The organism is Staphylococcus sp. SB1-57, from assembly GCF_017086425.1.
Classification (GTDB): Bacteria; Bacillota; Bacilli; order Staphylococcales; family Staphylococcaceae; genus Staphylococcus; species Staphylococcus warneri_A.
Genome location: NZ_CP070964.1, coordinates 173,015 through 230,685, shown reverse-complemented (window position 1 = coordinate 230,685; position 57,671 = coordinate 173,015). Strand labels below are relative to the sequence as shown.

At 33.2% G+C, this 57,671-nt stretch carries 51 protein-coding genes, 1 tRNA gene and 3 pseudogenes (1 of these 55 cut by a window edge); 21 read left to right on the top strand and 34 right to left on the bottom strand.

Features of this window, described 5'->3' with window-relative positions:
* Positions 1-225 precede the first annotated feature (225 nt).
* The 10 genes from JX000_RS01065 to JX000_RS01020 all read right to left on the bottom strand — a co-directional run bounded on the left by JX000_RS01065 (position 226) and on the right by JX000_RS01020 (position 10,378).
* Positions 226-957: a phosphoadenylyl-sulfate reductase gene (locus tag JX000_RS01065; protein ID WP_145506388.1), complete on the bottom strand. Its 732-nt coding sequence runs from the start codon at positions 955-957 to the stop codon at positions 226-228.
* Positions 958-1,137: 180 nt separating this feature from the next.
* A complete protein-coding gene (locus JX000_RS01060) occupies positions 1,138-1,914 on the bottom strand; it encodes a zinc ribbon domain-containing protein (protein WP_002452067.1) in 777 nt (258 codons plus the stop codon).
* Between the two features lie 243 nt (positions 1,915-2,157).
* A complete protein-coding gene (locus JX000_RS01055) occupies positions 2,158-3,273 on the bottom strand; it encodes an MFS transporter (protein ID WP_002452066.1) in 1,116 nt (371 codons plus the stop codon).
* Positions 3,273-4,457 carry a hypothetical protein gene (locus JX000_RS01050; protein ID WP_049423172.1) on the bottom strand — a complete coding sequence of 395 codons (1,185 nt, stop codon included), beginning with the start codon at positions 4,455-4,457 and terminating at the stop codon, positions 3,273-3,275. Before JX000_RS01050 ends, JX000_RS01055 begins: the two co-directional genes overlap by 1 nt.
* Before the next feature lie 344 nt (positions 4,458-4,801).
* On the bottom strand, positions 4,802-5,647 hold the full coding sequence (locus JX000_RS01045) for a DUF4064 domain-containing protein (RefSeq protein ID WP_145506393.1): 846 nt from the start codon (positions 5,645-5,647) through the stop codon (positions 4,802-4,804).
* A gap of 100 nt (positions 5,648-5,747) precedes the next feature.
* Complete coding sequence (locus tag JX000_RS01040) at positions 5,748-7,763, bottom strand: FtsX-like permease family protein (protein ID WP_241004994.1); 2,016 nt, start codon at positions 7,761-7,763, stop codon at positions 5,748-5,750.
* A gap of 17 nt (positions 7,764-7,780) precedes the next feature.
* Entirely contained in the window at positions 7,781-8,527 is a 747-nt protein-coding gene (locus tag JX000_RS01035) for an ABC transporter ATP-binding protein (RefSeq protein WP_075778255.1), read from the bottom strand.
* Between the two features lie 103 nt (positions 8,528-8,630).
* Positions 8,631-9,527 (bottom strand): sensor histidine kinase, encoded by an 897-nt coding sequence (locus JX000_RS01030; protein ID WP_145506399.1) that lies wholly within the window; start codon positions 9,525-9,527, stop codon positions 8,631-8,633.
* A 5-nt stretch (positions 9,528-9,532) separates the two neighbouring features.
* Entirely contained in the window at positions 9,533-10,198 is a 666-nt protein-coding gene (locus tag JX000_RS01025) for a response regulator transcription factor (RefSeq protein WP_075778257.1), read from the bottom strand.
* Between the two features lie 21 nt (positions 10,199-10,219).
* On the bottom strand, positions 10,220-10,378 hold the full coding sequence (locus JX000_RS01020; protein WP_002452059.1) for a hypothetical protein: 159 nt from the start codon (positions 10,376-10,378) through the stop codon (positions 10,220-10,222).
* A gap of 254 nt (positions 10,379-10,632) precedes the next feature.
* Here JX000_RS01020 and JX000_RS01015 point away from each other — a divergent pair, with 254 nt between their 5' ends.
* Positions 10,633-12,087 (top strand): alkaline phosphatase, encoded by a 1,455-nt coding sequence (locus tag JX000_RS01015; protein ID WP_145506402.1) that lies wholly within the window; start codon positions 10,633-10,635, stop codon positions 12,085-12,087.
* A gap of 82 nt (positions 12,088-12,169) precedes the next feature.
* On the opposite strand, the gene JX000_RS01010 is transcribed toward JX000_RS01015, so the two are convergent.
* From JX000_RS01010 to JX000_RS01000, 3 genes are all read right to left on the bottom strand, one after another.
* The gene (locus tag JX000_RS01010; protein WP_015364644.1) at positions 12,170-12,271 is read right to left on the bottom strand and encodes an SE2200 family small protein; all 102 of its coding nucleotides are present in this window, start codon (positions 12,269-12,271) and stop codon (positions 12,170-12,172) included.
* Between the two features lie 178 nt (positions 12,272-12,449).
* The gene (locus tag JX000_RS01005) at positions 12,450-13,913 is read right to left on the bottom strand and encodes a poly-gamma-glutamate hydrolase family protein (protein ID WP_206140783.1); all 1,464 of its coding nucleotides are present in this window, start codon (positions 13,911-13,913) and stop codon (positions 12,450-12,452) included.
* Positions 13,914-14,149: 236 nt separating this feature from the next.
* Positions 14,150-14,599 (bottom strand): MarR family winged helix-turn-helix transcriptional regulator, encoded by a 450-nt coding sequence (locus JX000_RS01000; protein ID WP_002452056.1) that lies wholly within the window; start codon positions 14,597-14,599, stop codon positions 14,150-14,152.
* Between the two features lie 162 nt (positions 14,600-14,761).
* On the opposite strand from JX000_RS01000, the gene JX000_RS00995 reads away from it, so the two are divergent.
* Positions 14,762-16,402, top strand: a complete 1,641-nt coding sequence (locus JX000_RS00995) for an alpha-keto acid decarboxylase family protein (protein WP_206140782.1) — start codon at positions 14,762-14,764, stop codon at positions 16,400-16,402.
* Positions 16,403-16,537: 135 nt separating this feature from the next.
* Here the strand turns inward: JX000_RS00995 and JX000_RS00990 are convergent, their stop codons facing one another.
* From JX000_RS00990 to JX000_RS00960, 7 genes are all read right to left on the bottom strand, one after another.
* On the bottom strand, positions 16,538-16,750 hold the full coding sequence (locus JX000_RS00990; RefSeq protein WP_002452054.1) for a hypothetical protein: 213 nt from the start codon (positions 16,748-16,750) through the stop codon (positions 16,538-16,540).
* Between the two features lie 24 nt (positions 16,751-16,774).
* Positions 16,775-17,782, bottom strand: a complete 1,008-nt coding sequence (gene argF, locus JX000_RS00985) for an ornithine carbamoyltransferase (protein WP_145506411.1) — start codon at positions 17,780-17,782, stop codon at positions 16,775-16,777.
* Positions 17,783-18,049: 267 nt separating this feature from the next.
* A complete protein-coding gene (locus JX000_RS00980; protein WP_186364171.1) occupies positions 18,050-19,192 on the bottom strand; it encodes a CapA family protein in 1,143 nt (380 codons plus the stop codon).
* A 247-nt stretch (positions 19,193-19,439) separates the two neighbouring features.
* The gene (locus JX000_RS00975; RefSeq protein WP_145506417.1) at positions 19,440-20,960 is read right to left on the bottom strand and encodes a M4 family metallopeptidase; all 1,521 of its coding nucleotides are present in this window, start codon (positions 20,958-20,960) and stop codon (positions 19,440-19,442) included.
* Positions 20,961-21,100: 140 nt separating this feature from the next.
* Positions 21,101-21,379 (bottom strand): M23 family metallopeptidase, encoded by a 279-nt coding sequence (locus JX000_RS00970; protein ID WP_145506420.1) that lies wholly within the window; start codon positions 21,377-21,379, stop codon positions 21,101-21,103.
* A gap of 11 nt (positions 21,380-21,390) precedes the next feature.
* Positions 21,391-21,957 (bottom strand): immunodominant staphylococcal antigen IsaB family protein, encoded by a 567-nt coding sequence (isaB, locus tag JX000_RS00965; RefSeq protein ID WP_002452049.1) that lies wholly within the window; start codon positions 21,955-21,957, stop codon positions 21,391-21,393.
* A 156-nt stretch (positions 21,958-22,113) separates the two neighbouring features.
* The gene (locus tag JX000_RS00960; RefSeq protein WP_002452048.1) at positions 22,114-23,349 is read right to left on the bottom strand and encodes an ArgE/DapE family deacylase; all 1,236 of its coding nucleotides are present in this window, start codon (positions 23,347-23,349) and stop codon (positions 22,114-22,116) included.
* A gap of 112 nt (positions 23,350-23,461) precedes the next feature.
* Here JX000_RS00960 and JX000_RS00955 point away from each other — a divergent pair, with 112 nt between their 5' ends.
* A complete protein-coding gene (locus tag JX000_RS00955; RefSeq protein WP_145506423.1) occupies positions 23,462-23,980 on the top strand; it encodes a hypothetical protein in 519 nt (172 codons plus the stop codon).
* Between the two features lie 136 nt (positions 23,981-24,116).
* On the opposite strand, the gene JX000_RS00950 is transcribed toward JX000_RS00955, so the two are convergent.
* Both JX000_RS00950 and JX000_RS00945 read right to left on the bottom strand, forming a co-directional pair.
* The gene (locus JX000_RS00950; RefSeq protein WP_145506426.1) at positions 24,117-24,896 is read right to left on the bottom strand and encodes a (S)-acetoin forming diacetyl reductase; all 780 of its coding nucleotides are present in this window, start codon (positions 24,894-24,896) and stop codon (positions 24,117-24,119) included.
* A 152-nt stretch (positions 24,897-25,048) separates the two neighbouring features.
* Complete coding sequence (locus tag JX000_RS00945) at positions 25,049-27,907, bottom strand: YhgE/Pip domain-containing protein (RefSeq protein ID WP_206140781.1); 2,859 nt, start codon at positions 27,905-27,907, stop codon at positions 25,049-25,051.
* Between the two features lie 260 nt (positions 27,908-28,167).
* Between JX000_RS00945 and JX000_RS00940 the strand changes: the two genes are divergently transcribed.
* Positions 28,168-30,222, top strand: a complete 2,055-nt coding sequence (locus JX000_RS00940; protein WP_206140780.1) for an amidase domain-containing protein — start codon at positions 28,168-28,170, stop codon at positions 30,220-30,222.
* A gap of 63 nt (positions 30,223-30,285) precedes the next feature.
* On the opposite strand, the gene JX000_RS00935 is transcribed toward JX000_RS00940, so the two are convergent.
* Positions 30,286-32,289 carry a cell wall anchor protein gene (locus JX000_RS00935; RefSeq protein WP_145506435.1) on the bottom strand — a complete coding sequence of 668 codons (2,004 nt, stop codon included), beginning with the start codon at positions 32,287-32,289 and terminating at the stop codon, positions 30,286-30,288.
* 231 nt (positions 32,290-32,520) lie between these two features.
* On the opposite strand from JX000_RS00935, the gene JX000_RS00930 reads away from it, so the two are divergent.
* The 6 genes and pseudogenes from JX000_RS00930 (at position 32,521) to JX000_RS00905 (ending at position 38,541) form a co-directional block, all read left to right on the top strand.
* Positions 32,521-32,949 (top strand): organic hydroperoxide resistance protein, encoded by a 429-nt coding sequence (locus JX000_RS00930; protein ID WP_145506438.1) that lies wholly within the window; start codon positions 32,521-32,523, stop codon positions 32,947-32,949.
* Positions 32,950-33,248: 299 nt separating this feature from the next.
* Positions 33,249-33,422: a hypothetical protein gene (locus JX000_RS00925; RefSeq protein ID WP_186364172.1), complete on the top strand. Its 174-nt coding sequence runs from the start codon at positions 33,249-33,251 to the stop codon at positions 33,420-33,422.
* A gap of 246 nt (positions 33,423-33,668) precedes the next feature.
* Positions 33,669-35,819 (top strand): annotated as a pseudogene (locus JX000_RS00920) (MMPL family transporter); the annotation flags it as partial.
* Between the two features lie 563 nt (positions 35,820-36,382).
* On the top strand, positions 36,383-37,309 hold the full coding sequence (locus tag JX000_RS00915) for a glycine betaine ABC transporter substrate-binding protein (RefSeq protein WP_049423205.1): 927 nt from the start codon (positions 36,383-36,385) through the stop codon (positions 37,307-37,309).
* A gap of 212 nt (positions 37,310-37,521) precedes the next feature.
* Positions 37,522-38,094, top strand: coding sequence for a TetR/AcrR family transcriptional regulator (locus JX000_RS00910; RefSeq protein WP_206140778.1), 573 nt, complete (start codon positions 37,522-37,524; stop codon positions 38,092-38,094).
* Positions 38,095-38,166: 72 nt separating this feature from the next.
* The gene (locus JX000_RS00905; RefSeq protein ID WP_241004993.1) at positions 38,167-38,541 is read left to right on the top strand and encodes an MFS transporter; all 375 of its coding nucleotides are present in this window, start codon (positions 38,167-38,169) and stop codon (positions 38,539-38,541) included.
* 105 nt (positions 38,542-38,646) lie between these two features.
* Here the strand turns inward: JX000_RS00905 and JX000_RS00900 are convergent.
* Both JX000_RS00900 and JX000_RS00895 read right to left on the bottom strand, forming a co-directional pair.
* A pseudogene (locus JX000_RS00900) lies at positions 38,647-39,333 on the bottom strand (flavin reductase family protein).
* 161 nt (positions 39,334-39,494) lie between these two features.
* Positions 39,495-40,670: an MFS transporter gene (locus JX000_RS00895; protein WP_206140777.1), complete on the bottom strand. Its 1,176-nt coding sequence runs from the start codon at positions 40,668-40,670 to the stop codon at positions 39,495-39,497.
* A gap of 244 nt (positions 40,671-40,914) precedes the next feature.
* Between JX000_RS00895 and JX000_RS00890 the strand changes: the two genes are divergently transcribed.
* Both JX000_RS00890 and JX000_RS00885 read left to right on the top strand, forming a co-directional pair.
* The gene (locus JX000_RS00890) at positions 40,915-41,967 is read left to right on the top strand and encodes an LLM class flavin-dependent oxidoreductase (RefSeq protein WP_031464095.1); all 1,053 of its coding nucleotides are present in this window, start codon (positions 40,915-40,917) and stop codon (positions 41,965-41,967) included.
* Positions 41,968-41,981: 14 nt separating this feature from the next.
* Positions 41,982-42,341: a hypothetical protein gene (locus JX000_RS00885; protein WP_002452034.1), complete on the top strand. Its 360-nt coding sequence runs from the start codon at positions 41,982-41,984 to the stop codon at positions 42,339-42,341.
* Between the two features lie 31 nt (positions 42,342-42,372).
* Here JX000_RS00885 and JX000_RS00880 read toward each other — a convergent pair whose 3' ends face one another.
* Complete coding sequence (locus JX000_RS00880) at positions 42,373-42,849, bottom strand: peptide-methionine (S)-S-oxide reductase (protein WP_145506447.1); 477 nt, start codon at positions 42,847-42,849, stop codon at positions 42,373-42,375.
* A gap of 282 nt (positions 42,850-43,131) precedes the next feature.
* Between JX000_RS00880 and JX000_RS00875 the strand changes: the two genes are divergently transcribed.
* From JX000_RS00875 to JX000_RS00860, 4 genes are all read left to right on the top strand, one after another.
* Entirely contained in the window at positions 43,132-44,289 is a 1,158-nt protein-coding gene (locus JX000_RS00875) for a hypothetical protein (RefSeq protein ID WP_206140776.1), read from the top strand.
* Between the two features lie 285 nt (positions 44,290-44,574).
* Positions 44,575-45,525, top strand: a complete 951-nt coding sequence (locus JX000_RS00870; RefSeq protein WP_075778277.1) for a trypsin-like serine peptidase — start codon at positions 44,575-44,577, stop codon at positions 45,523-45,525.
* 88 nt (positions 45,526-45,613) lie between these two features.
* Positions 45,614-46,804, top strand: coding sequence for a C47 family peptidase (locus tag JX000_RS00865; protein WP_145506453.1), 1,191 nt, complete (start codon positions 45,614-45,616; stop codon positions 46,802-46,804).
* Positions 46,805-46,843: 39 nt separating this feature from the next.
* Complete coding sequence (locus JX000_RS00860; protein WP_145506456.1) at positions 46,844-47,170, top strand: cysteine protease inhibitor staphostatin B; 327 nt, start codon at positions 46,844-46,846, stop codon at positions 47,168-47,170.
* Between the two features lie 55 nt (positions 47,171-47,225).
* On the opposite strand, the gene JX000_RS00855 is transcribed toward JX000_RS00860, so the two are convergent.
* The 6 genes from JX000_RS00855 to JX000_RS00830 all read right to left on the bottom strand — a co-directional run bounded on the left by JX000_RS00855 (position 47,226) and on the right by JX000_RS00830 (position 52,224).
* Entirely contained in the window at positions 47,226-47,567 is a 342-nt protein-coding gene (locus JX000_RS00855; protein WP_206140775.1) for a hypothetical protein, read from the bottom strand.
* Between the two features lie 133 nt (positions 47,568-47,700).
* Entirely contained in the window at positions 47,701-48,468 is a 768-nt protein-coding gene (locus JX000_RS00850; protein WP_145506461.1) for a tyrosine-protein phosphatase, read from the bottom strand.
* A 236-nt stretch (positions 48,469-48,704) separates the two neighbouring features.
* On the bottom strand, positions 48,705-49,520 hold the full coding sequence (gene phnE / locus JX000_RS00845; RefSeq protein ID WP_145506464.1) for a phosphonate ABC transporter, permease protein PhnE: 816 nt from the start codon (positions 49,518-49,520) through the stop codon (positions 48,705-48,707).
* Positions 49,517-50,317, bottom strand: a complete 801-nt coding sequence (gene phnE / locus JX000_RS00840; RefSeq protein WP_145506467.1) for a phosphonate ABC transporter, permease protein PhnE — start codon at positions 50,315-50,317, stop codon at positions 49,517-49,519. The genes phnE (JX000_RS00845) and phnE (JX000_RS00840) overlap by 4 nt, the downstream gene beginning before the upstream one ends.
* Position 50,318: 1 nt before the next feature.
* Positions 50,319-51,092: a phosphonate ABC transporter ATP-binding protein gene (gene phnC, locus JX000_RS00835; protein WP_002452377.1), complete on the bottom strand. Its 774-nt coding sequence runs from the start codon at positions 51,090-51,092 to the stop codon at positions 50,319-50,321.
* Positions 51,093-51,267: 175 nt separating this feature from the next.
* Positions 51,268-52,224 carry a phosphate/phosphite/phosphonate ABC transporter substrate-binding protein gene (locus tag JX000_RS00830; RefSeq protein ID WP_145506470.1) on the bottom strand — a complete coding sequence of 319 codons (957 nt, stop codon included), beginning with the start codon at positions 52,222-52,224 and terminating at the stop codon, positions 51,268-51,270.
* Between the two features lie 227 nt (positions 52,225-52,451).
* Between JX000_RS00830 and JX000_RS00825 the strand changes: the two are divergent.
* Positions 52,452-53,630: pseudogene (locus JX000_RS00825) on the top strand (DNA-binding protein); the annotation flags it as partial.
* A gap of 39 nt (positions 53,631-53,669) precedes the next feature.
* Positions 53,670-55,205: a bifunctional metallophosphatase/5'-nucleotidase gene (locus JX000_RS00820; protein ID WP_145506476.1), complete on the top strand. Its 1,536-nt coding sequence runs from the start codon at positions 53,670-53,672 to the stop codon at positions 55,203-55,205.
* Positions 55,206-55,257: 52 nt separating this feature from the next.
* Here the strand turns inward: JX000_RS00820 and JX000_RS00815 are convergent, their stop codons facing one another.
* Positions 55,258-56,427, bottom strand: coding sequence for an MFS transporter (locus JX000_RS00815; RefSeq protein ID WP_107546413.1), 1,170 nt, complete (start codon positions 56,425-56,427; stop codon positions 55,258-55,260).
* Between the two features lie 379 nt (positions 56,428-56,806).
* Between JX000_RS00815 and JX000_RS00810 the strand changes: the two genes are divergently transcribed.
* From JX000_RS00810 to JX000_RS00805, 3 genes are all read left to right on the top strand, one after another.
* Positions 56,807-56,950, top strand: coding sequence for a hypothetical protein (locus tag JX000_RS00810; protein ID WP_186364173.1), 144 nt, complete (start codon positions 56,807-56,809; stop codon positions 56,948-56,950).
* 50 nt (positions 56,951-57,000) lie between these two features.
* Positions 57,001-57,132: a hypothetical protein gene (locus JX000_RS12230; RefSeq protein ID WP_002452383.1), complete on the top strand. Its 132-nt coding sequence runs from the start codon at positions 57,001-57,003 to the stop codon at positions 57,130-57,132.
* 120 nt (positions 57,133-57,252) lie between these two features.
* A tRNA-Ile gene (locus tag JX000_RS00805) sits at positions 57,253-57,342 on the top strand.
* A gap of 107 nt (positions 57,343-57,449) precedes the next feature.
* Here JX000_RS00805 and JX000_RS00800 read toward each other — a convergent pair.
* Positions 57,450-57,671, bottom strand: partial view of a cell surface protein gene (locus tag JX000_RS00800; RefSeq protein ID WP_145506479.1) — the 3' portion only. 105 nt of this gene lie beyond the right edge of the window; the window shows 222 of its 327 coding nt (coding positions 106-327); its start codon lies off the right edge, out of view; it ends in the stop codon at positions 57,450-57,452.

Below are 57,671 nucleotides of genomic sequence, written 5' to 3'. Positions count from 1 at the left end.
AATCTATCCTATATTTTGACCTCAACATCATACTTGTTCAATCCAGTCATAGTTAACTCTGCGTTATTTATTTTCCTTTACGTTCCATTCATGACCTAGCTCCCAGATTCGATTAATTTAATTATGTACCAAACTGTTAAATGAGTAAACGAAATATAACGCTATTACATTTTGTAAAATTCTTATCGGAATACTAGGTTTTATATATAAAATTTTTAACCTTATTTAAGGTTTGTCATGAACATGTAATCCGCATTCAGTTTTATCAAAATTTGACCAACGTCCTGCTCGAGAATCTTCAGAGTCTAATACTGGTGACGTACATGGAATACAACCAATACTTGGATAATGATGGTCATGCAATTCATTATAAGGTAATTGATGTTGTTTAATATATTGCCAAACATCGTCTTCAGACCAGTATATAAGCGGACAAACTTTGATTGAATGAAACCGTTCATCTTTATTAATAAAATTAGTATGTGCTCTCGTCGGAGATTGTGCACGTCTCAGCCCTGATACCCAAGCCTTAGCCCCAGATAAGACCTCTTCCAGTGGTTTAATCTTTCTGATATAACAACATTGGTTAGGATTATTTTTCCATAACGCAGGGTTATATCGGTTAGCTTGTTCTTCCAATGTTAAATCAGGTTTCTTCATTTCGATGCGTAATTCAGGATATGTTGCTTTTACTTCATCAATTAAGTTATATGTTTCTTGAAAATGTAGGTCAGTATCCAAAAAGACAATTTTTGCATTCGGTTTGATTTGATGGATTAAATCAATCAATACCATACTTTCTGCACCAAAACTACATGAATAAACTAATTCATCGTCATATTGATCATACGCCCATTTTAATATTTGATATGCGCCCCTAGTGTCGTTATCAGTGTTGAGGGAGTTTATAAAAGGATCGCCTGTAAAATTATCGTATGTCATCGCTTTGACTGACATCTCTATCATCCCCCGATCGATTTTTATTTCATCCTCATCAAAACATATCTGAATTGTCAGAATAATATGGTAATACTTTAACTATTTTTAAAATTAAAGTCAACCCATTTTTTAATAGTTATCAGAAAATTAATGTTTTAAATAAAAAAACGACCAGTATTAACTGATCGTTTCCTCTCTTTATAATTGATCTATATTTTCAATTAACGTAATCTTACCTTTTTTACTGTGAGCTATAACTGAGAAGTCATTATCTTTGTTACTATCATAAATTAACTCATCACTTTTTCGATCATCAGGTTCATAGTAATGTTCTAAAAATTCATCTTCAGTAACATTAGAAGGTGCAACACCTACACGATCTACTTTATCTCCAGAATACAGCACCGCTAAATCACCATATTTTTCATAATATGTTTGACCACCGTCAACTTTGCCTGATGATTTACCAAATTTAGCTTCTACTTCTTTTCTAGTCATATCCTTATAAATACCTTTATAGCCTTCAGTCGATGCAGATTTCATATAGCCTTGATCAAAGTTATTACTAAATACATCGATTGTTGGTGCTTTCTCTGATGAATTAGACTCACTAGAGGATGACTCTTTGGACTGACTATCATCTTTAGATTTATTTTGTGTTTCAGTAGTTTGATTATCACTATCATTGTCTTTAATTACATTATTGTAATAGTAGTAAGCACCATAAAGTAATGCACCAATTAATAAAATAAAGATAATTGAGAGTATTATAATCCAAATTGGCTTCTTATTTTTGTTCTTTTGTTGAGGAGTATATTTGTTACGATCTGGATATGTTTGCTTGGATTGAGTCGCTTGTTTCCCTTGTGATGACGTTTCCGCTTGTTTGTTTTCTTTTTTTAATGTGTTACCACATTTGTTACAAAATGCTTGTCCAGGTTTTACTTCATTGCCACAGTTAGGACAATATTTCATTTCCCACCATTCCCTTCATAATGAATGTTTGTACATTTTTAGATTCTAAAAAATATTGTTAACCAATATTTTAAATTACTTTTTCTAAAAAGACTATCTTTTCAATACAATTTTTAAAATTTAATATTTTAATATTTAAAGAAATAATTAGGTGAAGGTTGTGAAATAGTAAGGTAAGGTTTTCTAAATAAATCTATTCTATAAAAAATAACCTGAGACATACCAAACGTCCCAGGTTATATATTATTGCTTTTTATGTGTATCTTCATATCGAATTCGTTGTCGATATCCATACGTACTTTCTTTGATTAGTTCTTCGTCAAGTAAACCTGCACCAATGGCACCTGCTACAGTTGATATTGAAGCTGCAAACCATGGAATACTTAGATATAAGTCAGGGCCGGCTGGTCCTTTAAGACTAATTTGTTGGCCTAAGAAATCGGCAGGTAAAAGAACTAATTCTGCAAATAAAAACATTAAGTACAGGATAATATAATAAATGATAACTGCAATCAAGAGTGTCATCACTGTAGTTAAATTATATAAAAGTGTAATTCTTTTATTACTACTCTGCTTTGTGGATTCCCATAGGTCATGTGACATCATAACCCATAGCAACATACCTAGTATCGCAATAATAGAAATCCCAAATAATCGCCACATTGAGAAATTATTAGCCATTTGCCACATTGTTGTAAATATTAAACCAAACGCACCAGTAGTAAAAGCAATGGCAACAATGTTACTTAAACTCGCCATCATATTTAACGGATTATTGGCAAATGTCATCCCACTGACTAATCTAAACATGCCTCTTGATCTAGAACTAGATAAGTATCGTATATGTTTTGAATCTGTGTCATCTAAATACACTTGTGTCTTGTCTATTTTAGAAAGTGGGAACTGTTGTTTAACACTTTGTTCGATATAATCATTATCATCATAATTACGGTGGTCTTGCTCTGCATGATGGACTTCATTAATGATTGTAACAATCGCGTTTTTAAATCTTTTTTTAACTGGTCTCCAACCAAACGCAGGATATGAGAAGATAGCTGCACCGTTTCTCATATTAATGTCCAGTGCCATGACGCGTCTGTGGTGAAATATCGGTAAGTCTGTAATAGCTAATACGTAATCCCATTCTCGTTCATCATGATACGCTTGTACCTTTTTAAATATTTCTTCTACTCTTTCCGCATAGCCGGTTAGAGGGTCAACAACTAAATCAATTTCCCATTCAATTTGATTATTGTGTTGTTCTGATAAAATGTCAGGTATATCTTCCATTAAATTCTCTGCTAGTTTTTCAGTAACACCAGGTGCTACAACTAAACCAATTACCTTTCTTTCAGACATTAATGACCCTCCTCTCTATGGTCTTGTTTCTTTTCTTCATATACATCGTCATCACTATCATCACTAGTAGACTGTCTTTCAACCTCTTGTTGTGATGGATCATGTTGTTGTTCTTGCTCTTCTTTTTCTTCTTGTGCTTCCTTATAACGATGGTATTGACGGTATGAATACGTAATCTTTCTTATTTTCTCTTCATCTTCTACTGTAGATCCCATTGCTCCAGCTAATAAGCCTAGTGATGATACAAACCAAATTAATTTAACATAATTCATAAAAGTAAATTCTGCTTGTGCACTAGTCCAACTATTAAATAAACTCACTGGTACAAATAATGTGATACTTATAATTAATAATAAATACAATATGAAATAATTGATTAGCGTAATCACAATCAGTGTCAACATCGTTGTGGCATTGTATATCCATCTATACGTTCTTTGCGATTTGGCTGTTTTTCTTTCAATCAATTTATGCGCATATAGCAGCCAACATGCCATACCTACAATAGAAATAATCATTAATACAATAAATCTGATAGGTGAGTAAATCACACTAAGCTCCCACGGCATAGAAAAAATAGACACATATGTCCCTGTAGCAAAGGCAACTGAAATAATTTTTTTGAAATTAAAAATATTTTTCCATGGTTTATTAGCACGCGTCAAACCACAAATCAACTGAATCCAACTTATAATCATTAATGTATTAATATATCGCCTCTTGGGAGATTCGTCTTCTTCGGGTTCTACCGATTTTAAATGAATGAATGGATGGGTGCTCGTCTTTGATAATGGTTCATTATAATAAAGTTGTTCAATCATCGTAGTAATACTACTAATCAACTTTCTTTTTAAATCAATCGCACCCAATGAAGGTAATGATAACATTGCGACTTGCTTTTCGTTATTGAAATCACTAACGACTACCTTTTTTCCAGAAATACTAGGAAGGTCCGTAACACATATTGCGAAATCCCAATGTTTTTCATTTTTAATTTGTTCTGCTTTATCAACACTCTCGTGTACATCTTCTGCTGAACCGATAATTAAATCCTCTTGAACATCAAAGTTCCACTGACTATCATCATTAATCCTTTCTGTCAGCAATTGTTTGATTTTGGGAATAATCTTCGTCACATGCTCATGCGCAACACCAGGCGATGGTACCAACCCTACTGTATACATCGATGAATCCTCCTTTCTTTAAAATATATGATTCAAAAAAACAATATAATCATCTCTTTGTTTACAATGATTAAAATCATGTTATCTATCTTTGAAATTTTCATAATAATTTGCACGCAAATTATATTATAGACTTATAGAGAAATTTCAAACCTTTTCAATGAAAAAAGTCAATATCAATTCATAATAACGATATTGATTACATTTGACAAATAACATGTATTCACAATTACTTTTTTAAAATAATTAGTTGCGCATATAGAAATTGTTCCTCAAATAAAAAACCTTGAAAGGAACAATGAAATGTTCCTTTCAAGGTAAAGCATAAAATCTACTACTTATAGTTATTTCTTATCATCATTCTTGAAGCGACGTGTTACTTTATCAACGAAGTTATCTTTATTATGTGTTTCATTTTCAAAATGGTCTTGAGAATGGTCTGTATCACGACGATTGTCATCTCTGCGATCTGCATCGAATCCGTTGCGTGCGTCTCTTCCTTCTACGTTACGATCATCGTGTCTTCTTTCTGTATCTTCGAATCGACGATCTGTGTCTTGATGATTAGCATCACGACGGTCTACATCATGATGGTCTGCTCCGTGACGATTGTCATCTCTGCGATCTGCATCGAATCCGTTACGTGCGTCTCTTCCTTCTACATCACGATCATGTCTATCTTCTACATCGTGATGATGTTTACGATTGTCATCATTTAAATGGTCTGCTTTATCATGATGCTTATCCTTTGAATGTTTGTTATGGGCACTGTCTTTATCCTTGATATCATGATTATCTTTATTTTTTCTAACTAATAACATAATACCTGCAATAATCCAGAATAAAGCAGCAATCCAGTTTATTACTAATGAAAGTACAGCAGCAATGATGAGTAAAACACCTGCTAATTTCGCTTTTTTCTTAATTAGTAGTGTCGCAATAAGTGCAATCACTAAAATAACTAAACCATAAATAAGTCCAACTTTAAGTATTGATGGTAATAACTCAGACATATGTGACGATGAGTCCACGGCTGGATTTGAAGCCGCCTGTTCTTTAGCCTGTCTTTTAATTTCTTTTTGCACTTCGCTTGTACCACCAAACATGGTACCAATGCCTAAACCTAATAATATAAATAATTGAGTAATGATCCCTAACCAAGCAAGGATCCGTTCAATTGTCCTTTTCATTAAATTACACCTCTTTCTTTGTTTCTTTATCATTACCCAATTGAAATACCATGTATGCTTAAATTATAAAATTAAATCGCTAATAGTTTTATTTTTCCTATTATACCAGTAGTTTATAAGTTTTATTTTTTAATTGATTTACATAATTTAAGTATAAATAGGAAGTCATTTTATACATAAATAGGTAAAGTACACTTACTATAACTACCACACTTAAAAAACTAATTATAAATATACCTCTACTAACTTCTCCAAATAATCCGAGTACATTATATATTATTTTTGAGGCAACCACTGTATGGAGTATACCTACAATGAACGGAACGCTGAATAACCAAATTAACTGTTGATCTAATATTTGTTTGATATCATCATTATCTAATCCTAGATGTGCCATTGTGACATAATGATCAACATCTTCTTGTGCTTCTGATACTTGCTTAAAGTAAATCATTAAGAATATACCAATCAATAAAATGAAAGAAACTAAACTTCCAACAAATATTAAGCCACCATTGAAGTTATAAAACATTTTACGAAATGATTCATAGCTAGTGATATTAATATGATATTTTTGTTCAATTTTATGAATATCCGGTGTGTCTTTCCCTTTTAAATCATACGCATTAAATTCAACCATCGTGTGAGTCACTTGATCGTCAGCTTTGGATGATGTTTTAGTATAATATTGGATGATTTGATCGCGTTCTTTGTCATTTTTAACGATTAAATTAATGTTTTCACTAAATCTTATAGAATTCACATTGGTTTCTTCAACTGGTTTAATATTAAAGGATCTTCCTCTTAGTACTAATTTGTCATTCAAATCCAGCATTTGCATGCTCGTGTTCACACCTATTTCATTTGATTTTAAATGTAGTGGGCGATTAAATTGATTATAATCATTCAATGTCATAATCGTAATAAACACATTTTTAGTACTCCATGGATCAATATTGAACTTGTTTGGTGTGTTACTTGGTTTGAGTAAACGCCGATAATCCGAATGCTTATCTAAAAGCACATTAAACATGGATTGAGTATAGATTTTCGGTGTATCTGAATGTACATTTTGTTTAATATCTTTGGTTACTGCTTTAACCTTTTGAGCTACCTTTTCATCATGATGAAAATCACCTTCAACACTGGTAAGGTATTGATTTTTCCACATATTACGAACATTCTCACCCATACTTCTGTATGTTGTGACGGTCATCCCTAAAGTAACAATCAAAAACGTGCATAAAATCGCGATACTTGCTAACCCTACTGCGTTCGATTTCATACGTGCCCTTAATCCTGATATCAAAAAGAATCGTTTAGGTCGATAGTAAAACTTAGGCAACTTTTGTAACCTTTCAACGAGTAAAACACTTAATGAAATAAATAATAAATAGGTGCCTATAAACACAAAAAAGATAGCAGCAAACAATGACAAAATCGACTCTATTGGCGTATTATTTTGCAAGGCTATACGATAACCATTGCCAACACATAAAACACCGATCATTAATAAACTATAATTGAATACATTTTGAAATCGATAATCACGATATGCCTTCTTATTCATTAATTGCATTGGATTTTGCATAGTGACTTTAAATATATTAATAATTAATAAAAATATCATGACAATTGACAATAATAGCAATGTTATCCACATAGCTTTAAAATCAAATGGATAGGCACTTAGGTACCCTTCTCGTCCTGTCGCTACCTTACGAATGAACATAAATAATAGTGCACCGAATAAATATCCTCCAACGATACTCAATAATGAGATAATACAATATTTTATGAAGGATTCTATGAATATCATGATGCTAAGATGACGTTTTTCCATACCTAAAATAATATAAAGTGAATATGTCTTTTGTTGTTGTTTTATAACAAATTGATTCGCATAAATGATAAATATGATAGCTAATAATGACATAAATACATTTCCAATTATTGCAAAAACACCTAGTAATTGTTGATGTTGTTGAATATATGTGTTTGTAGTTAGCGATAATAATATGTATTCAATCGCAAATATCGTACTGGAAGACAAAATAAAAGGTATAATGATATGCCGTTGAGTTACAAAATGACGTTTCACTATTGTCCAAATCATTGTTAGGGGCACGTGATTTACTCCCTTCCATTTATGATTGCTAAACTATCAGCAATTCGCTTTTGAAATGCTATCTGGCTTTCTTCGCCACGATATATCTCGTGATATAAACGGCCATCTTTAATAAAAACAACACGGTTGGCATATGACGCATCAATATTAGAATGCGTAACCATTAAAATCGTTTGTTGTTGTTGATTGAGGTGTTGAAATAATTGCATTAACTGTTTCGAACTTTTTGAATCAAGCGCCCCCGTTGGTTCGTCCGCTAATAAAAGTTTAGGGTGTGTAATAAGCGCACGTGCTATAGCAACGCGTTGTTTTTGTCCACCAGAAATTTGATTTGGAAATTGATTTAAGATGTCACTAATATGAAGTTGTCGACTCACTTTCTCTATACGTTCTTGCATCGTATGAACAGATTGATTACTTAAGACCAACGGCATTAAAATATTATCTTTATTTGTCATTGATTCTAAAATATTAAATTCTTGAAAGACAAATCCTAGTTGTTCTCGTCGAAATTGAGCAATATCTCTTTGTTTCAATGACGCTAGGGATTGACCATTCAATTGAATGGTACCTTCCGTTAATTGATCAAATGTAGCAATCAGTTGTAATAATGTAGATTTACCAGATCCTGATTCACCCATAATGGCTACAAACTCACCAGTATCAACTAATAAATTCATATCGCTTAAGGCTTCAGTTCTATTCAAACCCTTTCCAAATACCTTTTTGACATGTTTGACTTCTAGTAACATATGGACGCTCCTTTCTAATACCAACTCTATTTTATATTAAAAAAGGACCAACAACATTTATAATTTCTTACAAATCTTGTTGGCCATCTTACAATTTTGAAAGTTAGCTTTGCATTGGAAAGCTAATTGTAAATTGTGTACCTTTATTCAATTCTGATGTCACTTCAACATTTAAATTCAGATGTTGCGCAATATGTTTAACGATAAACAATCCAATGCCACTTGAGGATTCATTAAGGCTACCATTGTAACCAGAATATCCTTTGTCAAAGATTTTCGGCAAGTCTGCTTGGCTAATACCAATACCGTTATCTTTAATACATAATTGTTGAGAAGTTGAATCAAAGTCAATCCATATATCTTTTCCACGTGCATACTTTAATGCATTATTTAGTATCTGTTCTATCAATATTGAAGTCCATTGTGCATCTGTTAAGACGCTATTATCAATAGATTGGTAATGAATTTTAGTGTGTTGTTCTATAAAGTGAATACGATATTTCATGATTAAGGGTTTAATTAAATCATCTATAGTCACCTCGGTGATTGTCATATCAGACGCTTCATTAAGTAGTTTTAAATAACTGAGTGCTAAGCGGGTATAATTATCAATTTGTACAATTTCTTGTCTCACTTGATTGACAACATTAGGTTCATTACGCTCTAGTAATAGTTGCGATGCAGTGATAGGCGTTTTGATTTGATGTACCCAGGTTAAGAAATAACTTTCAACATCTTTACGATATTCAATTTGCTTGTTTTTCATTTCAAATAGTTCTTCTTCGAGTGACACTACTTTTTCTTTAAGTCTTTCTTCTTTTTGAAAACCTAAATAACTGATCCACCAATAAATACACATAATAAATAAAATGATTGCTACACCTAGTATTAACGCACTTTTAGGGAGTGAAAAAACGAAGAAAATGAGTACAAATAGTAAGGATATGAAAGTAACAATCGCTATTTCATTTTTAATTGATTTAATAAACGTTAGTAACATCTTATTTACACCCTATAACCCACATTTTTCTTCGTTTCAATAAAATCTGTTAAGCCAATTTGATTTAATTTTTTTCGTAATCGTGTCATGTTCACTGCCAAAGTATTATCATCAATATAATTTTCTGATTCCCAACATTTTTCAATCAGAGCTGTTCGATTCACAAATTTCCCTTCATTTTGAAACAACAGTTTAATGATTTGAAGTTCCGTTAAAGACAGTTGTGTCACCTCACCTTGGAACATTAACTTTGCCTCATCAGCAATCAGTTGACATCCTTTAACATTTAATTCGTTATTGGATACAGCTAAATCATAAGTTCGTCGTAATAAAGCTTGTACTTTTGCAACTGTTAACGATAAATTGAATGGTTTCTCAATAAAATCATCGCCACCCATTTGAATCGCCATAATTTGATCCATATTATCCGTCCGTGAACTGATAAATATAATAGGTACGTTTGATATTTTTCTAATTTCTTGGCACCAATGGAATCCATTTAAAGTAGGTAAATTAATATCTAGTAGTACTAAGTCAGGTAGATAGCTTTTGAAATCATCTAAAATATGAGAAAACTGTTTTGCCAACTTAACGTCATAGTTCCAATTCTTAAGTTCATTTGCTAAACTTTCTGCAATGACTAAGTCATCTTCTACTATCAAAATCTTCATTGAGATACACCTTTCGTTGCGTTACATAGATTTATCTTGATGTTGTGATTGATTTGAATCAGTTTGAGTATCATTTGATGCTTTTTTAGCAGCTTCATTCTTCTTTCTTCTTTTTTCTTCATAAATACTTAATGCAATAAAACCTATGATGAATAACGGAGATAACATAACAAATATCATTTTTTCACCTCGTTTATTTTAAGCATGAGTTTCCATGGTGTCAAAATGGCTTCCAATTTCTCTCTTGCTATACTCTATTTAATATCTATTTTACATGTTTATTATTAAAAGTACATTTGTTATGAATCATCCGTTCATAAAATCCCCTTTTATCCATGTTTACAATCTATTTACAAGAACCACACATTTAATCAAAATGCCTTGCTTATACTTAAATTGTAATACGTTTATACATATATTAGGGGGCTTTTTAAATGAAATCATTTAATCAATATACTAAATACTTGTTATCAGGTAGTATCGTTGCTGCAACATTATTAAGTAGTACGAATGTATCTTTAGCTTCTGGTACAAATACAGATAACAATAAGAAACAAAGTAATGATGAAGCTATTGCTTTCGGTAATACTAAAAACCCTAAAAATGTCATTTTCTTAGTTGGCGATGGAATGGGTCCTTCATTTAACACTGCGTATCGTTATTATCAAAACGATCCCTCAGCTAAATCGATGAAACCCACTACATTTGATAAATATTTAAAGGGTACTAACCGTACTTATCCTAATGACCCTAAAGAAAACGTGACAGATTCTGCGGCAGGTGCTACAGCGTTTAGTTCAGGTCATAAAACATACAATGGTGCCATTGGTGTCGATGCTAATAAAAATAATGTGAAAACTGTATTAGAAAGTGCAAAAGAAAAAGGTAAATCTACGGGCCTTGTATCTACAGCAGAAATCACTGATGCAACCCCTGCAGCTTATGCATCTCATGTTGATTCTCGTGATAAAAAAGATGAAATTGCGAAACAATTTTATAACGATAAAATTAACGGCAAACATAAAGTAGATGTCATTTTAGGTGGCGGTTCTAAATATTTTGGCAAAGAAAATGGGAATTTAGATCAAAAATTCAAAAAAGATGGTTACGATGTGGTTTCTAATAAAAATGAACTGAATCAATCAAAGAGCAATCAGGTGTTAGGTTTATTCTCTGAGAAAGATATGCCACTTCAAATTGATGCGCCAGAAAACAACCCATTATTAGTAGATATGGAAAATAGCGCTTTAAGTAAACTTGAAAAGAATGATAAAGGGTTCTTCTTAATGGTAGAAGGTGCATCTATCGACAAAGCTGCACATCCAAATGATGTTACGGGTGTAATGTCTGAAATGCAAGGGTTTGATAAAGCTTTCTCAAACGCGATTAACTATGCTAAACAACATAAAGATACACTTGTTGTAGCAACAGCAGATCATTCTACAGGTGGTATGACCATCGGTAAAGGTAAAGATTACAAATGGAATCCTCAATCAATTCATCAAATGAAACATTCTGGTATGTATATGACAAAAGAAATTGCTACTGGTAAAGATCCTGAAAAAGTAATCAATGATGGCTATGGCATTGACTTCCCTAAAGAACAACTTGATAAAGTTAAAAAAGAAGCTAAAAAGCTGAAGAAATTAACAAAATCAGGCAAAGATGAAAAAGATCCAAAAGTTGTCGAACAAACGACACGTCTTCAAGATGCAATTCAAAAACCAATCAATGATGCATCTCATACAGGTTGGACTACTTACGGTCATACTGGTGAAGATGTAAATACGTATGCCTATGGTCCTGGATCTAATCAATTCAAAGGAAATAAAGAAAATACAGATAGTGCGAAAAACATCTTTGATTTCTTTGCTAATGACGTAAAATAAGCTTTGATATTAAATAAACCGAGATGAGCGTGACTCATCTCGGTTTATTTTAATGTATGCATCTATTTATTCATGATACATATTAATATTCAATATTAGGTGCTTGGTTTACATGGTTTTGATACTTTTTAAATGCATAGTAGCCTGCACCGACTAAAGTTAATAATATAGCGAATTTTTTCATCATAAAAACTCCTTTTTCGATTATTCATTTCAACTATCGCTTTGAAATTCTTATGACATAATTATACACTTTTTTTCAACAATTTTAAAAACCTTATTATCAATGGATTGAAAAAACATAAATTAAATTTAATATATATCGCCAACATTCTTTTTTCAATACACTCAACACGTTGATTTTAATGTGCTGATGTATCCGTAGTTTTAGATATTGCCATATGCAAAGCATCTGCAAATTGATACATTAACGGCGACCAATTATCGTCATTTTTTCGTGATGATGTACTCATATCTTGATTATTAAATAACGCTTTTCGTAATGAGATCGTTAACTCTAATTGCACGCCAGTACTATTTTCATTTTTATTAATGAAATTATTCTCATTTAATCCGCCTAAATATTCAGGTGGAACTTGTACAGTAAATCCTCTAATTTCCAATTGTGATTGAATCTCATCTCTTAGGTCAGACTTAGCGCCGCCTAAGAATACAATTGGGTCGTCTCCTTTAGCTCCATGTATGGAAATGGTAGCCGATCGTCCTTCAACCATTTGATGTAAAGTTGGATCATCATAATGTGTCGACGTCACATGCAATTGTGTATTATTAGATGGTCTAGTGGCTTCAAATGAAAAATAATCATAACCGCCTTGTTGTGCAAGTAACTTTGTTAACTCAGACGTACCTTGTTCTATATTACCTCCATGAGGCGCAACGATTAGCACTTGGTTGCCTTGGTCACGAGTTTCTTTCTTCCAATCTATATCTTCTTTAGTTTCTCGTTCAAGTTGGGTCATTGAAGTGTAATAATCTTTGTGTGCACTTTCAATCGGTTTGATAGGTTTAACATCCGTATTTGTACCTATCGCAGGTATTGTAGTTTCTTTCGAATTTGCGCTTTTTGGTGTTGTAGTTGATGTTGTCGATGTTACTGGTTTCGTTGATGAAACAGTCGTCGTTGACGGTTTAGTACTTAATCGTGATGTAGATGTCGTAGGTGCTTTGGCAGTACTTGTTGATGTCTTGGATACCGTCTTCGATGTCTGGCTCGGTGGACGCGTCGTTGTAGATGTTTTCGTTGACGTTGTTGATTTTGATGGTGTTGTAGTTGTATGTTGTGTCGTATTTGTTGGTTTCGTTGTTGATGTCTTTGATACTGTTGGCTTTGTTATAGGTGATTTTGTTGTCGCATGGTTTGTTGAGGATTTCGTACTTGTGGTTCCACTTTTAGGATGTATAGACGTAGGTGCTTTTGCTGATGTTGGTTTTTGTGTATGACTCGTGCTTGTTTTAATCGTAGATGTTTGATTTGTTTTAGGAGCTGAAACAGATACCGCTTTGACTGTTTGAGTTGGTTGCTTAATAGCTGCTACTTTAGTCGTCGTTTTCACTGTAGTTGGCGCCTTAACTGTTGTTGTGACACGTTTCACAGCTTTCTTAGACTGGGATATATGAGGTGTTGTTGATGATGTTCGTGTTTGATTTTGAGCACTCGTATGGTTGTAAGTCGTTTGTAAAGTAGAAGCATGGGCAGTGGCTTGTTGAGTCACGACACTTATTGTTCCTAAACTAATTGACGCGGTGATTAAACCTAACGTAATTTTAACAATTGGTTTAGCTTTTTTAGTTACATATCTTTTCATTCATAAACTCCTTAAAATAAAATGCTTTTATCCTATGTTAACTTATCCATTGTAAATAGCAATAATTTTATTTAATATAACAACTATTTATTACATTATTAACAAAAATTTAAAAAAGAGTATGTATGATGTTAATATTTCCAACATTATTACTTAACATTTAGACTTTCTCATTACATTTCATAAAAATCCCCTATTGCATCATATGCAACAGGGAAAATTAGTAAAAGTATAAGTTAATCTTGTCTTTTTAAATGTTCAATATGTTTGAAGCCATCTCTTTGGTTGGCTAACGCTTCCATGATATCGTACCAATTGTTTCCTACTTTTTGTTGAATCGTTTGTAATAGATGATCTTGTGCGTAATTGAGCTCATTAATTAACGCATTACCTTTTTCTGTAGCAAATAGCTGTTTAACACGACGATCTTGTTCGGATATTTGCTCTATAATAAGCTCTTTTTCTTTTAATGTTCTCAGTGTGGCATGAGAACCTTGCTTTGATATTTCCAATGTTTGAAGTAACTCTTTTATCGTAATTCCCGGTAATTTATTGATAAAAAATAAGAAACGGTGATGTTGGCGACTCATACCATATTGTTCGATAATGTCATCCGCTGTCGTAACAAAGGTTTTATAAGCAAAGTAAAATAACATATGTTCATAATCATTTTTATTTGTCGACATGTACTTTCTTTCCTTTTCTAATATTTAAGGTTCATTATAATAAAGTTTCCTATTTTAGTCATGCTAAACTTTTCTAAAAGGTCAAGTTGATTGACTTTATTTCCACAAAAAGTTATCTTTTAATTGTAAAATGCAAATACATAAACAAAGGTGGTATGCATAATGAAACAACGTGTAGGACAATATTTAATGGATGCAGTTAATGCTGCAGGGGTAGATAAAATATTCGGTGTCCCTGGTGATTTCAATTTAGCCTTTTTAGACGATATTATTTCTCATGACCAAGTAGAGTGGATTGGTAATACTAACGAATTAAATGCGAGCTATGCCGCCGATGGTTATGCTCGAATTAATGGATTAGGTGCATTAGTTACTACGTTTGGGGTCGGAGAATTGAGTGCTGTTAACGGCATTGCTGGATCCTATGCTGAACGCGTACCTGTCATTGCAATTACTGGTGCACCCACTCGTGCTGTTGAGTCAGCTGGAAAATATGTTCATCACTCTTTAGGTGAAGGTACATTTGATGATTATAGAAAAATGTTTGAACCAATAACAACTGCGCAAGGATATATTACGCCAGAAAATGCAACAACTGAAATTCCTAGACTTATTCAAGCAGCGATCAACGAACGTCGTCCAGTTCATTTACATTTGCCAATCGATGTTGCAATGACTGAAATCGACGTGGCTAAGCCTTTCCAACCTGAAACACGTGATGATCAAGATGTATCTCGCTATATTCAAATGATTGAAGATAAATTACATTCTGCTAAACAACCTGTGATTATTACAGGGCATGAAATTAATAGCTTTGGTTTGCATTCTGAATTAGAACAATTTGTAAATCAAACTCATATTCCTGTCGCACAACTTTCTCTTGGTAAAGGCGCTTTTAATGAAGAAAACGAACATTATCTTGGTATCTTCGATGGCAGTATCGCCGAAGAAAATGTTAAAAACTATGTTAATCAAAGTGATGCCATATTAAATATAGGTGCGAAATTGACTGACTCAGCGACAGCCGGTTTCTCATTTGAATTTGATATCGATGATGTTGTGATGATTAATCATAACTATTTTAAAATGAATGAAACAATCACTGAACAAGTTGCACTACCTCATCTTTTAAATGGCTTAATGACAATTTCTTATAAAAACAAATCTGAGTTTCCAAAATATCAACGACCACAAGGAGAAAACTATCAAATCGATCATGAACCATTAACTCAAGCAACTTATTTCAAAATGATGCAAGACTTCCTACAACTGGATGATATTTTAATTGCTGAACAAGGTTCTTCATTCTTTGGAGCCTATGATTTAGCTTTATATAAAGACAATACCTTTATTGGACAGCCTTTATGGGGGTCTATCGGTTACACATTACCTGCAACTTTAGGTACAGAAATCGCTGCACCACATAGACGTAATGTCTTACTTATCGGAGATGGTTCTTTACAACTGACAGTTCAATCGTTATCAACAATGATCAGACAACAATTGAAACCAATTATATTTGTAGTTAACAATGATGGTTATACAGTGGAACGTTTAATTCATGGTATGAAAGAACCATATAATGATATTCACATGTGGGATTACAAAGCGCTCCCTGCAGTATTTGGCGGAGATAAAGTAGTCGTCCATGATGTTAATACATCACATGAATTAAAAGAAACATTTGAAAAAATCAATGCAAATGGTGATTGCATGCACTTTGTTGAAGTGAAAATGGCAGTTGAAGACGCGCCAGCTAAATTAAGTGATATTGCTAAAGCATTTGCTTCACAAAATAAATAATAGAACATAAAAGAGGTTGAGACGCAAAGTTTTGGTGCTCTAGGAACGCTCATGATTCGACAAAATTGGGAAAACCATTTTGCTCATCGTTAGGTTCTGCTCAAATCCTAAACACTTTTGTCTCAACCTCTTTATTCATTTTTGATTAATTATCTTTTCAGATTCTAACTTTGCTATAACATCATTAATAGTTTCGTTTTGAATTTCCATTTTCATATCTTCGTGTATTTCATTTTCTATCATAGGGTAAATATAGTCAATAATTTGCTTGCTCGCTATTTCGCCTATTTCTATTTCATAGTTATCATAAAGAAATGACTTTAATGCTTTAGAGACTTCTATAATCATGCATAACACCTCATTTGTAATCTCTTATTTTATGCCACCTAAAGTTAATGCCATTACAGCTTTAATAGAATGCAAACGATTTTCTGCTTGTTTAAAAACTATAGAATAAGGACTATTAAAGACCTCATCTGTGATCTCCATTTCCGATAATCCATATTTTTCGTAGACCTCTTTACCTACTTGAGTTTGTGTATTATGGAAAGCTGGTAAACAATGCAGTACTTTCACATCAGGATTTTGAATCTTTTGAATTAATGACATATTGATTTGATAAGGTTGTAATGCCTTAACTCTTTCTTCTATAACATCTGTTGGTTCTCCCATTGAAAACCAAACATCCGTATAAATAGCATCCGTTTGATAAACGCTCTTTTCAATATCACTACTGATTTGAATCGTTGCGCCTGTTTGTTGTGCATAATCGTTAGCCATTGTTACCACAGATGATTCCGGCAAACGAGATTCTGGTGCCACAATATTCATATTGACACCTAATAACGCCCCTGTAACTAACAAGTCATTCGCTACATTATTTCGAGCGTCTCCAATATATGTTAATGTCTTACCTTTTAACGTCCCCCACTCTTCTTTTAATGTCATAAAGTCCGCTAACATTTGAGTAGGGTGCCATTCATTAGTTAAACCATTCCAGACAGGTACATTTGCATGTTGGGCTAGTGTTTCAACATCATTATGATCATGTCCTCTAAATTCGATACCATCATACATACTTCCTAGAACTTTTGCCGTGTCATATATACTCTCTTTTTTACCTAAATGAATCTCTCCCTGTCCAAAGTAATCTACTTGAACACCTAAGTCGTGGGCCGCAACACTAAAGGCTGCTCGTGTACGTGTAGATGGTTTTTCAAATATAATGGCTATATTTTTATTTGTTAATAATTGATGTGATTGATTATTTTTCTTTTCTGCTTTTAATTGTTGTGCCTTATCTATGATGTAATTCAATTCATCTTTAGAATAATCGGTCGATTTTAATAAACATTTACCTTCAAAGTTAAACTTGCTCATGTCATCAACTCCTTGATAACATCTTACAACATAGTAAATATAAATTCAATAAATTGTTTATTTATGCATTGTATTAATATGATCCTATTACCCATTCTATTGATTTTACGGGCATTAAAGGAGTAAAAATGATTTATTGTTGTATACATCATTAATATAATGAATATCATTTACAATGTTTCTCATGAAACATTTAACGATGTTGTTAGGTAACAGTGTGTTAAATATTTCTAGTAACACAATTGATTTCAGAAGCTAACGTATTTTTTATAAACTGTCTTCATCTAAAAATCTTTCATTAATAACCTCTTTAGTTATTTGTTGTAATCGCAATTTGCTCATTTCAGAATTCGGGTCATAATTTCGACCATGTTTACTGATTAAACGTTCATCAATATCCTTTAATTGATATATTTTAAAGTTCACTTTACTGTTTTTATTGTATATATTACTTAATTCATAATAATTAACCATACTTCGCCATTTAACGTTTTCGATTTTTACTGCTTTAGGCGTTTTCATTATTTTAAATTCTATTCTACCGAGTAAGTCATTACTTTCATTTCCAGTTTCCTGTCCATTCAAGAAATTTCCTAGGGAATAAGCGACTAAGGTACGATGATGATCCTTACCTTTGATCCATTCAACGGGTTGTATAACATGTGGATGTGTACCTAATACTACATCCACCCCTTCATCAGCAAATAACTTTGCATATTTTCGTTGTATTGGATTAGGTTGATGAGATCCTTCATTTCCCCAGTGTGCCGATACAAATATGACATCCGCTACTTCTTTGGCTTGTTGTATATCCTTCTTAATTTGTTTGTCATCAAAATAGTTGATTTCGTATTGATGTTTAGGCTTAATTCCATTAGTACCAAATGTATAACTAAGCAGTGCTATATTGATACCGTTTATCTTTTTGACAGCCACCTGATCATGAGACTTTTGCGAATCGTAAGTACCTGTAAACAACACTTTATTTTTATATTTATCCCATTGTTGAATATGATATTTAAGTCCTTCATCACCTTGATCTAATGCATGATTATTAGATCCATTAATAAAATTAAATCCTGTTTCTACCAAACTATCTGAAATATCCCTAGGTGTGTTAAATCGTTTAAATCCATGATAAGGGCGATGATCTCCACCAATTGGAGATTCTTGATTGATAAAAGCAATATCTGCCGCTTGAATATCTTTTTTTATATGTTGATACATAGGGTTAAAATGATATGTAACACCATCTGATTCAAGTGCATCCTTATATACATTAGGATGTATTAAATTATCGCCTACTGCTACAACTTGTGCCTCTTGCTTTAAATCCATCCGATATACCATCGTGCTAACTAACAAAAATAAAATAAAAGACAAAATCGATATTAAATAATACTTTTTCAATGTTGTATCTCCTCATATACAATATACATACAACATTACTATATTCATTAACAAAAACAATGTTATTAATTTTAAATTTATGTAAATTATTATTTTGCAAAACAAATAAGGTAGTGCATTTTAATCATTTGACTATTAACTATCTCCCAAAAATTAGACTGCTCGTTGTCTAACGTTAGACAACCCTAAGTGTCATCCCATAAAACAAGCCTCCCACTGCGCTTATCTCAGTGAAAGGCTTGATAGTTTAAACGCCAACATCTTCCCATGATCGATTAACTTTATCTGCTGTAGATTTATCATATAAATCAAGTGCGGCTTGATGTAATGATTTTTTAGCATCTGCAAAATTTGAATTAGAAGATAAATATTGTGTTAACGTTCTATAATAAATTTGTTCGGCTTTATCTTTACCAATACGTTTTATCGTTAAATATGCAGCTTTATTAGGGATACCTGAATTAGTATGCACGCCACCATTATCTTCTTGTGTTTTAGAGTAATGTTTCATATGCGCAGGTTGATCATACTTTTCAGGATTAGACATACTTCTTAATGCATCACCTTTAACATTAGGTGTGTATATATCCTCACCAATTAAGAAATTATCACTATCAATAAAGTATGCAAAGACATCTGAGAAACTTTCGTTCAATGCACCGGATTGATTTTCATAAACTAAATTGGCTGTTTCTTGAGTTATACCATGTGTAATTTCGTGAGCTACCACATCTTTAGCACCAGAGAATGGTAAATAATTATCATTGTCTCCGTCTCCATAAATCATTTTATCGCCAATCCAAGCAGCATTGTTACGATTATCTTCATTTTCAAATTGATTCACATGAGTTAATGAATCGATAGGGCTCCCTTTATCATCATATGATTCTCGACCGAATTTATTTTTATAGTAATCATACACATCTTTAGCATAATCGTTCGCATCAACACCAGCATGTTGTGACTTGTCTATGAAATCTTTATCTTTATCAGTCATTAGTTTTGAACTGCTATCCTCATCATTATAATCATAAGCTGAAATATTCCCCTTATGTGTCACATCTTTCAATTCATAGCTATCATCATTACTATTAATATTAATTTTTTTCGTTTTGTTTAATACGCTTTTACCATTACCTTCAGTATGCGCATGTTGGATATTATTTAGTTTATTAACGATTTCACCAGTCTCAGCATCAACTTGAATAGTCCAATGAGATATTCTTGGAGAGGTCGTTACAATTTCAACCTGATAAACATATTTGTTATTTTGACCACTAATTTGAATGTCATTCTTTTTAATAACATCATTTTTAAAGTTTTTAGCTTTGTCAGATGACATTGAAATAGCTTCAAATGCTTTATCGATAGCTTTCTTTTTATGGATTTGAACAGTATTGCTAGGTTTTATTTCACTACCACCTGTGTCACCATTGATAAGTACAACCTTACCTTGAGGATTAGTATGTATTTTAACTTCTCTATCAGGAACATATGCATTTTTAAACTTTGGTTGTAATGTATAGTGTGTATAGCCTAATTGATCTGTATTGACGTCGACTGTTTTATAATGCTTAAATTGCTTTTTAGCATTTTTATCATTAGGTAATAATTTTAATGCCTGGAATGCTTTATTCTTATCCTTAATTTCTAATTTATTTTGATTTGTTGAATGATCATTCTTTGCATTTACTTGTCCACTATAAAATGAACTACTTATAGCTATTACTGAAATACTAGAAATGATAGTTTTAGACAATCGTTTCATATTAATCCTCCGTATATGTTTAAATTTTAACCTCTACTCATACTATTTATATTTTTGTAAAAAGTAAATGAAAATTACATAAAATTCAATACATATACGTTGTGTTTTGTAATATAATATATTAAATTTACCAAACTGTTTTATCTGCGAATCGTTTCACCTTTGATAGGTGTCCTATTATTTTCAAAATTAACTTTGAGTGATTGCCCTTCTAATAAACTAGGTTGATTACTAACTTGAAAATGAATATGAGGCTCTGACGAATTACCTGAATTTCCACAAAGACCTATCATAACGCTATCCGTTATTTCATCACCAATATTCACTTTGATCGAATGTTGTTTTAAATGTCCAATTAGACTAAATTCATAATTAAATCTATCAAAAAACAGACATCCTATATAAGGACGTCTGTTCATATCATTCTATCTTATTTAATTTTATCCATCGTTTTATCTTTTTGAATCGCTACTTTGGTTTTTTCATAGCCAATGACAATGCGGTCGATTTTACCTTTTGATGCATCGAACCATACTGCTTCGCCATTTTTCTTAGGTTGGTAGTAATAAATACCAGTTGTATTATTTTTACCATTATCTACTTTTTTCAAATCTTTACCATAAGATTTTTGTAAATCTGTTAACTTCAATTGCTTTTTCAATGGAATATCGACTAATGAAGCTTTTTTAGATTTTTTATCATATTGACGGAATAATTGGTCTGATTTGATTACTGTTTGAGTTGATTGAGTTGGTGCAATTTTAATACCATTAAATGTAACGTTGCCAGCTTTGATCGCATTTTTGAAATTTTTATCTAAAGTAAACTTCGCATCATAACCTGCGTTACCTTTATAAGTATAGTAAGCTGATTGGTGTTGCTGTGTTGTTGATGCATGTGCCGTATGATTTATTACTGGCGCTACACTCGCTGATGCACTTAATAATGTACCGAAAGCTAATGTAGACGCAATGATTGATTTTGTCTTTTTATTCATAACGTATCCTCTCATTCTTTACCCACAGCTTCTTTGCTTATGGGTCTTCTAAATTATACGTCATCAACTAAAGACATACAATTAAAAGTAATAGTCCTTACAGTTTTGTCATATCTAATTTATGATTGAATTTAATATTTTATCTTACATGTCTTATCAATTTTCATTTAGATAAGTCAGTAGTAATTCAATATAGTAATCGATAAATTTTAAATAATGAACTTTATTAACACATTCATCTATTTGATGTGGTCCTTGACCTGGCCCTATCATTAAGAATGGAAATGCTTCGCTTTTACCTTTTAATAAATTAGATGCATCCGTAACGGCAACTGTTGGTGTATCTATCAAAGCAGAAGAATCAAAATATGTTTGAGCCAGTTGATGCCCTAATTTAAATAAGTGATTGTCGCCCGTTGTTACAACTGGGTCAAGATCTAAATAGATGTCATGAGTTAGATGTGCCCCTCTTTGATTCGCTTCGTTGATATATTTCTCGAATAGTGCTTTAACTTTTGTATTATCATATTCTGGAATCGTACGAACATTGAATGTTGCAGTTGCATGATCAGGGACAGAATTGACTTGAGAACCACCATTAATCATGCTATTGGTCATCACAAGTCCTTGAATTCTAGTTTGAACTTCGTCTTTACTTACAAAACTAGGCAATTGATCAGCCATCTGATTGACCATATTACCATAATCTAGCGCCGTCCCTTTTATACTTTGGGTAATGTCTTCATATGCTTGATTAATATTTTGAATCAATTCAATGAGTGGTGTAATTGCATTTTCTCCCATAAAAGGTGTAGAACTATGACTTGAACGACCCTTAGATGTGATTTTAATATCCATTGATCCTTTATGAGCATATACAATACTTGGATAAGATGGTTCTGCGATGACTAGAGCATCGACATCATCCATGTAACCTTTACGATATAATTGTTCTGATCCTGCTTGTTCCATTTCCTCTCCAGCAGTTGCTAATAATTTAATGGTACCATTTTTTAATTGTCCACTTGCTTTAATTTCAATCATTGCGATGACTAAGGCAGCCAATCCCGACTTCATATCCGCAGCGCCTCGTCCGTATAAATGACCATTTCGTTCAGTCAATTCAAATGGTGGCGATGTCCAATCATCATGGTTCCCTTCATTTACAACATCCATATGTCCTGATACTGCAACGACTGGTTTACCAGACCCTATGGTTGCGATGAGATTTGCACGTTGACCTGAAATATAATCAATGTGTGTGTCAATATCATATTGATTAAGCCATTGGGCTAAATATTGTGCTACAGCTAATTCATTATCATTGACTGAAGGGATAGCCACAATTTCTGATAAAATTTCGACCTTTTGTTCATTAGTTAATACACTCATATATGTCACTTACTTTCCTATTATTTTAAAATATCGTTAAATGTTGTGTTCTTATTCAAAAATTTGATTATAATATAGTTAATGATTATCGAAGTTAATGGAGGATACACTTTTGAAGAAATTACTAGCAAGCATTGTTATTTTTGCACTTGTATTAGCTTTAGGATTTTCTGTTTTTGCAGCTTTGACACACCAAAATAAATCATCTCTTCATAAAGCCGAACACAAAACTGAGGAAAAAGATAAAAAGAAAGCATCAAAAGATAAAGCGGAAAAAACTACAACAAATCAAGAATCTGTTCAAGCTGAGCCTACGAATTCACAACAAAATAATGTAAACAGTTCCAATCATTCAGCTAATCAACAACCAACTCAAAAATCATCCCAAGCTAATCATCAGACATCACCTAGCCAATCAGCTCAATCTAAACCGTCAAATCAACCGGCACAAAAAAGTAATAATCAGCCGGCACGTACACAACAATCTGAACCAGTAAATAAACCAAAGGCAAGTACTGAATCAGCACAAGGTCAAGGCGGTCAAGGTGGCCAAGGATCAAATAACAATAATAATGCAAATCGCTCAGCTCAAAACAATAGCACTTCAAACAAACAAAGCAAATCAGAATAATATAAAAGACAGGATTAAGTCATTCTCATTGGCTCTTACTTGAGCTGAATGCCTTATCCTGTCTTTTTTTATTAAACACTCATTCGTTCATGAGTCTGATTTGAATCAAAATTTCTTCTAAATACCTTTAACTAATCTAGTGGAATCTCATACCACCATCAACGATAATTGTTTGTCCAGTAATATAATCTGAATCACTACCAGCCAAGAAACTAACCACATTAGCAACATCTTCTGGTTTAGATAAACGTTTTAAAGTTATTTGATCTGTAAATTGTTTCCAACCCCATTCTTCAGGTTGATTATTTTCTTTAGCTAATTTAATAGCGATACCTTCCATCATTGGTGTTTCAACAATACCTGGTGCAAATGCGTTTACTGTTATACCTTTATCAGCTAAATCATGTGCAGCTACTTGTGTTAAACCTCTGACCGCAAATTTTGAACTACAGTATAGTGATAATCCTTTATTACCTTCTACACCTGCTTGAGACGTTGCATTTATAATCTTTCCACCGTGACCTAAAGTTTCAAATTGTTCAAGTGCTGCTTGAATACCCCAGAATACGCCACCAACGTTCACACCAATAACTTGATTGAATTGTTCCGTAGTTACAGTATCAATAGGTGTCATTGGTCCTAATCCAGCGTTATTCACTACTACATTCAGTTCTCCAAAATGTTTCACTACTTGACTGAACACATGAAAGACTTCATCACGATTAGCGACATCAGCTTTAAAAGCAATAGCTTCTTGTCCTTCAGTCTTTAGTGTGTCAGCCGCTTCTTTCGCACCTTGTTCATTATAATCCACTAACGCTACATTAAAACCATCATTAAATAGTCGTTTGGCTATTTCAAAGCCAATACCTTGTGCTGACCCTGTTACTATGGCTACTTTATTTTGATGTGTCATACTACACACGCTCCTTAAATGTATTCACTTATTATAATATCACTCAAGAATATATTTTTTGTGTATAACTCGTGTCTTAATGTATATTACATAAAAAAATTCTAGCACTTAAGGCATACATATAATGCCTAAGTGCTAGAAACTCATTCACTTTATTCTGTTACATTACTTTCATCAACTTTAGATGAAACTTTTCTCATCAATGGATCTGTGTTTGGTTTTAAAATAACACCAACTATGATAAATCCTAATCCAAATAATGCTAAGATAATCACTTTTGTAATTAATATTTCTGGAACAATACCCCCTACCGTTTCACGTAAAGCATCAATCGCATACGTAAATGGTAAATATGGCGATATCGTTTGGAAGAACTTAGGCGTCGTTTGAATTGGGAAGGTACCGCCACCACCTGCGATTTGTAATACTAAGAAAATAATCGCAATCGCTTTACCTGGGTTTCCTAATAACGATACACAAGTATAAATAATTGAGTTAAATACCAGTGAACAGAACACTGCTATCGTCACAAATAATACTGGCGACTCGACGGCTGCTTTTAATATAACTAAGTCTCCAATTGATACAATTAATGCTTGCACTATACCTAGTAGGAAGAAGAAGCCTGCTTTACCCATGAAGATTTCTCTAGGACTAAGTATTGATTTTAAAGACTCATGTTTGTTATCTACGGATAATAAACTAACCATTAACAATCCTCCTACCCATATGGATAAGGCTGTATAAAACGGTGTCATTCCTGAACCATAATCTTTAACTGGGAACAAGTCCGTTGTCTTTTTATTTATTGGATGTGCAATGACATCAGCTTGCTTTTTCAAATCATTTTTCAATACATCGATTAAATTATCTACCGCATCGTCTTTATCTAATTGTTTAAATATTTTATTGGCTTTCTTCAAATCTTTCTCAACACCTGGTAATTTATTTTCTGAGAAATCCGCTAAATTTGACAGTGCTTCTTTAGCTCTTGGTTGGTTCTCATCTAATAAATTCACCGCATTATCATATTTACTAAATAATGATGGTAAATTGTCATTGACTGCTTGAGTAGCATTCGCTAGACGTTGTTCTAATCCAGGTAAGTCATTACGCACAAAGTCTGCCGCTTTAGCTACATCTTTCTTCACTGTAGGGAAGTAATCTTGCGCTGTTTTCATTGCGCTAATATACGTTTGTTCTATACCTGGTAATGCTGTTTGAATACGATCAATACGTTTTTTACCACTATCTAATATACTTTGTCCTGAATCAATCACCTGATTGATTGAATTTAATTTAGATTGAACGGTTGATAATGCTTGTTGACCTGATGCCAATTGTGACGTAATATCATTCGAAATGTTTAATAAACTTTGATTTAATTCTTTCTTAACATAAGTACGGAATTGACTTAATGTCTTATTCGTATCACCAATTTTATTCAACACATTTATCGCTTCTGATTTACCAGAACTACCATTTGATAAGGCATCGATTAATTGATTTGTTGTTTTCAACTGATCATTGAGTTGATTATTGGCTGTTTTTATTTGCTTAATTTCTTTTGATAAATCAACATCTTCGTTTTTCTCAAGCTCTGATAATATATCAATAAATTGTTGATTATATTTCGTAGCATTTTCTAAACGAGATGATACATTCTCTAATGGCTCTTTAAACTCAGTCGGTTTGTCTGAAGCCAATATACCGTATGAGATATGTTTCAATGCATCCATATCTTTTTGAGATGCTTTGGCCTGAACATCACTTAAATTAGAAAGTGATAATAATGATTCAGTCAATGCTGTATTCATTGATTTAACATCATTTGAACTTACTAGCTCATTTGACTGGTTACTTTCATTATCACCGGAAGTGCTTAATGATTGCGTCTTGATTCCAGATTGATAACTATGTCCCTCGTCGTGTTGTTTATTACGAGCACTTTGTTGACGGGCACCTTGCTGACGTAAACCTTGGTTAACATCATTATTTACATTTTGGGCACGTCCTGCTGCATCTTGATAATCACCAACTCGATTTTGAACTTGTGTTAAAAATCCTTTAGCATCTGTGAGTTGGTCGTTCGCAGCATCAATACCTTGTCCCGCTATAGAGACACCTCTATTGATTTTAGGAAATTGTGCTGGTACATCATTCGCTGCTACATTTAGTACTCTTTCAATATCAGGCATATAATTATTCAGCGCTATTATTAATTTGGCCTTTTCATTTAATGCTGGTATTGATGAATTAACTTGATTTAATCTTTCTTGTGCATCTAAAATATCACCTTTATAATTACCTAAATTTCTAAATTGATTCGCATAGCGATCAAGGTCATCTTGGTGTTCATTTAAATAGATGATTTTATTTTTAAACTTATTAATTTCTGGTAGTGACTGATTTGCTGCATAGACCGCATTTTTTATTTTATTAATTGTTGGCACTTCATCTTCAATTTTTAGACCTACTTTATTCGCCTCTGATAGTAGTGCTTTCGTCACGGTTTGATTAAATTGTTCATTAGCTTTTTCTACCACTAATGAAGAACCTGTATCTGTTAATTTCGCCGCAACCGCATTGATTTTCTGATTGACTTTGAAATCGACATCCGCTTTTTCAGGGTGTTTCCTTAATGTTCCCGTAATTTGATGTGTAAACTTGCTCGGTATGTATATGCCTGCATAATATTTCCCCATTTTAATTTCATGATCTGCTTTTTCACGGCTAACAAATTGCCAATCAAAGCTATCATTTTTCTTGAGGGTTTGTACCATTTTATTACCTACATTAATCTCTTTCCCTCTAACTTTGTCACCTTTATCTTCATTGACAATCGCTACTTTAATATGGCCTGTATTTCCATATGGATCCCACATTGCCCATAAGTTAAACCACGCATAAAATGAGGGTAATATGGCTAATCCCGCTAATATGATCCAAACTGCTGGTGTTTTAGCAATTTTCTTTAAATCTGTTTTAAACAGCTTTAGTGCGTTTTTCATTGTCACACTCCTAAAAACGATTAATTAACTTTCCTATCTATTATTGATATCGCCATCATATTTATACTTATTTTACCAAATGTTAGATTACATTTTTCCAAAAACAATTTATTTTTCTGATAAAGGTTAGTATAATTAGATTTGCTAGATTGTTTCAATTTGTTGATACGTATCAACTATAAATGTCATAAGTTAAATTATAACAAATGTCTAATAAATATCTCAATCATTTTTCAAATATTTAAGGGAGCTAATCACAGATGTCTAAAGATAAATTCTTGATATATTTACTTACAACTACATTAATTGTGCCATCTTTCTCAACAGCACCCATAGCTAATGCTTCAGATGACCACTCAACAACGCCGTCTTCATCATCACAACAGCGTGATACTCAAAGTGACAATGATTCAACAAACAATGATGATAAACCTACTAAAGACACACAAGACGATGATGAAATGGACACACCACAACAAAAGCATGAAAAAACTAAGAAACCATCCCGTGAAGACACTAAAAAGGATGGACAAGACAAAGCGCAACAACAAAAGCATCACGGAACACAAACATCTGTTACAGATGATAATTATAAAAAATCACATCAATCAACAAATTTAATTAATCAATTTTATGATGGATTATCCACGCATCAATCTGACTTTAATCGATTATGGTCTCCAGACCAATATGACAATAGTTTTAGTTTAACAACTTTAATTCAAAATCTATTTCATTTTGACTCTGATATTTCAGACTATGAACAACCTTCTCATGAAGAAGATGATACAAATACAACGTCTGAAAATGAACAATCGAATAATAATGATACGATGACTGATAATGGTCAAGTTACAGATAATAGCGATAGCTCTGAAAAGGATCCACAACAAGACGAGTCTATTAAAGATAACCAATCTATTAATAATAACGAAGATGAAAATAGCAACCTAACAGACCAAGATCATCATTCACAAAGTGATGAAGTTCAAGATCATCAACAAGGCGACAACAATCAACAAGATCATGCTTCAAATCAATCGAATGGTTCTAATGAGAATGACAAGTCAACATCACATCAAAGCATTTCCGACTCAGCAATTGATTCAATTTTAGATGAGTATAGTGAAGATGCAACGAAAACGCAAAAGCAGTATCAAACATCTAAAGATAAACACACTCAAGATGAAAAACAACAAGATACAACACCAAACAATACAAAACAGCAAGACGTCAATCCTCAACTTCCAACACCGGATGAATTAAAACATAAAACAAAGCCCGCACAATCATTTGAAGGTGATTTTAAACAATCGAATACACGTGCCACTGGATTGTTTCAACAATTACCTAAAATAGAAGACAGTACTTTAACAGATGGTGATATCAATATCGTTGATAGTAAAAGTACGAGAGATTTTATTAAATCGATTGCCAAAGATGCACATCAAATAGGTCAAAAAGAAGACCTTTATGCCTCAGTAATGATGGCACAAGCTATATTAGAATCTGATTCTGGTAATAGTGCTTTAGCACAGAAACCTAATTTTAATCTATTTGGCATTAAAGGAACTTATCAAGGTCAGTCAGTTTCATTTAATACTTTAGAAGCTGATAGCTCAAATAACATGTTTAATATTACAGCTGGATTCCGTAAGTATCCTGATACAAAAGCGTCACTCGAAGATTACGCACGTTTAATTAAAAAAGGTATAGATGGTAATCCTAACATTTACCGACCAACATGGAAGAGTGAAGCATCTAATTACCAGTCAGCAACTTCTCATTTATCACGTACTTATGCGACTGATCCTAATTATGCTAAGAAATTAAATAGCATTATAAAACATTATCATTTAACTGATTTTGATAAGAAAGACATGCCAAGTTTGGATAAATATAATCATACGATTGATAGCGATGATCAATCACAATCAAGTTTCAAACCATTCGAAGAAAGCGAAGGAAGTTCAAGCTATCCACAAGGACAATGTACATGGTATGTAGATCAACGTATGAAACAATTTGGTCAATATATTCATAGTAATTTAGGCGACGCACATCATTGGAATAATCGTGCAACACGAGAAGGTTATCAAGTATCTTCAACACCTAAAAAACATACCGCAGTCGTTTTTGAAGCTGGTCAATTAGGTGCAGATACACAATATGGCCATGTTGCTTTCGTAGAAAAGGTTAACGCTGATGGTTCAATCATCATTTCAGAATCAAATGTTAAAGGATTAGGTGTTATCTCATATAGAACCATTGATGCAGATGATGCAGCACAATTGGATTATATAACGGGTAAATAAATCACTCGGATTACACCATTAAAAAGAGCGAGACAAAGTTAACTTTGTCTCGCTTATTTTAATTTATTTTGATCTTTTACGTTGACTAAACCAGATTATACTACCACCGATAATGGCTATAACTAATGCAATAGGCATCCAATGCTGCTTAACTGTTTGACCTGCATCAGGCAATGATAGATTACCATCGTCATTAAATAATCCATCTAAGAATCCATCATTAGAACCCAGTGTTAAGCCTTTTTCAGGTGTAGGTGTGGGAATATCCGGAATACCATCCAACAGACTACCACCTGAATTAAGTTGATCTAATAAATGAGAACCGTTATTTGAATGTTGATTGATTCTATCAAAAATGCTTGGTCTATTCTTGATTGGAGAAACTATATAATCTAAATCTTTCTTAGCACTGTCCATCTTTTGTTGCAATTGCAATAAATCATTAGCTTTACCGTTAATGGCAGACTTGATTAAATCTAAAGCACTTGCTTTATCACTTTGTATGCGATTAATGACATCTGCTAACACCTTTGCTTTTCCTTGTTCTATTCTCGTTGCTAATATAGTTTCAATCGCTTGTCGTTTATCTTTTGCATTATTTAATACATCATTTAAAATGTCATCCGCACTTACATGCCCTTGTTTATCAATGTGTCGTTTGAGTTGCTCCACAATTTGTTGATTGGATAATTGGCCATTTGCTAATTGTTTCGCAATACGTTGTGCTTCTTTATCTCCTAATCGTGTAGCAAGTAGTTGCTTAATTAATTGTTGCTTATCTTTAGATTGATCTAACATTGATTTTAAAATATTATCTGATGATGTATGTGCAAGTCCATCCAACTGCTTATCAATTTGATTGGCAATTTGATGATCTGTCTTACCTTTCGTTTGAATACGTTTCATTGCTTGTTTCGCTTCATTTTGACTCATTACTTTATCCAAAATGGATTGTGTCGCTTTATGTTTATCTTTGGATTGTTGCAACTGATTAAGTATTAAATCATGTTGTTGATTCATGCGTTGTTCTGTTTGACGAATATCTTGTTTTAAAGCCTGTTTACGTTGCTTGTTAAAATCACTTCGTTGATTGACATCCTTTTCTAGTGCCTTAAGTGTATCCCTTTTATTATTAATGTATTGATCATCATTCATTTTATTAGAAGCTAATTGACTAGAAATCGCTTGATCTATTTTGTCACTACCCTCTAATTCCTTTGTAATCTTTCCTACATGTTCATCTTGTTTATGATCTGATTGTTTCACATCCGCTTCGTTTGCAATGTGTTTTAAATCATCTAATGTTTGTTGTTCTTTAATGTTAGTTTGAGGCAGTTTTTTAGTAGTTTCTTGCGATTGATCTTTAGAATCTTGTTGTGCATCTTGACGTTGGTTAGATGCACGCTTGGAACCCTGTTGTGTTTTTGTCGTGTTTACATCTTCATCTAATGTTGTATCTTGTTTTATTTTATCTAAATCATCTAGCACTGACGTTTGGTTACGATTTGACGTTTGCTGCGTATCACGTACATTACTTTGACTTTGTACCTGATTCGTTTCATCGCTTTTTTGTTGAGGGTTATCAACCTTTTCTGAAGATACATCCAAATCCGCCAAAATTTTGTCTAGGTCTTTAGTAACATCATCATTGTCTTTAGTGTCTTTTACATTTTCATTATTCTTTTCAGTAGACGCGTTTTTATCTGAATTCGTTGTTTGATGTGTTTCTTTATCTAATAACTTTAATTTACGATCTTCTTTTTTAGCATCTTCTATTATCTTATCCAATGTTGCATTATCAGATACATCATCTAATTGTTTGTGGTAATCCTGTCTTGAATCTTCTTTTAAATGTGTAAGTCGATCAATGTCATCTTTAGCGTCATCGATTTTATCTTTCAATGACTCATCTTTTGATTCAGATGTATGAAATGAAGATGAGGTTTCTTTTGCTTGTGCTGTCATGTCACTAGCAAAACCATAACCTATCATTGACCCACTGATTAAAAGTGCTGAACAAGATAATTTCAAACACATGCTGACTTTGTCGAATTGTATATCTTTCATGTTTTCAATCTCCTTTAATCAATTGCCGTTTTAAAATTCATCTCCATTATATAACAAAGTGCTATAAAATTACACTTCGCATTTTTAATAGCATCTATTTATCTTATCAGTCAATCTTAATAAACAAATAATTTGTAACTATATGTATATCCCCTTATAATTCAATCAAGTTAAATTAGTTAATTCGAATATATAATTTAACTTAATTTAATTAGAAACGGAGTTTTTGAAATGGCAGAATCAATTTATTCAACTACAATGATTAGTAATGGTGGCCGTGATGGTCGTGTATTTAGTCCAGATAATACGTTTGTCCAAAATTTAGCAACACCAAAAGAAATGGGCGGTCAAGGTGGTAACGATACTAACCCTGAACAATTATTTGCGGCAGGTTATAGTGCATGCTTTAACAGTGCACTATCATTAATTTTAACTCGTCATAAAGTTAATGACGCAAACCCAGAAGTTGAAATCACGATTGAATTAGTGAAAGACGCTACAGATAATGGATTCAAATTAACTGCAGACATTGAGGTTACGTTAGAAAATGTATCTCAAGAAGAAGCTGAACAATATGTAGAACAAGCACATCAATTCTGTCCATATTCTAAAGCAACACGTGGCAATATTGATGTTAACTTAAAAGCCAACGCACAATAATTGTATTTAATTATTTATTGAACTCTTTCGTTTGATTAATGAACAACGCCTAAATACCTATTAAGTGGTGGTGAGTATCTAACTTGCCCCACTTTTTTTATATAAAGTTTTAACTCTTTAACGCATCATGGGGGAATCATGCCATAGTCATCCCAATTTCGATCTTTTTTATTAAAACTGTGTATTTAGCTTATTATTTAACTGAATACAGGGAATGTAACTTATAATAAGCACTTTTTAATTTCATCTGACTTTCGCCCTATCAAATTTTTTGTTTCATACTGTTAGGAGGCATCCACATGGCTTTATCTATCATATTTATTATTTTAGGCATAATTTTAATCCTTATTTCTAAAATTGTGATATATACTGACGAAAAACGCCATGAGTTAAAAGAGAAATTTTATTTACCTGGCTTATGTTTAGTATTGATAGGTATTTTAATTCTCATTGGTCATTTTGTCACAAGTTAACAGTGGCTATAACGACACATTAATCACGCTTCTTAGTTAGCTTTTCAATAAAATGTCCAACAATTCTTACAATCTGTTTCATTTTTCAACGACTCAATAAAATTAATGGTGTTTCAAGCTGTTGAATCTTGTTAAATTAATAATTGTAACTTTAAAACACCACAGATTTTTCTCAATTAAATTGAGCTCAACTTCATAGCTCTGTCACAAGTTAACGAATAAAAAAAACAAATAGGAGGAAATGTCTTGGCAAAACTTTTATACAAATTAGGCAAATTCATTGCTGAGCACAAATGGGTCAGTATCATTGCGTGGCTTTTGATTCTAGGCGTTATCATTACACCATTATTGATTAGCGCACCTAAATTTGATAGCAATATTACAATGAATGGTCTTAAATCATTAGATACAAATGACAAGATGTCAAAAGAGTTCCATCAAGATAGTGAAAAAGCATCGATGAAAATTGTAATACATTCTGATAAAAAGGATGGTATCACAGATAAAAGCACTAAGAAAGATATCGAAAAAGCACTTGATAATATTAAACAAGATGATGATTACGTACAAAACGTAAGTAATCCATATGAAACAAATCAAATCAATGATGATAATGATACTGCAATTGCTACAGTCAATTATGTAGTCAACCAAACATCATTAAAAGATTCTTCTAAGAAAATTATCGATCGCGAAATGAAAGATGTGAAAGATGACCACAATGTTCAAATCGAACAAGCTCAAGGTGGTAGCGGTGGTTCTGAACCAGGTGGTAATTCAGAATTAGTTGGTATTGTCACTGCATTTATCATCTTATTAATTACATTTGGTTCATTAATCGCAGCAGGTATGCCAATTGTCAGCGCCATCATAGGACTAGGCTCAAGCATTGGTATCATTGCATTATTAACAAACGTATTCGATATTCCAAACTTTACATTAACACTAGCCGTAATGATTGGATTAGCTGTTGGTATCGACTATTCTCTATTCATCTTATTTAGATACAAAGAAATCAGGAAAAAAGGTACCCCACCTGTTGAATCCATTGCCTTAGCTGTTGGTACAGCAGGAAGCGCAGTTATATTCGCCGGCTTAACAGTTATGATTGCCGTTTGTGGTCTTTCATTAGTAGGTATTGATTTCTTAGCTGTTATGGGATTCGCATCTGCAATTAGTGTTTTATTCGCGGTACTTGCCGCTTTAACATTATTACCTGCATTAATTAGTGTTTTCCATAAACGTATTAAAATCAAAGACAAACCAGAAAAAAGTAAAGACCCTAAAAATCATCCATGGGCTAAATTTGTAGTTGGTAAACCAGTACTAGCTATTATTATCAGTTTAATTATTTTAATCGCAGCTATTATACCAATTTCTGGAATGCGTTTAGGTATGCCAGACGATAGCTTAAAACCTAACGATTCATCGGCACACAAAGCGTATAACTTAGTTACCGATAACTTTGGTGCCGGATATAACGGTCAAATTGCGATGCTTGTAAATACTAAAGACGGTGGCAGTAAAAAAGACATTGAATCTGATCTAAATAGCATGCGAAAAGATCTTAAAGATATGGATAATGTGGATACTGTCGAAAAACCTCAATTAAATGATAATAACCATTATGCATTAATCTCTATCATTCCTGAAGATGGACCTAATGCGCAATCAACAAGCGATTTAGTTTATGATTTACGTGATTATAATAAACAAGCCAAAGAAAAATACGACTTTAATACAGAAGTAACAGGCCAAAGCGTGATCAACATCGATATGGCTGAAAAATTAAATAATGCTATCCCAGTATTTGCTGGTGTTATCGTATTATTAGCATTTGTATTATTAGTATTCGTATTCCGTTCAATCCTTGTTCCATTAAAAGCCGTTCTTGGTTTCGTATTATCATTAATGGCAACACTCGGATTCACAACATTGGTCATGCAAGATGGCTTCCTTGGTGGCCTATTCGGTGTAGAAAACACTGGTCCACTATTAGCATTCTTACCAGTTATTACAATTGGTTTACTATTCGGTTTAGCCATTGACTACGAACTATTCTTAATGACACGTGTGCATGAAGAATATAGTAAAACTGGTGACAATGACCACTCTATTAGAGTAGGTATTAAAGAAAGTGGCCCTGTTATAGTGGGAGCTGCATTGATTATGTTCAGTGTATTTATCGCCTTTGTATTCCAAGACGATATGCAAATCAAATCAATGGGTATCTCACTAGCATTTGGGGTATTATTTGATGCCTTTGTCGTACGTATGACATTAATTCCAGCATTAACGAAATTATTTGGTAAAGGATCATGGTATTTACCTAAATGGTTAGGCAGCATCCTCCCAGAATTAGATATCGAAGGTAAAGCATTAGAACAAGATTCACATCAAGCTGAATCTCATGCATCTAACAATGAAGATCGTCATGGTGCTAACGCTACTGATCGTCGTGAAAGAGATGACAGAAACTTTGAAAGTGAACACCCATCACGTTTAGATCGTCAATATCATCGTGATGAAGATGAACGACGTTATCAAGATGATACACACCGTTCAACTTATACAAGCGAATCACACGTATCACGATTTGCATCCAATGAACCTAACGACGATGTAGATTATGAATCTTTATATAATAAACAAGGTAATGGTCACGATAATTATCCAAGACGTGACGACCGATTAGACGACCATTCTGAGCGTAGTCATTCATACGCACGTCGCTCTCAATCTCGTCCACAAAGTAACGAAGCACGTACAACTGATTTATTCAAACAGTTATCAAATCAAACGAATGATCAAGACATGCTATTTAATGCATTAATGTTATATGCAAGAGAAAATAGTAAAGATGTATACGATCAATATTCAAATCATACTGACAACAAACATCGTACCGATTTCAGTCATGACGATGATAGATATTAATCTTAAAAAGGAGGATATGCTGAATGTTTAAAACAAGAGGTTTCAAACTGTTAGGCCTGTTTGCCACTATTGCCTTAGCTATCGTGCTAAGCGCGTGTGGTAACGGTGGCGGAAGTTCATCAAAAGATGGCAATACTTCCCTAGGCAATAAAGAAATCGAATTACCATATATTGCTAGTGATAACTCAGCGCCACGGACATTAGTCATAGCTGAAGTTCTTAAAAAAGCGGGTTATGACGTTACAACTACACCTGTACAAGCAAGTGGTCCATTATATGCATCTGTAGCTGAAAATGCAGATTCATTCCATGCGTCTGGTATTTTCCCATCTACAGATAAAAGTTACTACAATCAATATAAAAGCAAATTATCCGTTTACGACAAAAAGAACCTTGTCGATGATGTTAAAGTAGGCTTAGCCGTACCGAAATATGAACAAAATATCGACTCAATTGCAGACTTAAAAGATAGTAAGAAATTCGATAAAGAAATTCAAGGTACAGACGCTAGAAATGGTGTCATGAAACAAACTAAAAGTGAACTTGATGAAGATAATCTAGACGGTTATAGCCTAAAAGAATCTTCTGACCAAGATCAATTTAAAGCAGTTCAAAAAGCTTATAAACAACAACAACCAATTCTATTTACAGCAATGGATTCTAGTTGGTTCTCTAAAGAATTAGGCGTTAAAATGTTAAAAGATCCTGACAAAATTTATGGTAAAGAAGATCAACATATTAACTTAGTATTTAATAAAGAATTCAAAGCTAATCATCCAGCAGCATACACAATTGCAACACGTATGTCAGACGACTGGAGCAAAAAAGACGAAGATCAATTAGCTAAGAAAATCTTCAAAGACCAGAAAAATCCAGAACAAGTTGCCAAAGACTATGTTGATGACAACGATAATAAAGTAGATGAATGGTTAGAAGGTATTGATCATTAATTCTTCTAGTAAAATCTAATAACTCCGAGTAACAATCATGTAAGCAGGACTTGAGCTATCTATTCTCAAGTCCTGCTTTTTTGTGTTGTCTCCGTAATTCAATAATGGGTATTCCATGTAAAAAGCATTTATATTTGGTAAAATAACAACGTCTATGATAAATTATCTATCAATCTTATCTTAATAAAATGACTATTCGGGGAGTCCTGCTTATGACGACATCTACACAAAAACGTATGATAAAACATATTAATCAAACAGTTTTTGAATTATTAAATGACTATCACTTTGATGACATCACTGTACAGAAAATATGTAACGCTGCTGAAATTAATCGCAGTACATTTTATCGATATTTCCAAGATAAATATGACTTACTTTATTCATTAACAGAATATATGAAAGAAGCACTCGATTTAGATTCTTTACATCAGCACGGTTTAACAGATGCATTAGAATCATTTATCTCATTCATCAATACACATAAACCTGTATTTAAACATTTACTTGTCGCATCAAGACAAGACGATGTCTTTCGCAGCTTGACTCAATTCTGTAGTGAGAAAATATTAGAAGGTGCTGAGTGTAATAACGATTTATTAGCACATAAAATTATGAACAGCGATCATCCACAATTAATTGCTGATTTTTATAGTAGTGGGCTTATAGAAATTATAAGAAGATGGGTAGAGAATAATTACAATTACTCTGAAGCAGAAATTTTATCAGCATTACACGATACACTTGATTTTTCTAGCCCTGTCGATCATGTTTCTACCAACTAAATTTGGTGGTATTTTTGGTCATATCATTGATCAATAGATATTCAATCTGCCTACTTTTTTGGGGTTATCTTAATGTCAGCTGCTTCTATTCTCTTAGCTTTAACGCCTATCGTGTGGATAGTGCCCTTCCTTTCATCATTAATCTTTGGTGTGAGTTATATTTTCATTACAGGTGTACTACTCGTTTGGGGTGTGAAGATAATTGTGAAAAATGCGTCATTTGGTATCGGAATTCCATTATTAATGTTAGCCGTTGGGCAAGTTTTGGGCTCAATTGTAGCAGGACCATTTATAGAAGATTTAGGTTATACAATGACCTTTATTATATATGGTTTAATAGGTTTAGTCGCTTTATTACTATTTCCAAAAGTTGATGTACAACCTCCAAACGTACACATTGATGGCGACTATACAGAACTACAAAAAGTGAATAAAGATTTAATATAATTATCAATATGTCTAAATTATAATAGCCAGTCAATGTGTTTTTAACACCGCATCGACTGGCTATTATTTTATATTCAATGTTTAATTACGAAAGTGCTATTAACCTTAATCATCATTTTTATTATCGAAGTTTCTACCTTCTAATCCTGCTAATTCTTCTTTAGAAGCATGAGGTGCTTTCATTTCGAATACTTGATCAACAACTGTATAATCATAATATCCTAAACGTGCGATTGGACGAATTGATGGAATATCTAATTTTCCATCTTCAGTGATGACTTTATCATCGATATGCACTTGAGCAACACGTCCAATTACAATATCTACTGTGGATACAGGATCACCAGTTGGTATGCGAATTGTTTGAACATATTCACATTCGAAATGTACTGGAGACTCCTTTACTCTTTAGCCAGGTGCTTCAATACATGATTCTTTAGTGACCCCAGCATAGTCAAATTCATCTTCATCGGGTGCTAATGCTTTAGATGATAAATTAACCGCCTCTCTTAAATCATACGTAGCCATATTCCATACAAACCAACCCGTCTCTTCGGCATTTTTCACAGTATCTTTACGTTCGTGATCACCTAATACAGACTGATTCGCCGCAAACATAACCATAGGTGGATCCCAAGTTAAATTTTGGTATTGGCTATAAGGTGCTAGATTATCTTTACCATCTTTCGAAACTGTAGATATCCAACCGATAGGTCTTGGTACTGTACTACTTTTAAACGGATCATGTGGCAATCCATGAGATTTAGTGCCTTGCTTTGGTGAATAATTCATCGTTTCTCACCCCTATTAAATATTTGTATTTCTTCAATCATATAATAGCTATGTATATAATTCTAATACTAAAAAACGATTCATTTATAGTCATACACTATAAATAAATCGTTTAAATATATATCATATCTATTAACCAAGTCATTCATTATGTTTTTTATTTAATGTGCACTTTCATCTTTAGGCATAAATAGCGATACAATAAATGAAATAAGTCCAATACATGCGATTGAAGCAAACATTAAGAAATATTGTGGTAATTTAGCGATATAAATCATTAGTATAGGTGCAATGGCTGTACCCATAAATAATATAACAGTATTAACTGATAAGAAGAATCCTTGATTATGTTTAACAGTCATACCCACCTTCGAAATGACTGATGGAATCGCAAATGCAATACCAGCAACAAATGTAACACTAAATATTGTAATACAAATAATATTTGTCGTAATCCCCATCAGTATCAGTGATAACGTACTTGTTAGTAAGGCAAGTGAGATGACACGCTTAATACCTATCCGGCCACTTAAACGACCTCCTAACAACGATACTAGCATTCCTATCACACCAAACAATTTCACTAATGATGCTGTAGACATATCTCCATTCACTTTATCTGATAAGATATATAAATTTAAAATGGCATACATACTGATAAACATAATTAATAACGTAAATGAGATAAATAAACAGTATAAAACCTTTAAATTATCGCGAAAGTCTTTAAAGTTATTAAAGAATTTAAGTAATTGTACATCCACATTTCGACGTGGGCTTTCTGGTACATAGCGGTAAATAACAAATATTAAGCACAAATATAATACAGTTAAAGTGAAATATACCCAATGCCAGTTAAGATGATGAACAATGAGTTCACTTAAGTTCTGTCCTAATACACCAGACAACATGAAACTTGTACTAATAAAACTAATTGCAGTAACTCTTTTTTTAGCTGGATATGTTTCCGTCGTATACGTGATTGCTACTGGAGAAAATGTTGCAGCGAATATACCTTGTATTGCACGCATAATGAGTAATAGTGAAAATGATTGTACAAACCCGATAATAAAGCAAATGATGGTCAAACCGCTTAAACCTATTAATATGGTTTTTATTCTTCCATATTTGTCAGAAATTGTTCCATAAAACAAACAACTTATCGAATACATAATTGAAAAAATAACTCCATTTAATGTTGCTACCGATTGAGGTATATGAAAGGAATGCGCAAATGCTGCTGTAAGTGGAAGTGCAGTATATAAGCTACCCATAACGATAATTCCAGAGAAAAATAGAATTGTAGTGATTAGATTATAATGACGTTGTTCCTCCAATGATACCGATACTCCCTTTCTATTTATGATAACGATAACTATTATTACACTTTATCCAATAAAACTAAAGAACCTATTTAATTTTCAAAAAGTTTTAAATTTACGGCAAATTAAATTGTTATAACAAATATGCTTTTTTACCCCGAAAATAGCCTCAATAATGAGGCGAACAAATCGTATTGACTTTCAACTAACAACGATATATAATATATCCAGTATAAAAATTATATTGGAGGTGGCAACTATGAAAATTGAATTAGGATTAACTTCATTTGCCGATAATAGTGCGATTCATATGCCGGAAGGTTCAGAACTTCCTATTTCAAATGCACAACGAATTAGAAATATAGTAGAAGAAATAGAATTGGCAGATCAACTAGGCTTAGACATCTATGGCTTAGGCGAACATCATCGTAAAGATTATGCTGTGTCAGATCCAGTAACTGTGTTAGCTGCTGCAGCTGCACGTACTTCACATATCAAACTATCATCAGCTGTTACTGTTTTATCATCTGATGACCCAGTCAGAGTATACGAGCGCTTCTCTACATTAGATGCTGTATCTAATGGGCGAGCTGAAGTAATGATAGGTAGAGGATCATTTATTGAATCTTTCCCATTATTTGGTTACAACTTAAATGACTATGAAGATTTATTTAATGAAAAACTTCAAATGCTATTAAAAATTAATAAGCATGAAATCATCAATTGGGAAGGTAAATTACGTCCTAGCGTTGAAAACACAGGTGTTTATCCTAGAATAGAACATGGCGAATTACCGATTTCTATCGCTACAGGTGGTACACCTGAATCATCATTACGAGCAGGTGCATTTGGTTTACCAATCACTTATGCTATTATTGGTGGTAATCCTAAACGGTTCGCACGTAATATAGAAATTTACAAATCTGTTGCTGAATCATATGGACATGATCCATCTCAATTACCAATATCTGTACATTCTTGGGGATATATTGCTGACACTGATGAGCAAGCTAAACGCGAATTCTTCCCTTCATTAAAAGCCCATCAAGATGTACTTGGTAGAGAACGTGGTTGGCCACCTTTCGATGAACAAGCCTTTGAAAGAGAAATTGGAAGCGAAGGTGCGATATACTTAGGTAGCCCTGAAACGGTCGCACAAAAAATTATTGAAACTGTAGAAACTCTAGGTCTTAATCGTTTTATGATTCATACACCAGTTGGATCAATGCCTCATGAAAAAACAATGCATTCCATCCGTCTTTTCGGGGAAAAGGTTAAACCTATAGTAGATAAATATTTTGAAGATAAATAGGAGGAAATATTTTTATGATTTTACGTTATGCTACAAATTTAAAACTTGCTAAAGAACTTTACGATGCATCAAAACCAAAATTACAAGGTGACCAAGGTATGTCAGATACATTCACAAATGTCTTCGGTATGCCTGAAAAATCAGTTAAATTAGCTGGTACGATTGAAGCAGCTGCTGCAGGCTTATTCGCAGTAAGCTTCTTAAGTAAAACTGCTTCACGTTTAGGCTCATTAGCTACAATTTCAGTACTAAGTGTAGCAGCTTACAAACACTTCGAAGCTGGACATGGTAAAAAAGGTGCTCAACATGCATTAGACTTATTAGGCTTAGCAACATTAAGCTTATTCGATACTTTTGACGGTAAACGCAAATAATTAACACGGAGGTCACATTAAGTGACCTCTTTTATTTATATTTATTTAACATATGCATGGGTATATGACACAAATGATGATCTTCAGGATAATGTTCCAATCTATCTTGATGTTCGTGCGCACTTTTTACATAGTTAGACAGAGGTAAGACTTCCACTACAATATGATCACTATCTTCACGCTCATTAATAAAAGTTTGTGCTTCCTTCAAATGTTGCGTATTTTCACTATATAATCCTGTTCTATATTTCTTACCTATATCTTGACCTTGTTGATTTAAACTATATGGATCAATCACTTCAAAAAGATATGACATAATGTTCCGAATAGTTAAACTATCCGGATCAAATGTTAACTTTACACATTCGGCATAACCATCGTATTCACCATTCAAATTTGATGTTGTTCCATTCGCCCTTCCAGCTTCAGTTGATACGATACCTGGTATTGTTTTGAAAAAAGCTTGCACGCCCCACAAGCAACCTCCAGCGACATATACTACTTCCATCGTCCTCACCTCTTTATATGTATTCTACATAACATAAAGCCTGATCAAAAGTACTTACTATATTGGATGATATTAAGTATTATTTCATGATGGATGATTAGAGTGACAAAACTGTTATTTCATTGACACCTGATTCATAGGGCTTTCAAATGATTTGATGCTATATTTAGATTGTACATAACGAAGTTTTGATAACTAAACATTTAACTTTATGAGTTAACTACAATAACTTAGATAAAATTTCTTTACTGTATAAATAAATATATTCAAGGAGAGATTTTTTTGACTCATCATTCTATCAAATACTTAATTGGCGCAACTATCACTACTTCTGCTTTATTTCTTACATCACATCACGAGGCTTCAGCTGCAACTATAGAAAATAATCAAGTAGACCAAGGTTTTAATCATCAGTCGAATGGTAATGCCATCACTAATACTAATCAAACAGATTCATCTTATAATCACGACGAAAATGGTAACCCTATTACTGCGGTAAACAGCATCGATAGCAGTTTTAATCACGATCAAGACGGTAATCCTATTGCTTCTGATAGCAATATTGATAACAATTTTAATCATAATCAGAATGGCAATGCGATCGTTGCTGAGGATAATGTAGATGCTAGCTTCAACCATGATGGAGACGGTAATCCTTTAATGACAGCTAATAGTGTAGATAGTGACTTTAATCACGATCAAGACGGCAACCCTATTGCCACTGACAGCAGCATCGATAACAATTTTAATCATGACCAAAATGACGATGCTATCGTTGGTAATGATAATGCGGATGCTAGCTTCAACCATGACGAAAACGGTAATCCTTTAATGACGACTAATAGCGTAGATAGCAACTTCAATCACGATCAAGACGGTAATCCTATTGCTTCTGATAATAATATTGATAACAATTTTAATCATAATCAGAATGGCAATCCTATTGCCTCGGACAATAATATCGATAGCAACTTTAATCATGACCAAAATGACGATGCGATCGTTGGTAATGATAATGCGGATGCTGGATTCAACCATGATGGAGACGGTAATCCTTTAATGACGACTATTAGCGTAGATAGCAACTTCAATCATGATCAAGACGGCAATCCTATTGCCTCGGACATTAACATCGATAACAATTTCAATCATGATCAAAATGGCGATGCGATTGTTGCGGATGATAATGTGGATGCTGGCTTTAACCATGATGCAGTTGGACAACCTATTCATGCTAATAACCAAGCAATGATAAGTCGTTCAATGCAACAATCACATGATTCTACATCATCGCAATCAGCTATAACAACTCATCACCAATCAAAATCATTACCTGCAACCGGCCAAGAAAGAACACGTTCACCATACATCGGTTTTGTCATCACACTCGTTTTAGGTGTAGCTTTTATTTTATTAAGAAAATCATCTGCTAAAAAATAGGTTCACCATTTAAACACTTTTAATTTCATTACAATATATAATGCATAGAAGCACTAGCTAATTACTATTTATTTTATAGTTTTAGCCGGTGCTTTTTTATATGGTTAATATCCATTTTTGCACAATTAAATAATATAAAATGATATTTAATTCAATCTTATAGAAAACATTTCATAAAACACTATTTTCTACAAAACTTTTTTAATTATTTTATATATTTGTATTGACTTAAAAATTTTTGGTGTTATATTTGTGTTGGAAATATTATTTTTAGGAGGTTTTAAAATGAAAGTTAAGTTTTTAACAGCAAGTTCTTTGTTAATTGCAACTTTGACATCAGCGACATTAATTAATCCAGCACATGCAGAAACGACATCATCAACCGATAATCACCAACAAACCACACAATCTCAACAACAAAAGACACCGAAGATTGATAAAGGTAATAACGTCAAACCTGTTGAAAAGAAAGAACGCGCAAATGTCATACTACCTAACAATGATCGACATCAAATTAATGATACAACGTTAGGTCACTATGCTCCTGTTACTTTCGTTCAAGTTCAATCAAACGAAGGTACATTTATTGCATCAGGCGTTGTTGTTGGTAAAGACAAACTTTTAACTAACAAGCATGTTGTAGATGCGACTCACGGAAATCCACGCGCTTTAAAAGCCTTCCCTTCTGCAGTTAATCAAAATAATTATCCAAATGGTGGCTTTACTGGAGAACAAATCACTAAATATCCAGGCAATGCTGACCTAGCCATCGTTAAATTCTCACCTAATGACAAAAATCAAAATATTGGTGAAGTTGTTACACCAGCCACTTTAAGTGACAATGCAGATACAAATCAAAATCAACCTATCACCGTTACTGGTTACCCAGGAGATAAACCGCTTGCTACAATGTGGGAAAGTAGAGGTAAAATCACTCAAATACAAGGTGAAGATATGCACTATGACTTAAGTACAACTGGTGGCAATTCAGGTTCACCTGTATTCAATAGCCGTAACGAAGTCATTGGTATTCATTGGGGTGGCGCAGCCAATAGCTATAATGGCGCTGTCTTTATCAACAAAGATGTACAAAACTTCTTAAAACAAAATATTGAAGACATTAATTTCTCAAATAGCGACAATAATGACGACAATGATAACAATAATGGCACAGACGATAATAACAATAATAATAACGATGACGATAATAACTATGATAATCCAGACGCAGCGTAACTTGCCACACATATTAATATAAAAATTCAGAATAAACAGACAACGTATACTTATAAATCAATCATCAAACATTATCGGAGGTTGTTAAATGCATCATTCATATAAACATATATCATTTAAATTAATAAGTATTCTCTTATTCGCCATACTTTTATTATCAACCATTGCTTTTACTGACCTTAACAAATCTTATGCCGCACAGAAGTCCAATCAACTAGAAATTAACGTTAAAAATGATAAAGTCCCTCAAAAAGTACAGAATCTAGCACAACAACAATATAAAGGCTATGCCCAAGCTCTAGACAAACAAAAAAACAGCCAACCTGGTGACTATCAATTAGGCGAAGCATTTAAGATCTATAAATTTAATGGTGAAGAAGATAATAGTTATTATTATCCAGTATTAAAAGATGGCAAAATCATTTATACATTAACAGTCAGCCCTAAAAGTGAAGATGATTTAAAACAATCTAAAGAAAATGCAAACTATAGTGTGAAAATCTCAAATTTCATCGCTAAAGATCTAGATGCTATCAAAGACAAGCACACAAATATAACTATTTTAACTGATGAAAAAGGTTTCTACTTTGAAGAAAATGGACAAGTTAAATTAATTAAAGCCACACCGCTTCCTACAAACATCAAAGACAAAGAAAACAATCAACATATGTCATCTCATCTTAAACAACAACTTAAAGCAACATCTGAGCCAACAAAAATAAATGAAAATCAAGCAGCTGAAGCCGACCAAGACAATCAAGTTCAATATGAAAATACATTAAAAAACTTCAAAATAAGAGAACAACAATTTGATAATTCATGGTGTGCTGGATTTAGTATGGCTGCCTTACTGAATGCCACTAAGAATACCGATAAGTATAATGCACACGATATTATGAGAACGCTATATCCAAATGTTAGCGAAGAAGAATTACCACAATTCTCAACTAACCCACAACAAATGATTAAGTACGGTAACTCACAAGGTAGAGACATTCAACATCAAAGTGGTATGCCTTCTTATAATCAAGTTGACCAATTAACTAAAGATAATAAGGGAGCTATGATATTAGCTCATAGTGTTGAAAATAATCCTAATGACCCTCATCTCGGTCACGCGATGGCAGTTGTCGGTAATGCTAAAATTAATAACGAAGAAAAACTGATTTTCTGGAATCCATGGGATACTGATTTATCTATTCAAGATGCCGATTCTAATTTACTTCATTTATCATTCAACAGAGACTATACATGGGACGATACAATGATAGGTTATTAATAAACATAATATAGATATTGATTGAAGGCAGGCGACGCTATGTATCAACTCCACTTTATTCATATTAATGACGACGCACTTACACTCACAAAGTCACAGCAAGACACGATTCACTTATTTTTGGGTAATTGGATTAACCCATCAGTTCAAAAATCTATTAGCATTCAAACTGGCGTTGATACGAATCACAATCAATATCAAATTCTTCAAATTGATACCGAACATCAACGTATTAAACTGACATCTGAAGTAGACCCTCAACTCATGTATATTTTAGACTATGAAGATACAAACCATATTTTCATACAAACGTCGGTTAAAGATTCGTACGGCACATCAAGACCCATAAGATACGAAAAAATCTAATACTACATTTAAAGCGTCGTTCAAAGTCATTGAACGACGCTTCCCTTATAAATAATTAATCAATTAATAATTGAATACCTCTGACGATATTAATAATAAATAATACCCCTGATCCTACGATAAATGCGATATCCAAAATAAACAAAATAACCATTAAAACAGTACTTTGGTTGTAAACTGCTGGTGCCATTACAAAACAAATAATTGCTAAAACCATACAAACCCAAGACATAACATGGTTTAATAACGCTTTTTTAGAGTACGTTGATGCAAGTGCATCTGCAACGATCCAAACAATAATTGGAAAAAGTAAAGGTGCAAAGAATATACTTAAATAACTTAATGAACCCAATACATTACTTGTTCTATCGTTAACTATTTTTTGATTATCTTCCATCTTTATCACCTCTTCATTATAAAGGTTAATTGATTTCCTAGGTTATTCATCCTTCCCACTCTTCGTTTAACCTTATACATTATATTTATGAGTATTGTCTACATTATTTTTCATTATTCCTTTAAATTTATTCTTAAAACCATCTTAGAAATCGTCTCATCATCTCTGGTTCACATGGTCTATCCGAATAAACCACTTTATTGTTCACGATGGCTTTGGCATTTTCGATCATTTCTTCTATTTTATTTCTATAAGGTATTAACTTTCGTTCATCAAACAATTGATTTAAGACGAATGGTCTATGCTCTACAGAATGTGCATCCGATGCTATAAAGTGTGCTAAATGGCAATCAATAAAACGTAATGATAATTTTTGAGCACTTCTTCCGAAATCACCTAACAAAGAACTCGCTGTCAATTGACTCAATGCCCCGTTACAAATCAACTCATATAAGAGATACGGATTTTTGGCAATTGCTTTATTACGTTCTGGATGCGCTATGATTGGTATATATCCTAAAGATTGCAATTCATGACACAGTCGATTAGCATTATCAGGCACATCACCAAACGGTAGCTCAATCAATAAATATCGTGATTTATTTAATCCTTGTATACTGCCATACTCAATTTCATTAATCATTGCTTCTGTGAGCCTCACCTCTTGACCTGGAAATAATTCGATACCTAAATCTTTAATTTCCGGTATCTTTCTAATCTCTGCTAATTTCAAAGAAACGTTTTGAAAGCTATTGTTAAATTTAGGGTTTAGATGGTGCGGTGTAGCTATAACGCCTGTGATACCTTCCTCTTTAGCTTGAATAAGCAATTGAATCATTGCTTGCTTAGTTTTTGGGCCATCATCCATATTAACCAATATATGGTTATGAATATCGATCATGATTTGTCATCTCCATCATTGAATCATATATAATAGTGTTTAAACATTTAGGATATCCTTACAACATCAAAACACATTATATAAAATATTTATTTAATATTATTATACCACGATGACTTATGAATATATATTCGATTGCTAACTATATTTTCATCCTTAAATGAGATTATCTATTAAAAAATGCTTCATAAAAAAAAGAGTTTCCCATAATGAGAAACTCTAGCCTATCTGCTTATTTAAACGATACGTTTACGTATTGCACCAGAAATCAAATCAACGATAGCTACCATGACTACTAGTCCAATTAATATAATACCTACACGATCCCAAGAACGTGTTTGAATTGCAAAGATCAGTGGCGTCCCAATACCGCCTGCACCTATTAAGCCAAGAATCGAAGCAGAACGTAAATTCAACTCAAATCGATAAAGGATTAATGATAAAAATGATGGTAAAATTTGGGGAATAACTGCAAACACTAACGTCTTCATTTTATTAGCACCGCTTGCTTTTAAAGATTCTACGGCACTAAAATCCAAACTCTCAATATCTTCTGCTAATAATTTACCTAACATACCAACAGAATGAATACCGAGTGCCAAAACACCTGAAAATGAGCCAGGGCCTACTGCTTTAATAAAGATTAATGCCATGACAATTTCTGGAAATACTCGAATAACACTAAGTATAAATTTGCTTATTCCTGAAACAGGTCGTAACTTCACCATATTTTGAGCACCTAAAAATGCAAGCGGAATACAAATAATGACCGCTATAAAAGTACCAATTACTGCAATAGCAAATGTTTCTAATAACCCTCTTAATAAATCTTCGCCTTCAGGAATATAAATATAATTTAAATCTGGGTGAAACAAACCGTTAAAAATCGCTTTTAATATTTCAATAGATTTACTTTTGAGTTCTAAACTAGGCACACCTGAAAAAGCCCAAATAATTATACTCACTACTACAATTGCAATGAGCCACTGTTTAATCAACTTTTTGCGATGATTTTTAGTGTGTAATGGATATTGCGTTTCTTTAGTCGTCATGCGAGTTGTTCCCTCACTTTCGTACTAACGTAATCAATGATGACTACGATAACCAGCGTGAATAAAATAATCGTAGCTGTTTTCGGATATTGAAATAGACCTAACGTTTGATCGTAAAATAATCCAATACCACCCGCACCTACTAAACCTAGCACAGCTGAAGCACGTATATTCACTTCGAATGCATAAAGTACATATGAGGCAAATGATGATATCGCTTGTGGCACTACACCATAAACAATCCATTTCACCTTATTTGCACCTACCGCCGTCATCGCTTCCATAGGACCTGGGTCAATCGTTTCTAAAGATTCGTACAATAGCTTACCAATGATACAAATCGTTAGAATAAATAACGCTAAAATACCAGGAATTTGACCAATACCAAACACAGCAACAAATATCGCCGCAAGTAGTAAATCTGGAATCGTACGGACAATATTCAAAATAAATCGTGCAGGTATATTAATCCATTTCTTCTGTACTATATTACTGGCGCATAATAATGCAACTGGAATAGACACGATGCTTCCTAATACAGTACTAACAATCGCCATTCTAATTGTGTCTAACATGGGTTGTGTAATTTGACTTAAGTAGCTCATATCAGGTGGAATCATTTGGGCAAACAAATCACCTATTTGAGGTAAGCCAACCATTAAGTCCCCAACATTAAAACCTGTATAAATAAAACTCCAAACAATTAACACAATGAGTAATACAAATGTAAAACTTGTCTTGAGCGACATTTCCCGCTTTAAATATGTATCATAATTCTGTTGTACTGGTGCGGTCATACTAATTCACTCCCAGCTTTTCATCTTCACTAATTGATCGTCCATAAATGTCACTAAAGACGTCATCTGTCGCTTCAGAAGCAGGCCCATCATAGACCACTTCACCATCGCGTAATCCAATAATACGAGTACCATATTCTCTTGCTAAATCGACAAAGTGTAAGTTAATTAAAATCGTAATGCCTAATTCTTGATTGATCTTCTTTAAATCATCCATAACTTGTTTCGTTGTTAAGGGGTCTAATGATGCTACAGGTTCATCTGCCAATATGATTTCAGATTCTTGGCATAAGGCACGCGCAATTGAAATACGTTGTTGTTGTCCACCTGAAAGTTCATCCGAACGTTGATCATATTTATCTAAAATATTTACGCGCTCAAGTGCATGCATCGCTTTAATCTTATCTTCTTTAGGGAATAACCCAAGCACCATTTTCCAAGTCGGATGATAGCCTACTCTCCCACTTAATACATTTCTCAATACACTAGAACGTTTGACTAGATTAAAATGTTGGAAAATCATACCAATGTTTCGGCGCATTTCAAGTAATTCTTTACCTCGTGCTTTCGTTATCGATTGACCTTGAATGAAAATTTCCCCAGAGGTAATATCATGGAGACGATTGACTGATCTAAGTAACGTAGATTTACCTGCCCCAGATAAGCCAACAATAACCGCAAATTCTCCCTTTTCTATTTCTAAATTAATATTTTTTAATCCGACATGCCCGTTAGGATAAACCTTACTGACATCTTTAAATTCTATTTGACTCATGTTTGACACCTTTCTTTTACAAAGAAATACTAAGGTGAATTGAATATTATCCTCTCCCAATAATTTATCCAATTCAACACTTAGCATTTCAAAGTCATGTACTTTGTTTAAGTCATTTGAACTATATTTGCATCAATATGACGCGCTTCATTTATTAATGTAGTCTCTGTATGCATTACTTCATATCTTTAACTGCTTTTTCATTGTCTCTAACAACATCAAATTTAGAATCATCTGTATCAGTATAACCTTCATGTGAGTATACTTCTTTAATGATTTTGTGTCCCTCTTTAGTTTTTGAAATATCTTTAAATGCTTTTTTCAACTTATCTTGGAATTTTTTATCCATATCTGGTCTTACAGAAATCGTATCATTCGGAATGGCATCCGTAAGTTTTAAAATTCTAGTATCTTTGAATACATCTGGTTGGTCTTTCTTAACAATATTACGTGCATCATTAAATACGGCTGCTGCATCTACATCACCATTTAATAATGAAATGATAGCTTGGTCATGGCCTTTAACGTTCACGATTTTCATATCCTTAGTTGCATTAATACCCGCTTCTTCTTTTAATGTAGCTAATGGGAATGTGTAACCTGCCGTTGAAGTTACATCTTGTAAAGCAATTTTCTTACCTTTTAAATCTTTTAAACTTTTAATATCTGAGTCTTTTTTTACTAAAATTTCTGATTTGTAGTCATCCACAAGTTTATTGTTAGGTGAACCATCTTTGTTCACACCGTAACGTTGTGCTTGTAATAATAAATCTGCTGCTTTTTGATCATGTGCTAATGTGTAAGCTGTAGGAGGTAAGAAGCCGACATCTACTTTTTTAGATTTCATGGCTTCTACAATTGTATTGTAGTTGGTAGAAACGGATACTTTAACTGGCATATCCAATTCTTTAGACAGAAGTTTTTCAAGTGGTTTCGCTTTCGCTTCTAATTTATCTGCATTTTGTGAAGGTACGAATTGTACCGTTAATTCTTTTGGTTTATAATCTCCAGATTTAGAATCTGAACCTTTGTCAGAGCTCTTTTGATTATCTAAAGAGCTTGAGTTTCCACATGCTGCCGTAAACATAGTGACTGATAAAACAAGAATCAATAAATACTTCAATTTTTTCATCTAATAACTGTCCCTTCTTATACGTATTTGGTGTAATATGTATATAATAAAATTACACTTATAGATTATCACATATTAAAGTAAATTTGTATTATATTAAAATGAATTTTAATAACACATTTTTAAATACGCTTAAAGGTTTTGTAAATTTTATTAAATACTACACAATGTAAACGTCGATATTCTATAATTCATAATTAGAAAAAATTATTAAAGGAGTATCATTTATGAGAAAAATATATAAAAGTATTGTAGTTTCATCCATATTAGCAAGCAGCCTCTTCACTGCTATACCTATGACATTAGCTCAAACCAATCCTACGTCTAAAGATGAACCAATAGTATTATTTGATCGATCACATGCACAAACAGCGGGCGCTGCCGACTGGACAAGTGACGGTGCTTTTTCTGATTATGCTGATTCATTTAAATCACAGGGTTATCAAGTTAAAGACATTGATGGCCAAGCCAATATCGATGAACAAACATTAAATCAAGCAGCGATATTAGTCATCCCTGAAGCAAATGTACCATTTAAGAAAAGCGAACAAGAAGCTATTGCTAATTATGTAAAACAAGGTGGTAAAGTTGTTTTCATATCAGACCACTATAATGCAGATAGAAATTTAAATAGAATTGATTCTTCGGAAGCGATGAATGGTTATCGACGTGGCGCTTTCGATGATATGTCTAAAGGTATGACAAATGACGAGAAGCATTCTAAAGCAATGCAAGATGTTAAAAGTTCTGATTGGCTTTCTAATCAATTTGGTGTACGTTTTCGCTATAATGCCCTTGGAGATATGAATACTAAAAATATAGTGTCATCAGACGAAAGTATGGGCATTACCAAAGGGATCGATTCTGTATCGATGCATGCAGGTTGTACACTAGCTATTACTGACCCTAATAAAGCTAAAGGTATCGTGTACACACCTTCGCATTTATCGTCTAAACATAAATGGTCCCATGCTGTCGATCAAGGGGTGTACAATAATGGCGGTGTTGAAGAAGGTCCATATGTTGCCATTTCTAAACTAGGTAAAGGAAAAGCAGTATTTATCGGAGATTCCTCCTTAGTAGAAGATCGTTCACCAAAATACAAACGTGAAGATACCGGTGAAAATAAAAAAACATACAATGGTTTTCATGAAGAAGATAATGGAAAATTATTAACTAACATTACTCAATGGATGAGTAAAGAAGATACTTCAACATCTTTAAAAGATAGTATAATCAAACTGGATCGTAAAACAACGTTACATCAGTTTGAACAGCCTCAACAGTCAACTGAACCTGAAAAGGAACCTTGGTCTCAACCACCATCAGGTTATAAATGGTATGATCCTTCAACCTTTAAAGCTGGCAGTTATGGAAGTCAACATCAACACAATACCCAAACAGATTAACCCGCATAAGATGATCAACAAGAGGAGTGATATTTTATGGAACAACTTGCGTTTTACGTAGTGAGCGATATACATGGTTACATATTTCCAACAGATTTCTCCAAAAGAGACCAATACCTACCTATGGGCTTATTGTTGGCTAATCATTTAATTGAAAAAGACCAACAACATTACGCACATCATATTAAAATTGATAATGGCGATTTTTTACAAGGCTCACCATTTTGTAATTATCTCGTCTCTCATATCAAGAATAGTCAGCCTCTAGTCAATTTCTATAATCATATGTCCTTTCACTTTGGTACACTAGGTAATCATGAATTCAACTACGGGTTACCTTATTTGAAAGATGCATTGAATCGTCTAAACTATCCGGTGTTATGTGCCAATATCTTTGAGAATGGTGAATTACTCACGCATCAGGGCATTCACTATTTCGATGTTAATGGTAAAACAATTGGCGTGATTGGATTAACGACGCAGTATATCCCTCATTGGGAACAACCTGAACACATCCAGTCACTCACCTTTGAAAGTGCCGTAACAACATTACAACGTTGGCTACCCGAAGTACGCCGCCAATCAGACTTCGTTGTCGTGAGCTATCACGGTGGCTTTGAAAAAGATTTAGAAACTGGAGACCCTACCGAAGCGCAAACAGGTGAGAATGAAGGTTATGCAATTTTAGAACACTTCTGTGATGATATTGATATATTCATCACAGGTCATCAACATAGAGATATCGCAACGTTATTCAACCAAACGGCAGTCATCCAACCTGGTACACGAGGTCGATCTATAGGCAAAGTCGTTCTGAATTTCAACGATGACACTCATGAACGCATTGCGTCATGTAGTTTGTTACCGGTTAGCGATGATGATGACTTTGTTATTAATGAAGATGATCGCTATTTAAGAAGCCAATTAGAAGACTGGCTCGATACCCAGATTGCTGAACTACCTAATGAAATGATTGTGGATGATGCATTTGACGCTCGTGTAGCACCACATCCATTTATTAATTTTTTAAATTATGTCTTATTAGCTAAGAGTGGCGCCGATATGGCATGTACAGCCTTATTTGATTCAGCAACTGGTTTTACAAAACACGTTACAATGCGTGATGTTATTAACAATTATCCTTTCCCAAATACATTTAAAGTATTACGTGTGAGTGGTGCCGATATTAAAGCTGCAATTGAGCGCTCTGCTGAATATTTTGATGTTATTCATGAAGAAATCACTATCAGTAAAGATTTTATGGAACCGAAACCCCAACATTTTAATTATGATATATTCGCCGGTGTAAGCTACACGATTCATGCTGGTCAACCCCGAGGACAACGTGTAGCACATATTCAATTCAATGGTGAATCATTAGACTTTGATAAGACCTATACAATTTGTGTGAATAACTATCGTTCAGTGGGTGGTGGTCAATATGATATGTACACCAACGCACCAGTTGTTAAAGATATCCAAATTGACGGTGCACAATTAATTATCGATTACCTTCAAGAACATTCAAATTCTCATATTCCTGAGGTCGTCAATTTTAAAGTTGAAACGTAATGATAAAATATGAGAAAACCCTGCTCGATCATGTGTCGAACAGGGTTTTCAATTAGTTATGAAATGATATGTGCTTTTTCTCGTAAACATTATTTACAGTATTGAGTATGATACCTAATATAATAATGCCACCAGATATGAACGTAATCGTCATATATGGTAATCCGATTGATAATAATATTGAACCAAGTATAGCACCAATAAAGTTAGCTACGTTAAATATGGAAGCAGCAAGCGTACTTGCTAGTAATGGTGCTTCATGTGCACTTAAAATAATTTTACTATTTAATAGTGGTGTCGTACCAAATGTTCCAAAACCAAACAAGAAGCAAATGAGTAATGCTAATACTGCATAATGAACAAAAGTAACGAATAAGATAATAGTAATAAATAATAAGAAGAACGTATAGAATAAATATTTAGTTAAAGCGTGTTCTGGTACACTACCTGTAACTAAATTACCAATTACACCACCTAGTCCAAATAAGAATAAACATACGGTTAATCCAATTATTTTAAAAGGTGCATACTCATGAATCATTGGTTCCATAAACGTATAAGTTGTAAACACACCTGAATAACCAAATACGATGATAGAAATCACAATTAAAATGTGTGGGTTCTTAAATACGGTTAATTCTTTAGAAATATTGGCTTCTGCGCTTAATGAAACGTGTGGTGTAAACTTCATCATACCTAACATCGTTATCACTGCTAAGATAATCATGATACCAAATACAACTCTCCAATTAGCCAAGCCACCTAAAAATGATCCGAACGGCACACCAATCATGACTGCTATCGTTAGACCCGCTTGAACTAAGGCAATTGCTTGCGGTTTCTTAGCTGGTGGTGCAACAGCCGCTGCTACACTCATACAAACGCCAAAGAACGGTGCATGCATAGCTGCAGACATTAATCTTGATAATAAAAGCACATTAAAATTAGGCGCTAACATTCCTACTAAGTTACTCACGATAAATATAGCTACAAGCACAGGTAACAGGCGATGCGCATGGACTTTCATCGTAAATATACGCATGAATGGACCAATCACTGCCACACTGATCGCATAAACACTCACAAGCAGTCCCGCACTTGAAATAGATACATGCATGTCATCAGATATTTGTGTTAGTAATCCTGTGACAACATATTCTGCCATACCAACAGTAAATGTACCTAACATAAAAATAAAAAACATCATTTTATTTTCTCTCATCACTGCTTCCCCCTTTTCGTTTCATTCAAAAAATCAACATGAGTGCTATACTACAAAAGATTTTGAACAACGTGAAGAGGTATATAGAAATTTCTCGAATTCTTCAATACAAGTTTTCATAAGCTTTCATTTCATTTTCATTATATTAAGATTAAGACAATTTGGGATTAGGCATTCTAAAGCACTATCGTCTTAATATCATTTCATTGTAAATTGAATCTCTATACATCATCATGTATATGATTAAATTTCGACAATCATGTGACAAATATGAAATAGATTGGACTAGCCCATATAACCCCATCTTATTATGATAGATGCTAAATGAACGTTATAATGAAATGGAATCAATAAGACGATGAATATGGGGGTAACTACAATGACATCTCAACAAGACCAGCAAGACGAAAAAGTAATTGCAGAAGATGAAAAACAAACTAAACGCTCATTTTGGACAGACATGTTTAACTTTTTACCTGAAATGGTAGGTGGTCTTATGCGTCTAATTCGTTCATTGTTTTAAAGTGTGCATTTAACTTTTATTATGATGATGCTTAACTGGAGGGATAGATTTTGGCAACAAAAAATAAAAATGGTAAAAGAAGAAAAGTGGACATTCTAAAAGAGACAACCTATGAAATTCTATTTCAAAGTATACCTGAACTCATTTATGGCTTGATTCGTATAGTTAAAGGATTGATTTAACTATAAAATTAAATTTATTATTATAGAATATTGCACGTTTCTACAAATATTTAATATTTTAATCCATTTATCTTTACATTTACTATAGATAGTTATATACTGTTTATTGTTAATCGATTTGGAGGGATACTCAAGTCTGGCTTAAGAGGCCAATCATTTATGATTGGTAGGAGCTTCGTGCTCGCGTTGGTTCAAATCCTTCTCCCTCCGCTACTGAGTATATTATTGTAACCTGAGGCATTTCTTTATGTCTCAGGTCTTTTTTATTTACCAATAAAGGCGTCTCGCATTGTGCGAGACGCCTTATTATTTATGAATTATTGATGTGGATGGAATGTTTTTTGTGGTGCATGAATCGTCACATTATATTTATCTGCAATGCGTTGTGTTTCTTTATCAAGTAATTGATTATATTCTTTAGTTGATACTTCACTTGCTTTCGGTAATCTCTTTTCTAATTCTTCATATTGTTTCTCTGACATACCTTTAGGAGCAATACCACCATAAGGACGGTCACCTTGAGTTGTTTGTTGTTGATG

Bases quoted from the DNA above. Each gene is read 5' to 3' on its own strand.
- JX000_RS00905 (WP_241004993.1), top strand. From the start codon at position 38,167: ATGTCAGCTGCTTCTATTCTCTTAGCTTTAACGCCTATCGTGTGGATA.
- JX000_RS00860 (WP_145506456.1), top strand. From the start codon at position 46,844: ATGTATCAACTCCACTTTATTCATATTAATGACGACGCACTTACACTC.
- JX000_RS00970 (WP_145506420.1), bottom strand. From the start codon at position 21,379: ATGAACAGACGTCCTTATATAGGATGTCTGTTTTTTGATAGATTTAAT.
- phnC (WP_002452377.1), bottom strand. From the start codon at position 51,092: ATGAGTCAAATAGAATTTAAAGATGTCAGTAAGGTTTATCCTAACGGG.
- JX000_RS01055 (WP_002452066.1), bottom strand. From the start codon at position 3,273: ATGTCTGAAAGAAAGGTAATTGGTTTAGTTGTAGCACCTGGTGTTACT.
- JX000_RS00925 (WP_186364172.1), top strand. From the start codon at position 33,249: ATGGCTTTATCTATCATATTTATTATTTTAGGCATAATTTTAATCCTT.
- JX000_RS00865 (WP_145506453.1), top strand. From the start codon at position 45,614: ATGCATCATTCATATAAACATATATCATTTAAATTAATAAGTATTCTC.
- JX000_RS01065 (WP_145506388.1), bottom strand. From the start codon at position 957: ATGTCAGTCAAAGCGATGACATACGATAATTTTACAGGCGATCCTTTT.
- isaB (WP_002452049.1), bottom strand. From the start codon at position 21,957: ATGAATAAAAAGACAAAATCAATCATTGCGTCTACATTAGCTTTCGGT.
- JX000_RS00915 (WP_049423205.1), top strand. From the start codon at position 36,383: ATGTTTAAAACAAGAGGTTTCAAACTGTTAGGCCTGTTTGCCACTATT.
- JX000_RS01040 (WP_241004994.1), bottom strand. From the start codon at position 7,763: ATGATTTGGACAATAGTGAAACGTCATTTTGTAACTCAACGGCATATC.
- JX000_RS01000 (WP_002452056.1), bottom strand. From the start codon at position 14,599: ATGTCGACAAATAAAAATGATTATGAACATATGTTATTTTACTTTGCT.
- JX000_RS00815 (WP_107546413.1), bottom strand. From the start codon at position 56,427: ATGAGAGAAAATAAAATGATGTTTTTTATTTTTATGTTAGGTACATTT.
- JX000_RS00910 (WP_206140778.1), top strand. From the start codon at position 37,522: ATGACGACATCTACACAAAAACGTATGATAAAACATATTAATCAAACA.
- JX000_RS00975 (WP_145506417.1), bottom strand. From the start codon at position 20,960: ATGAAACGATTGTCTAAAACTATCATTTCTAGTATTTCAGTAATAGCT.
- JX000_RS01010 (WP_015364644.1), bottom strand. From the start codon at position 12,271: ATGAAAAAATTCGCTATATTATTAACTTTAGTCGGTGCAGGCTACTAT.
- JX000_RS01015 (WP_145506402.1), top strand. From the start codon at position 10,633: ATGAAATCATTTAATCAATATACTAAATACTTGTTATCAGGTAGTATC.
- JX000_RS01030 (WP_145506399.1), bottom strand. From the start codon at position 9,527: ATGTTACTAACGTTTATTAAATCAATTAAAAATGAAATAGCGATTGTT.
- argF (WP_145506411.1), bottom strand. From the start codon at position 17,782: ATGAGCAAGTTTAACTTTGAAGGTAAATGTTTATTAAAATCGACCGAT.
- phnE (WP_145506467.1), bottom strand. From the start codon at position 50,317: ATGACCGCACCAGTACAACAGAATTATGATACATATTTAAAGCGGGAA.
- JX000_RS00935 (WP_145506435.1), bottom strand. From the start codon at position 32,289: ATGAAAGATATACAATTCGACAAAGTCAGCATGTGTTTGAAATTATCT.
- JX000_RS00960 (WP_002452048.1), bottom strand. From the start codon at position 23,349: ATGAGTGTATTAACTAATGAACAAAAGGTCGAAATTTTATCAGAAATT.
- JX000_RS00810 (WP_186364173.1), top strand. From the start codon at position 56,807: ATGACATCTCAACAAGACCAGCAAGACGAAAAAGTAATTGCAGAAGAT.
- JX000_RS01050 (WP_049423172.1), bottom strand. From the start codon at position 4,457: ATGTATACAGTAGGGTTGGTACCATCGCCTGGTGTTGCGCATGAGCAT.
- JX000_RS00950 (WP_145506426.1), bottom strand. From the start codon at position 24,896: ATGACACATCAAAATAAAGTAGCCATAGTAACAGGGTCAGCACAAGGT.
- JX000_RS00855 (WP_206140775.1), bottom strand. From the start codon at position 47,567: ATGGAAGATAATCAAAAAATAGTTAACGATAGAACAAGTAATGTATTG.
- JX000_RS00830 (WP_145506470.1), bottom strand. From the start codon at position 52,224: ATGAAAAAATTGAAGTATTTATTGATTCTTGTTTTATCAGTCACTATG.
- JX000_RS00945 (WP_206140781.1), bottom strand. From the start codon at position 27,907: ATGAAAAACGCACTAAAGCTGTTTAAAACAGATTTAAAGAAAATTGCT.
- JX000_RS01045 (WP_145506393.1), bottom strand. From the start codon at position 5,647: ATGAAAAGGACAATTGAACGGATCCTTGCTTGGTTAGGGATCATTACT.
- JX000_RS01035 (WP_075778255.1), bottom strand. From the start codon at position 8,527: ATGTTACTAGAAGTCAAACATGTCAAAAAGGTATTTGGAAAGGGTTTG.
- JX000_RS01020 (WP_002452059.1), bottom strand. From the start codon at position 10,378: ATGATATTTGTTATGTTATCTCCGTTATTCATCATAGGTTTTATTGCA.
- JX000_RS00885 (WP_002452034.1), top strand. From the start codon at position 41,982: ATGATTTTACGTTATGCTACAAATTTAAAACTTGCTAAAGAACTTTAC.
- JX000_RS01025 (WP_075778257.1), bottom strand. From the start codon at position 10,198: ATGAAGATTTTGATAGTAGAAGATGACTTAGTCATTGCAGAAAGTTTA.
- JX000_RS00940 (WP_206140780.1), top strand. From the start codon at position 28,168: ATGTCTAAAGATAAATTCTTGATATATTTACTTACAACTACATTAATT.
- JX000_RS00870 (WP_075778277.1), top strand. From the start codon at position 44,575: ATGAAAGTTAAGTTTTTAACAGCAAGTTCTTTGTTAATTGCAACTTTG.
- JX000_RS01060 (WP_002452067.1), bottom strand. From the start codon at position 1,914: ATGAAATATTGTCCTAACTGTGGCAATGAAGTAAAACCTGGACAAGCA.
- JX000_RS00990 (WP_002452054.1), bottom strand. From the start codon at position 16,750: ATGATTATAGAAGTCTCTAAAGCATTAAAGTCATTTCTTTATGATAAC.
- JX000_RS00995 (WP_206140782.1), top strand. From the start codon at position 14,762: ATGAAACAACGTGTAGGACAATATTTAATGGATGCAGTTAATGCTGCA.
- JX000_RS00820 (WP_145506476.1), top strand. From the start codon at position 53,670: ATGGAACAACTTGCGTTTTACGTAGTGAGCGATATACATGGTTACATA.
- JX000_RS00890 (WP_031464095.1), top strand. From the start codon at position 40,915: ATGAAAATTGAATTAGGATTAACTTCATTTGCCGATAATAGTGCGATT.
- phnE (WP_145506464.1), bottom strand. From the start codon at position 49,520: ATGACGACTAAAGAAACGCAATATCCATTACACACTAAAAATCATCGC.
- JX000_RS01005 (WP_206140783.1), bottom strand. From the start codon at position 13,913: ATGAAAAGATATGTAACTAAAAAAGCTAAACCAATTGTTAAAATTACG.
- JX000_RS00880 (WP_145506447.1), bottom strand. From the start codon at position 42,849: ATGGAAGTAGTATATGTCGCTGGAGGTTGCTTGTGGGGCGTGCAAGCT.
- JX000_RS00850 (WP_145506461.1), bottom strand. From the start codon at position 48,468: ATGATCGATATTCATAACCATATATTGGTTAATATGGATGATGGCCCA.
- JX000_RS00930 (WP_145506438.1), top strand. From the start codon at position 32,521: ATGGCAGAATCAATTTATTCAACTACAATGATTAGTAATGGTGGCCGT.